Source organism: Promicromonospora sp. NPDC050262, from assembly GCF_040655935.1.
Lineage (GTDB): Bacteria > Actinomycetota > Actinomycetes > Actinomycetales > Cellulomonadaceae > Promicromonospora.
This window is the reverse complement of record NZ_JBFAKX010000025.1, coordinates 1-55650: the sequence shown is the minus strand read 5'-3', so window position 1 is coordinate 55650 and position 55650 is coordinate 1. Positions and strand designations below refer to the sequence as shown.

The 55650-nt window shown below is 73.1% G+C and carries 55 protein-coding genes (2 of these 55 cut by a window edge); 36 read left to right on the top strand and 19 right to left on the bottom strand.

Annotated elements, in window-relative coordinates; all coding sequences use genetic code 11:
• Positions 1–4, top strand: partial view of a molybdopterin cofactor-binding domain-containing protein gene (locus AB0I29_RS25425; protein ID WP_357486805.1) — the 3' portion only. The gene continues 2777 nt to the left of window position 1, outside the view; only the last 4 of its 2781 coding nucleotides appear in the window; its start codon lies beyond the left edge, outside the window; it ends in the stop codon at positions 2–4.
• Here AB0I29_RS25425 and AB0I29_RS25420 read toward each other — a convergent pair.
• Positions 1–974 carry the 5' portion of a DUF2332 domain-containing protein gene (locus AB0I29_RS25420; RefSeq protein WP_357486803.1) on the bottom strand. The gene continues 34 nt to the left of window position 1, outside the view, so the window shows 974 of its 1008 coding nt (coding positions 1–974); the start codon lies at positions 972–974; the stop codon falls past the left edge of the window. The genes AB0I29_RS25425 and AB0I29_RS25420 overlap by 38 nt on opposite strands.
• 113 nt (positions 975–1087) lie before the next feature.
• On the opposite strand from AB0I29_RS25420, the gene AB0I29_RS25415 reads away from it, so the two are divergent.
• The 11 genes from AB0I29_RS25415 to AB0I29_RS25365 all read left to right on the top strand — a co-directional run bounded on the left by AB0I29_RS25415 (position 1088) and on the right by AB0I29_RS25365 (position 10266).
• Positions 1088–1606, top strand: a complete 519-nt coding sequence (locus AB0I29_RS25415) for a nucleoside deaminase (RefSeq protein ID WP_285107326.1) — start codon at positions 1088–1090, stop codon at positions 1604–1606.
• A gap of 150 nt (positions 1607–1756) precedes the next feature.
• Positions 1757–2803 carry an ABC transporter substrate-binding protein gene (locus AB0I29_RS25410; protein WP_285107328.1) on the top strand — a complete coding sequence of 349 codons (1047 nt, stop codon included), beginning with the start codon at positions 1757–1759 and terminating at the stop codon, positions 2801–2803.
• Positions 2804–2805: 2 nt separating this feature from the next.
• Positions 2806–3636, top strand: a complete 831-nt coding sequence (locus tag AB0I29_RS25405) for an ABC transporter ATP-binding protein (protein ID WP_357486800.1) — start codon at positions 2806–2808, stop codon at positions 3634–3636.
• On the top strand, positions 3629–4411 hold the full coding sequence (locus AB0I29_RS25400) for an ABC transporter permease subunit (protein ID WP_285107330.1): 783 nt from the start codon (positions 3629–3631) through the stop codon (positions 4409–4411). The genes AB0I29_RS25405 and AB0I29_RS25400 overlap by 8 nt, the downstream gene beginning before the upstream one ends.
• Positions 4408–5232, top strand: a complete 825-nt coding sequence (locus AB0I29_RS25395; protein ID WP_285107332.1) for an ABC transporter permease subunit — start codon at positions 4408–4410, stop codon at positions 5230–5232. Before AB0I29_RS25400 ends, AB0I29_RS25395 begins: the two co-directional genes overlap by 4 nt.
• 3 nt (positions 5233–5235) lie before the next feature.
• Complete coding sequence (locus tag AB0I29_RS25390) at positions 5236–5820, top strand: nucleotidyltransferase family protein (RefSeq protein ID WP_285107334.1); 585 nt, start codon at positions 5236–5238, stop codon at positions 5818–5820.
• A 98-nt stretch (positions 5821–5918) separates the two neighbouring features.
• Positions 5919–7220 carry a cytochrome ubiquinol oxidase subunit I gene (locus AB0I29_RS25385; RefSeq protein ID WP_357486797.1) on the top strand — a complete coding sequence of 434 codons (1302 nt, stop codon included), beginning with the start codon at positions 5919–5921 and terminating at the stop codon, positions 7218–7220.
• Positions 7217–7972 carry a cytochrome d ubiquinol oxidase subunit II gene (locus AB0I29_RS25380; RefSeq protein WP_285107337.1) on the top strand — a complete coding sequence of 252 codons (756 nt, stop codon included), beginning with the start codon at positions 7217–7219 and terminating at the stop codon, positions 7970–7972. Before AB0I29_RS25385 ends, AB0I29_RS25380 begins: the two co-directional genes overlap by 4 nt.
• 85 nt (positions 7973–8057) lie before the next feature.
• On the top strand, positions 8058–8690 hold the full coding sequence (locus tag AB0I29_RS25375) for a hypothetical protein (RefSeq protein ID WP_285107339.1): 633 nt from the start codon (positions 8058–8060) through the stop codon (positions 8688–8690).
• A gap of 29 nt (positions 8691–8719) precedes the next feature.
• On the top strand, positions 8720–9466 hold the full coding sequence (gene recO, locus AB0I29_RS25370) for a DNA repair protein RecO (protein ID WP_285107341.1): 747 nt from the start codon (positions 8720–8722) through the stop codon (positions 9464–9466).
• Positions 9466–10266 carry an isoprenyl transferase gene (locus AB0I29_RS25365; protein ID WP_285107343.1) on the top strand — a complete coding sequence of 267 codons (801 nt, stop codon included), beginning with the start codon at positions 9466–9468 and terminating at the stop codon, positions 10264–10266. Before recO ends, AB0I29_RS25365 begins: the two co-directional genes overlap by 1 nt.
• A gap of 58 nt (positions 10267–10324) precedes the next feature.
• Here AB0I29_RS25365 and AB0I29_RS25360 read toward each other — a convergent pair whose 3' ends face one another.
• The 5 genes from AB0I29_RS25360 to AB0I29_RS25340 all read right to left on the bottom strand — a co-directional run bounded on the left by AB0I29_RS25360 (position 10325) and on the right by AB0I29_RS25340 (position 15044).
• Entirely contained in the window at positions 10325–11374 is a 1050-nt protein-coding gene (locus AB0I29_RS25360; RefSeq protein ID WP_357486794.1) for an iron-siderophore ABC transporter substrate-binding protein, read from the bottom strand.
• Positions 11375–11512: 138 nt separating this feature from the next.
• Entirely contained in the window at positions 11513–12304 is a 792-nt protein-coding gene (locus AB0I29_RS25355) for an ABC transporter ATP-binding protein (protein WP_357486792.1), read from the bottom strand.
• Positions 12301–13365, bottom strand: coding sequence for an iron chelate uptake ABC transporter family permease subunit (locus tag AB0I29_RS25350; protein WP_285107348.1), 1065 nt, complete (start codon positions 13363–13365; stop codon positions 12301–12303). The genes AB0I29_RS25355 and AB0I29_RS25350 overlap by 4 nt, the downstream gene beginning before the upstream one ends.
• Positions 13365–14411 carry an iron ABC transporter permease gene (locus tag AB0I29_RS25345; RefSeq protein WP_357486790.1) on the bottom strand — a complete coding sequence of 349 codons (1047 nt, stop codon included), beginning with the start codon at positions 14409–14411 and terminating at the stop codon, positions 13365–13367. Before AB0I29_RS25345 ends, AB0I29_RS25350 begins: the two co-directional genes overlap by 1 nt.
• Before the next feature lie 90 nt (positions 14412–14501).
• Positions 14502–15044 carry a hypothetical protein gene (locus AB0I29_RS25340; RefSeq protein ID WP_357486788.1) on the bottom strand — a complete coding sequence of 181 codons (543 nt, stop codon included), beginning with the start codon at positions 15042–15044 and terminating at the stop codon, positions 14502–14504.
• Between the two features lie 420 nt (positions 15045–15464).
• Between AB0I29_RS25340 and AB0I29_RS25335 the strand changes: the two genes are divergently transcribed.
• Complete coding sequence (locus AB0I29_RS25335; RefSeq protein WP_285107354.1) at positions 15465–16187, top strand: helix-turn-helix transcriptional regulator; 723 nt, start codon at positions 15465–15467, stop codon at positions 16185–16187.
• A 36-nt stretch (positions 16188–16223) separates the two neighbouring features.
• Here the strand turns inward: AB0I29_RS25335 and AB0I29_RS25330 are convergent, their stop codons facing one another.
• A complete protein-coding gene (locus AB0I29_RS25330; protein ID WP_285107356.1) occupies positions 16224–17630 on the bottom strand; it encodes a glycine--tRNA ligase in 1407 nt (468 codons plus the stop codon).
• 146 nt (positions 17631–17776) lie between these two features.
• Here AB0I29_RS25330 and AB0I29_RS25325 point away from each other — a divergent pair, with 146 nt between their 5' ends.
• The 7 genes from AB0I29_RS25325 (at position 17777) to AB0I29_RS25295 (ending at position 25228) form a co-directional block, all read left to right on the top strand.
• Complete coding sequence (locus tag AB0I29_RS25325) at positions 17777–18745, top strand: metal ABC transporter substrate-binding protein (RefSeq protein WP_357486785.1); 969 nt, start codon at positions 17777–17779, stop codon at positions 18743–18745.
• Positions 18742–19581, top strand: coding sequence for a metal ABC transporter ATP-binding protein (locus tag AB0I29_RS25320; RefSeq protein ID WP_357486783.1), 840 nt, complete (start codon positions 18742–18744; stop codon positions 19579–19581). Before AB0I29_RS25325 ends, AB0I29_RS25320 begins: the two co-directional genes overlap by 4 nt.
• Before the next feature lie 8 nt (positions 19582–19589).
• The gene (locus AB0I29_RS25315; protein WP_285107405.1) at positions 19590–20513 is read left to right on the top strand and encodes a metal ABC transporter permease; all 924 of its coding nucleotides are present in this window, start codon (positions 19590–19592) and stop codon (positions 20511–20513) included.
• Positions 20513–20908: a Fur family transcriptional regulator gene (locus AB0I29_RS25310; RefSeq protein WP_285107362.1), complete on the top strand. Its 396-nt coding sequence runs from the start codon at positions 20513–20515 to the stop codon at positions 20906–20908. The genes AB0I29_RS25315 and AB0I29_RS25310 overlap by 1 nt, the downstream gene beginning before the upstream one ends.
• A gap of 114 nt (positions 20909–21022) precedes the next feature.
• A complete protein-coding gene (locus AB0I29_RS25305; protein ID WP_357486780.1) occupies positions 21023–22270 on the top strand; it encodes an FAD-binding oxidoreductase in 1248 nt (415 codons plus the stop codon).
• Positions 22271–22286: 16 nt separating this feature from the next.
• Positions 22287–23696 (top strand): VOC family protein, encoded by a 1410-nt coding sequence (locus AB0I29_RS25300; RefSeq protein WP_357486778.1) that lies wholly within the window; start codon positions 22287–22289, stop codon positions 23694–23696.
• On the top strand, positions 23693–25228 hold the full coding sequence (locus AB0I29_RS25295; protein ID WP_357486776.1) for an aldehyde dehydrogenase family protein: 1536 nt from the start codon (positions 23693–23695) through the stop codon (positions 25226–25228). Before AB0I29_RS25300 ends, AB0I29_RS25295 begins: the two co-directional genes overlap by 4 nt.
• An 84-nt stretch (positions 25229–25312) precedes the next feature.
• On the opposite strand, the gene AB0I29_RS25290 is transcribed toward AB0I29_RS25295, so the two are convergent.
• A complete protein-coding gene (locus tag AB0I29_RS25290) occupies positions 25313–26545 on the bottom strand; it encodes a hypothetical protein (protein WP_357486774.1) in 1233 nt (410 codons plus the stop codon).
• 227 nt (positions 26546–26772) lie between these two features.
• On the opposite strand from AB0I29_RS25290, the gene AB0I29_RS25285 reads away from it, so the two are divergent.
• Positions 26773–28047 (top strand): hypothetical protein, encoded by a 1275-nt coding sequence (locus tag AB0I29_RS25285; protein ID WP_285107371.1) that lies wholly within the window; start codon positions 26773–26775, stop codon positions 28045–28047.
• A 7-nt stretch (positions 28048–28054) separates the two neighbouring features.
• Here the strand turns inward: AB0I29_RS25285 and AB0I29_RS25280 are convergent, their stop codons facing one another.
• On the bottom strand, positions 28055–29866 hold the full coding sequence (locus tag AB0I29_RS25280) for a serine/threonine-protein kinase (RefSeq protein ID WP_357486772.1): 1812 nt from the start codon (positions 29864–29866) through the stop codon (positions 28055–28057).
• Positions 29867–29914: 48 nt separating this feature from the next.
• Complete coding sequence (gene dusB, locus AB0I29_RS25275) at positions 29915–31078, bottom strand: tRNA dihydrouridine synthase DusB (RefSeq protein WP_285107407.1); 1164 nt, start codon at positions 31076–31078, stop codon at positions 29915–29917.
• 292 nt (positions 31079–31370) lie between these two features.
• On the opposite strand from dusB, the gene AB0I29_RS25270 reads away from it, so the two are divergent.
• The 6 genes from AB0I29_RS25270 (at position 31371) to AB0I29_RS25245 (ending at position 37342) form a co-directional block, all read left to right on the top strand.
• A complete protein-coding gene (locus tag AB0I29_RS25270) occupies positions 31371–32813 on the top strand; it encodes a basic amino acid/polyamine antiporter (RefSeq protein ID WP_357486770.1) in 1443 nt (480 codons plus the stop codon).
• Positions 32814–32841: 28 nt separating this feature from the next.
• A complete protein-coding gene (locus AB0I29_RS25265; RefSeq protein WP_357486768.1) occupies positions 32842–34104 on the top strand; it encodes an arginine deiminase in 1263 nt (420 codons plus the stop codon).
• A 163-nt stretch (positions 34105–34267) separates the two neighbouring features.
• Positions 34268–34948: a hypothetical protein gene (locus AB0I29_RS25260; RefSeq protein ID WP_285107378.1), complete on the top strand. Its 681-nt coding sequence runs from the start codon at positions 34268–34270 to the stop codon at positions 34946–34948.
• The gene (locus AB0I29_RS25255; RefSeq protein WP_357486765.1) at positions 34945–36489 is read left to right on the top strand and encodes a hypothetical protein; all 1545 of its coding nucleotides are present in this window, start codon (positions 34945–34947) and stop codon (positions 36487–36489) included. The genes AB0I29_RS25260 and AB0I29_RS25255 overlap by 4 nt, the downstream gene beginning before the upstream one ends.
• Complete coding sequence (locus tag AB0I29_RS25250) at positions 36489–36929, top strand: hypothetical protein (protein ID WP_285107381.1); 441 nt, start codon at positions 36489–36491, stop codon at positions 36927–36929. The genes AB0I29_RS25255 and AB0I29_RS25250 overlap by 1 nt, the downstream gene beginning before the upstream one ends.
• Positions 36926–37342, top strand: coding sequence for a hypothetical protein (locus AB0I29_RS25245; protein WP_357486763.1), 417 nt, complete (start codon positions 36926–36928; stop codon positions 37340–37342). The genes AB0I29_RS25250 and AB0I29_RS25245 overlap by 4 nt, the downstream gene beginning before the upstream one ends.
• A 54-nt stretch (positions 37343–37396) precedes the next feature.
• Here AB0I29_RS25245 and AB0I29_RS25240 read toward each other — a convergent pair whose 3' ends face one another.
• A complete protein-coding gene (locus AB0I29_RS25240) occupies positions 37397–39145 on the bottom strand; it encodes a glycoside hydrolase family 13 protein (protein WP_357486827.1) in 1749 nt (582 codons plus the stop codon).
• 108 nt (positions 39146–39253) lie between these two features.
• Entirely contained in the window at positions 39254–40303 is a 1050-nt protein-coding gene (locus AB0I29_RS25235; protein WP_285107384.1) for a LacI family DNA-binding transcriptional regulator, read from the bottom strand.
• 160 nt (positions 40304–40463) lie between these two features.
• Between AB0I29_RS25235 and AB0I29_RS25230 the strand changes: the two genes are divergently transcribed.
• Genes AB0I29_RS25230 through AB0I29_RS25220 form a run of 3 tightly spaced genes read left to right on the top strand, consistent with a single transcriptional unit; the run spans position 40464 to position 44130 of the window.
• Complete coding sequence (locus AB0I29_RS25230; protein WP_357486760.1) at positions 40464–41687, top strand: maltose ABC transporter substrate-binding protein; 1224 nt, start codon at positions 40464–40466, stop codon at positions 41685–41687.
• The gene (locus AB0I29_RS25225; protein ID WP_357486758.1) at positions 41687–43246 is read left to right on the top strand and encodes an ABC transporter permease subunit; all 1560 of its coding nucleotides are present in this window, start codon (positions 41687–41689) and stop codon (positions 43244–43246) included. The genes AB0I29_RS25230 and AB0I29_RS25225 overlap by 1 nt, the downstream gene beginning before the upstream one ends.
• Positions 43246–44130 carry a sugar ABC transporter permease gene (locus tag AB0I29_RS25220; protein WP_285107389.1) on the top strand — a complete coding sequence of 295 codons (885 nt, stop codon included), beginning with the start codon at positions 43246–43248 and terminating at the stop codon, positions 44128–44130. Before AB0I29_RS25225 ends, AB0I29_RS25220 begins: the two co-directional genes overlap by 1 nt.
• A gap of 8 nt (positions 44131–44138) precedes the next feature.
• On the opposite strand, the gene AB0I29_RS25215 is transcribed toward AB0I29_RS25220, so the two are convergent.
• Positions 44139–44513: a helix-turn-helix domain-containing protein gene (locus AB0I29_RS25215; protein WP_285107391.1), complete on the bottom strand. Its 375-nt coding sequence runs from the start codon at positions 44511–44513 to the stop codon at positions 44139–44141.
• Positions 44514–44589: 76 nt separating this feature from the next.
• Between AB0I29_RS25215 and AB0I29_RS25210 the strand changes: the two genes are divergently transcribed.
• Positions 44590–45294 carry an SDR family oxidoreductase gene (locus AB0I29_RS25210; protein WP_357486755.1) on the top strand — a complete coding sequence of 235 codons (705 nt, stop codon included), beginning with the start codon at positions 44590–44592 and terminating at the stop codon, positions 45292–45294.
• 11 nt (positions 45295–45305) lie between these two features.
• Here AB0I29_RS25210 and AB0I29_RS25205 read toward each other — a convergent pair whose 3' ends face one another.
• From AB0I29_RS25205 to AB0I29_RS25195, 3 genes are all read right to left on the bottom strand, one after another.
• Positions 45306–46607 (bottom strand): deoxyguanosinetriphosphate triphosphohydrolase, encoded by a 1302-nt coding sequence (locus AB0I29_RS25205; protein ID WP_285107410.1) that lies wholly within the window; start codon positions 46605–46607, stop codon positions 45306–45308.
• A gap of 75 nt (positions 46608–46682) precedes the next feature.
• A complete protein-coding gene (locus AB0I29_RS25200; protein ID WP_357486753.1) occupies positions 46683–46856 on the bottom strand; it encodes a DUF4236 domain-containing protein in 174 nt (57 codons plus the stop codon).
• A gap of 118 nt (positions 46857–46974) precedes the next feature.
• The gene (locus AB0I29_RS25195) at positions 46975–47427 is read right to left on the bottom strand and encodes a VOC family protein (RefSeq protein WP_357486751.1); all 453 of its coding nucleotides are present in this window, start codon (positions 47425–47427) and stop codon (positions 46975–46977) included.
• A gap of 43 nt (positions 47428–47470) precedes the next feature.
• On the opposite strand from AB0I29_RS25195, the gene AB0I29_RS25190 reads away from it, so the two are divergent.
• Genes AB0I29_RS25190 through dnaG form a run of 3 tightly spaced genes read left to right on the top strand, consistent with a single transcriptional unit; the run spans position 47471 to position 50325 of the window.
• Positions 47471–48037, top strand: a complete 567-nt coding sequence (locus tag AB0I29_RS25190; protein ID WP_357486749.1) for a DUF6597 domain-containing transcriptional factor — start codon at positions 47471–47473, stop codon at positions 48035–48037.
• A gap of 14 nt (positions 48038–48051) precedes the next feature.
• The gene (locus tag AB0I29_RS25185) at positions 48052–48363 is read left to right on the top strand and encodes a helix-turn-helix domain-containing protein (protein WP_357486747.1); all 312 of its coding nucleotides are present in this window, start codon (positions 48052–48054) and stop codon (positions 48361–48363) included.
• Positions 48364–48372: 9 nt separating this feature from the next.
• On the top strand, positions 48373–50325 hold the full coding sequence (gene dnaG, locus AB0I29_RS25180) for a DNA primase (RefSeq protein ID WP_357486745.1): 1953 nt from the start codon (positions 48373–48375) through the stop codon (positions 50323–50325).
• A gap of 149 nt (positions 50326–50474) precedes the next feature.
• Here the strand turns inward: dnaG and AB0I29_RS25175 are convergent, their stop codons facing one another.
• Positions 50475–51419 (bottom strand): NAD(P)/FAD-dependent oxidoreductase, encoded by a 945-nt coding sequence (locus AB0I29_RS25175; protein ID WP_357486743.1) that lies wholly within the window; start codon positions 51417–51419, stop codon positions 50475–50477.
• A gap of 62 nt (positions 51420–51481) precedes the next feature.
• Here AB0I29_RS25175 and AB0I29_RS25170 point away from each other — a divergent pair, with 62 nt between their 5' ends.
• Positions 51482–51910 (top strand): MerR family transcriptional regulator, encoded by a 429-nt coding sequence (locus AB0I29_RS25170; protein WP_357486741.1) that lies wholly within the window; start codon positions 51482–51484, stop codon positions 51908–51910.
• A gap of 3 nt (positions 51911–51913) precedes the next feature.
• Here the strand turns inward: AB0I29_RS25170 and AB0I29_RS25165 are convergent, their stop codons facing one another.
• A complete protein-coding gene (locus AB0I29_RS25165) occupies positions 51914–53353 on the bottom strand; it encodes an MDR family MFS transporter (RefSeq protein WP_357486739.1) in 1440 nt (479 codons plus the stop codon).
• A gap of 110 nt (positions 53354–53463) precedes the next feature.
• A complete protein-coding gene (locus tag AB0I29_RS25160) occupies positions 53464–54003 on the bottom strand; it encodes a MarR family winged helix-turn-helix transcriptional regulator (RefSeq protein WP_357486737.1) in 540 nt (179 codons plus the stop codon).
• Positions 54004–54107: 104 nt separating this feature from the next.
• On the opposite strand from AB0I29_RS25160, the gene AB0I29_RS25155 reads away from it, so the two are divergent.
• Positions 54108–55526, top strand: coding sequence for an FAD-binding oxidoreductase (locus tag AB0I29_RS25155; RefSeq protein WP_357486735.1), 1419 nt, complete (start codon positions 54108–54110; stop codon positions 55524–55526).
• The last annotated feature ends 124 nt before the right edge of the window (positions 55527–55650 follow it).

Genomic DNA, 55650 nt, shown 5'->3' with positions numbered 1-55650 from the left:
GTGAGCGCCACAGGCGCGCCGTCCCGGGCCAGGATGAACTGCGGCTCGGCGCCCGCGGGGAGTCGGGCCGCGACGTCGGGCAGCACGGTCCACCCCTCGTTGCTCAGCCAGACGACGCCGCGCGTGCGCCGCAGACGCTCCATGGTGCCGGTGAACTCCGCCAGCTCGGCAGGGGTCAGGTAGTAGAGCACCGCCGAGTTCTGCACCACCACGGTGGCCTCGGCCGGCGCGGCGGCGACCAGGTCGGCGACGCCGCTCAGCAGGTCGCCCCGGACCAGGCGCGGCGGGTCGGCCGCGACCACCCGGGCGGCCGCGCGCAGCGTCTCGACGCGGTCGGCGTGCTCGGGCCAGACGAGTGCCTCCAGCCAGGCCAGGTCGTCCGGGTCGCGCACGTCCAGCGGGTTGAGGTCGATGCCGGCGCGCCACACGACATCGGGCAGCCGGGCGGGGACCGGCCCCGTGACGGTACTGGGCATGCGGGCGGGGACCGGCCCCTCGATGTCGCACGGGAGCAGTACCTCGCTCGGTCCGTCGGCGGGGTCGAGCCGGGTGCGGCCGCCGTCGGGCGACGTGTACAGGTAGGAGTACTGGTCGGGATAGAGGCACAACCCGGCGGACGCGCCCACCTCGACGAGCGCGACCGGGCCGTCGATCGCGGCGAGGGTGGGCAGGAGGGTGGCACAGCGCCGGGGCTCGTTGGTCTGCGTGGCCCTGGTCCGCATCTCGCGCTCGACGTCGGGCCAGGCGGCCGGCAGCCAGGACCGCACCCCGGCCCAGCCGCCTGCCGGTGCCCCCACCAGCCGCGCCGCCGCGAACAGCAGGTTGGGCTGCCGCTTCGGCTCCGGCAGCGTGTCGAGCAGCGCGCACACCTCGGGGTCGGTGGCGACGCCCAGCGCCCAGTCCTCGTAGGTGGGGGAGCCGCCGTTGCGCGCCTGGCTCCCGGCGAACTGCGCGTAGACGGCGGCGGTGTCCATGCGGCAACGCTAGCGGCCGGCCGCCCGCGGCTAAGGGGTGGGGCGAAACAGACGTTTCGACCAGGTGACGTCCTGGGAACGCCGTTGAAACGCAGCAGTGCGAGCATCGAAGGGTGACCAGCCCTCGTCAGACCTCCGGCACACCGTCCCGCGCCTCCGTCAGCCCCGAGGACGCCGCGTGGCTCGCCCGCGCCGTCGAGGTCGCGTCCCGGAACGTGGCCGACGGCGGTGGCCCCTTCGGGGCCGTCGTCGTGCGGGCGGGCGCCGAGGTCGCGGCCGCCGGCAACCGCGTGACCCGGGACCTCGACCCCACCGCGCACGCCGAGGTGGTGGCGATCCGGGCAGCCTGCCAGGAGCTCGGCACGTTCTCGCTGGCCGGGACCACCCTGTACGCCTCGTGCGAGCCGTGCCCGCTGTGCCTGTCGGCGGCCCTGTGGGCGCGGGTGGACCGCGTGGTGTTCGCCGCGGACCGGCACGACGCCGAGCGGGCGGGCTTCGACGACCGCGAGTTCTACGAGCTGCTCGACCGCGACCGGTCGACGTGGCCCAACCCCGTCGTCGAGCACCGGATCGAGCGGGCCGGGGAGCCCTTCGAGGCCTGGCGCGAGCACACCACGCGCGTCCCGTACTGAGGTGCGCGGAACGGTTCACCCGGCGCGGGGGCACGTTTTAACGGCCGTGTAACCGGCCGACGTGAGGCGTGAAACCGCAGGTCTCTAGCGTCCTGGGCATCGGAAACGCGGGTTTCGTTCCGCTCACCCAGCACAACAGGAGAACCACTCATGATGCTTTCCCGTCCTGGGCGCGCGCTGCGCCTGACGGCCGTCGCGGCCGCCGCCTCGCTCGCTCTCGCGGCCTGTGGTTCCGGCGACGACGCCCCCGCCGAGGGGGAGGGCCTGGGGGACCTCACGGTCCAGCTCTCCTGGATCAAGAACGCCGAGTTCGCCGGCGAGTTCATGGCGGACAGCAAGGGCTACTACGCGGACGCCGGCTTCGGCGACGTCACGTTCAACGCGGGTCCCGGCGCGACGGAGAACCTGGTGGCCTCCGGCAAGGCCGACTTCGGCCTCACCAACGCCGTCACCGTGGGCCAGGTCGTGGCCAACGAGGACGCGCCGATCAAGATCGTCGGCACCACGTTCCAGAAGAACCCGTTCACGATCCTGTCCCTCAAGGACGGCGCGAACATCGAGACCGTCGAGGACCTCAAGGGCAAGAAGATCGGCGTGCAGGACGGCGGCAACGGCCTGCTGTTCGCCGCGCTCCTGGCGGCCAACGGCCTCACCGAGGACGACGTCGAGATCGTGCCGGTGCAGTACGACCCGCAGCCCCTGGTCAACGGCGAGGTCGACGGGTTCCTCGCGTACGTGACCAACGAGTCGATCATCGTCTCCTCGCAGGGCGAGGAGGTGACCAACCTGCTGTTCGCGGACAACGGCCTGCCGTTCGTGGCCGAGTCGGTCATCGCCACCGACGAGACCATCGCCGAGCGTCCTGAGGCGGTCAAGGCGTTCCTCGAGGCCGAGATCAAGGGCTGGACCGACGCCTGCGCCGACCTGGAGGAGGGCGCGCGGCTGGCCGTCGAGGAGTACGGCGCGGACCAGGACCTCGACCTGGCCAAGGAGGTGGAGCAGAACACCATCCAGTGCGAGGAGCTGATCAACACCGACGAGACGGCCGAGAACGGCATCTTCACGATCAGCGACGAGCTGCTGGCGCAGAACATGGCCACGTTCGAGGCGGCCGGGATCGACGCCACCCAGGAGGACGTGTTCGACCTGTCGCTCCTGCAGGAGCTGCTCGACGAGCAGCCCGAGCTCAAGGGCTGACCGTGGTCGACCAGTCCGTCACGCAGGTCCCGACCGGTGCCGGTCCCGCCCCGGAGGGCGGGGCCGGCACCGGCCTGCACATCGAGCACCTGTCCAAGTCGTTCGGCTCCGGCCGCCGCACCGTGACCGCCCTCGACGACGTCACGCTGCACACCGACCAGGGCAGCTTCCTGTCCCTGCTGGGCCCGAGCGGCTGCGGCAAGTCCACGATCCTGCGGATCCTCGCGGGCCTGGAGGCGCCGACGTCGGGCACCGCGAAGGTGGACGGCAAGGACCCGGCGCGCCTGCGGGCCGGCCACGAGCTCGGCATCGCGTTCCAGGACGCCGCGCTGCTGCCGTGGCGGTCGGTCGAGTCCAACCTGCGCCTGCCGTTCCAGGTCTCGGGGCAGCCCGTGGACCACGAGCTGGTGGCCGAGCTCATCCGGCTGGTGGGCCTGAGCGGTTTCGAGAAGGCGCGGCCCGGGCAGCTCTCGGGCGGCATGCGCCAGCGGGTCTCGATCGCGCGCGCCCTGGTGGTCAAGCCGTCGGTGCTGCTGCTCGACGAGCCGTTCGGGGCGCTGGACGACATGACCCGCCAGCGGCTGAACCTGGAGCTGCTGCGGATCTGGACCGAGAAGCCGGCCACCACCCTCATGGTCACGCACGGCATCTCGGAGGCGATCTTCCTCTCCGACCAGGTGGCGGTCATGAGCCCGCGGCCGGGCCGGATCAAGGAGGTCATCGAGGTGGACCTGCCGCGCCCGCGCCTGCCGGAGATGATGCGCACGCCGGAGTTCCATGCGCTGCACGACCAGGCCTCGGAGCTGTTGTTCACGGCGGACCCCGATGCCTGACCGCGCCCGCACCTGGCTCGGTGGGGCGGCGGGCCTGGCCGGGCTGGTGGCGCTGTGGTGGCTGCTCGCCGTCACCGTCTTCGACGGTTCGTCCATGCCGACGCCGCCCGGCGTGCTGCGCCAGTACGCCGCCGACGGCTGGGCGTTCTACGCGACCAACTTCGGCGGCACCGTGGTCGAGGCGCTGATCGGGTTCGCGTGGGGCAACGGCCTGGCGCTCGTGCTCGCGGCGCTCGTGCTGCTCACGCCGCGGCTGGAACCCGTGATCTCGCAGATCGCGGTCATCAGCTACTGCGTGCCGACCATCGCGATCCTGCCGATCCTGTACATCGTGCTGGGCCCGCCGGACCCGGGCGAGCCGTCGCCCACGGCGGTCGTCCTGGCGGCCCTGTCGGTGTTCTTCACGACCGTCGTCGGGGCCGTGCTCGGCTTCCGGTCCGCGGACCCCGCCGCGCTCGACGTGGTGCACGTCTACGGCGGCGGCCGCTGGCGCCAGCTCGTCACGGTGCAGCTCGTGTCCGCGCTGCCGGAGATCGTCAGCGCGTGCAAGATCGCCGCCCCGGCCGCGTTCCTCGGGGCGATCCTGGGTGAGTACATCGGTGGCGTCGACCGCGGCGTCGGGCCCGCGCTCATCGCCGCCGGCCAGGGCCTCATGGTGGAGCGCGCCTGGGGCATCATGTTCGCCTGCGCCCTGGTGGCGGGCATCGGATACGCCGCGTTCGGCCTGCTGGGCCGGGTCGCGGTGCCGTGGTCGACCGGAGGAGGACGACGATGAGCGGGGTCTCGACAGGTCCGGTCCGCCGCGGGGGCGCCGGACGGGCGCTCGCGGCCGGGCTCGGCCGGGCGGTGGCCACGGCGCTGCTCATGGCCGCCGTCCTCACGGTCGTCTGGGTCGCCTCCGTGGCGCTGGTCGACAACACGTTCGTGGCCAAGGGCCCCGCCGAGGTCTACGAGTTCCTGGTCACGGCCGACGACGCCGCGACCACCCGCGCGCAGCTCGGCACCGCGCTCGGGGTCACGCTCGGCGACGCCGCCATCGGTTTCGTCGCGGGCATGCTCGCCGCGACGCTCGCGGCGGCCCTCATCGTGCTGTCCCGGCCCGTGGAGACCGCCGTCATGCCGGTCGCCCTGATCCTGCGCGCCGTGCCGCTCATCGCGCTGACCCCGATCATCCGCCTGCTGTTCACCGACGAGGTGGTGCGAGTGGCGGTGGTCTCCGGCATCGTGGTGCTGTTCCCCGCGCTCGTGAACATCGTGCAGGGCCTGCGCTCCGTGTCCGCGCAGCTGACCGACGTCGTGCACGTGTACGGTGGCGGGCCGGTGGCCCTGCTGTTCCGGGTCGCCTTCCCCTCGGCGCTGCCCGCGCTGTTCGCGTCGGTCCGGATCTCCGTGCCCGGCGCCATCACGGGCGCGCTGCTGGCGGAGTGGCTGATCACCGGCGAGGGGATCGGCAGCATGGTGGTCAACGCGGTAGGACGGTCCGAGAACAACCTCGTGTGGGCGTGCGTCCTGGTGGTCACGCTTGCGTCGCTCGTGCTCTACCTGGCGGCGCAGATCATCGAGTCGTTCGTCCTCGCCCGATACGGACGGAGCTGATCCATGGACGGCAGGTACGGCACCACGGCGGTCGGCATCGTGCTCGCGGCCGGCGCCGGCACCCGGTTCGGGATGCCCAAGGCGCTCGCCCGGGCCGACGGCGGCACGCCGTGGCTCGAGCTGGCCTGCCAGGCGCTGGTCGACGGCGGGTGCGCCGACGTGGTCGTCGTGCTCGGCGCGCGGGCCGACGAGGCCGAGCGGCTGGCGCGCGCCGACGCGACGCCCGTGGTCGCCGACGACTGGGAGAGCGGCATCGCGGCCTCCCTGCGCACCGGCCTCGCCTCCGCCCAGGAGACGGGGGCGGACGCCGCCGTCGTCTCCCTCGTGGACCTGCCCGGCCTCCGCGCCGACTCCGTGCGCCGCGTGCTGAAGCCGTTCGGCGAGCCCGACGCCGCCCGTCACGCGCTCGCCCGCGCCACCTACGACGGCCGCCCCGGGCACCCCGTCCTGCTGGGCCGCGAGCACTGGGCGGCGCTCGCCGGCACGGTGCGCGGGGACGCCGGGGCCGGGCAGTACCTGCGGGCGCACGGCGCCGTCGGCATCGACTGCACCGACCTGGGCGGCGGCGACGACGTCGACCGGAGGTAGGGCCGGCCCCACCGCGGGCTAGGGGTCATCCCTGACCTTTCCCCGGTCCTGCCCGAATCCTGTCGCCGCGACCGGTTCGGCTACGTAGTCTCGGGAACGTGGAGGCCACGGAACTCGCCCGCCTGCAGTTCGCGCTGCTGGCCGCTGTGCACTTCCTCTTCGTGCTGCTCACGCTCGGGCTCGGCCCGGTCGTGGCGATCTTCAACACGCGCTGGGCCCGCGCCACGGGCGACCGCGCCGTCGTCTTCGAGCGCGCGACCCGGTTCTGGGGGCAGATCTACCTCGTCAACTACGCGCTCGGCATCGCCGCCGGCATCGTCCTGGAGCTCCAGTTCGGCCTGCACTTCCCGGGCCTGCTCGACGTCGCCGGCGAGGTCTTCGGCGCGCCGCTGGCCGTGGAGACCCTTGTCGCGTTCTTCCTGGAGTCCACCCTGCTGGGCCTGTGGGTGTTCGGCTGGCACCTGTTCCCGCGCGGGCTGCACGCCGCGATCTTCTGGGCCGTCGTCGTCACCGGGTACGCCTCGGCCTTCGCCGTGATGGTGGCCAACGGGTTCCTGCGCAACCCCCTCGGGTACGTGCTGGAGGGCCCCGCCGGCGCACAGGTCGCCCGCATCACCGACGTCGGCGCCCTGGTCACCAACCCCGCGGCGCTCCTGTCCGGCCTGCACGTGGTCGGCGCCTGCCTCATGGCCGGCGGGTTCGTGCTCGTCGGCGTCGCCGCGTGGCACCTGCGGCGCGTCGGCGGCGGACAACGGCAGCCGACCGGCCCCGACGAGGACCTGTGGCGGCACTCCATGCGGGCAGGCATCTGGACCGGCGTGGTCGGCGTGCTGCTCGTGCAGGCCTTCGGCTACGCCCAGTTCGGCTACATCGAGGGAGGCTTCGGCCAGGACGCCGCCGTCGGCGTGCTCCTCGAGGTCATGATGCGCAGCGCCGACCTCGTCTTCCTCGGCGCACTCGTGCTCCCCTTCCTGCTCATCGGGGCCGCCCTGTTCCGCATGCGCGGCCGCCGCGGCCTCTACGTGGTGCTCACGGTCCTGCTGCCCCTGCCGTTCGTCGTGGCGCTCGCGGGCTGGCTCGTGCGCGAGCTGGGGCGGCAGCCGTGGGTCGTGCAGGGTGTGCTGCGGGTCGACGAGGTCACCTCCGACCAGTCCGCCCGCGCGGTCCTGGCCTCGCTCGTGCTGCTCGTGGGCCTCATGGTCACGCTCGCCGTGCTCGACTGGTGGGTGCTGGGCCGGCTGGCCCGCGCGGGGACCGACCGGCTCGTGCTGGGCGCCGCCGCGGCCGACGTCCTGCGGGACGACGGCGCGGGCGACGAGGTGCTGCTCCGGTTCGGGGCGCCCGACGACGGGGCGGGCGGCGCGTCCGGCGGCGGTCCGGCGCCGGAGGGCGCCCGATGAACGCGGCGGCGTGGGCCGTGCTCCTGACCGTGCTGCTGGTCGGCTGGGTGGTGCTCGACGGCGCCGTCCAGGGCGCGGGCGCCACCCTGCTGCAGGACCGCGGTCCGGACGGCAAGGACAAGCGCCGCGAACCGGCGCAGCGCCGGGTGGTGCTCGGGGCCGTCGGCCCGCTGCTGCTGCCGGGCGAGGTGTGGCTGGTGGCGGCGCTCGGGGTGCTGATCGGCGTCTTCCCGCACGCCGAGGCCGACCTGCTGGCCGTCGGGTACCCCGTGGCGATCGTGCTTGTCGCGTCCTGGGCGCTGCGCGACGCCGGGATCTGGCTGCGCAGCCGCCGCCCGGGCAACGTGTGGCGGGACGTGTGGGACGTGGTGCTGGTGGTCGCGAGCATCGCGCTGGCCGGGAGCTGGGGCGCGCTGCTCGGCGTGGCCTGGGGGAGCGGCCTGGTCGCGCTGGCGCTGGGCGTCGCGGCGGTGGTCGTGACGCGCCTGCACGGGGACGCCGTGGTCGCGTGGCGGCTGCGCCGCACGGGCCCGCTGCCGGTGGTCGTCACCTCGGTGATGATCGCGGCCCCCGTGGTCGGCACGGCGATCGCGGCGTGGCCGCGGCTGGTCGGCGGCGCGGTCTCGGAGGAGACGATGGCGGGGCTCGGGATCGTCGCGCTGGTGGTGCTCCCGCTGATCCTGGCGTTGCAGGTGGCCGCCTGGTGGCTCGTCTCCCGGCCGCTGGACCGCCGGGACACGCTCTTCTTCTGAGGTGCGCCCGGCACCCAGAACTTAGGTCTCGAAACGGACTTATCGCTCCGGTGACCCACGAGATGCCGGTAAAGTCCTACCTACCATGACCATGAAGAACCGCATCGTCTGCGCACTGCTCGGCGCCCTGGCGTTCGCCACCGCGACACTGCTCCTGCCGTGGCTCCCGGACGCGCTGGTGGGCCTGCTCGGGACCGGCGGCGTGCTGCTGTTCCTGGCCGCCCTGGTGCTGCCGACCAACACCCGGCAGCCGCCCGTGCACAGCCTGGCGATCCTTGACAAGGGGTACCTGACGCCCGCCGAGATCCACCAGATCCTCGGGATCTGGCTGCCGACGGGCAGCGCCGCCCTGGAGGCGCGGGACGCGCAGTGGACGGTCGCCCGGCACGTCGCCAAGTGGCGCGCCGACCACGTGGTCAACGTGATGGACTACCACGGCGTGGTGGCCGAGCGCCGGGTCGACATGCTCTCGGTGGTGCAGTGGGTCGGCATCCAGCTCCTGCCCGCGTTCCTCGGCCTGATCTTCCTGATCCCCACGCTGGCACTGACCGGTTTCGACAAGATCAGCATCAACTTCCTCCAGACCCTCCTGCTCTTCGTGATCTGGGGCGGCGTCGCACTGCTGGCGCGCTGGATCCTGGAGAAGCACGTGATCCACCGGTTCGTGTGGGAGCCGGAGCTGACGCCGGACGGGACCCGGTTCGTCGAGCGTGCCTGAGTGTCGGTGACTGGGGGCAGAATGGCTCTGTGCCCCTGTACCGAGACGACGCGATCGTGCTGCGCACCCAGAAGCTGGGCGAGGCGGACCGCATCGTCACGTTCCTGACGCGCGAGCACGGCAAGGTGCGCGGGGTGGGCAAGGGCGTGCGGCGCACGTCGTCCAAGTTCGGGGCGCGTCTGGAGCCGTTCATGGCGGTCGACGTGCAGCTCCACACGGGTCGTAACCCGCGGCCGGGCATGGGGCTGGACACGGTGACGCAGGTCGAGACCATCGGGGCCTACGCCCGCTCCATCTGCGAGGACTACGGCCTGTACACGTCCGGCACGGTGATGCTGGAGGCCGCCGACCGGCTGGTCGCGCAGGAGAACGAGCCGGCGGTGCAGCAGTACTGGCTGCTCGCCGGGGGCCTGCGGGCGCTGTCCGAGCGGCACCACGACGCCGGCCTGGTGCTGGACTCGTACCTGCTGCGGGCCCTCGCGGTGGCCGGCTGGGCGCCGTCGTTCGAGGACTGCGCGCGCTGCGGCGAGCCCGGGCCGCACCACTCGTTCAACGTGGCGCAGGGCGGCGCCGTCTGCCCGCGCTGTCGGCCGCCGGGCTCCACCGCCCCCGCGCCCGAGACCTTCGCCCTGCTGTCCTCGCTGCTCGCGGGCGACTGGGCGACCGCCGACGCGTCCGACGCGCGGCACCGCAAGGAGGCGAGCGGCATCGTCGCCGCCTACGGCCAGTACTACCTGGAGAGAACGTTGCGATCGTTGAAGATGGTGGAGCGCTGATGGCCCGGAACGCGAACCGGGAGCTGGTCAAGCCGTTCCCGCACCCGTCCGGCGAGCAGGCCCCGCGGATCCCCAAGGAGTTCCTGCCGCGCCACGTCGCCGTCGTCATGGACGGCAACGGGCGCTGGGCCAACGCGCGCGGCCTGCCGCGGATCGAGGGGCACCGGGCGGGCGAGAACTCGCTGCTCGACGTCGTGGCGGGGGCCGTCGACGTGGGCGTCGAGTACGTCTCGGCGTACGCGTTCAGCACGGAGAACTGGAAGCGCTCGCCCGAGGAGGTGCGCTTCCTGATGAACTTCACGCACGAGGTCATGAAGCGCCAGTGCGACGTCATGGCGTCGTGGGGCGTGCGGATCCGGTGGGCCGGACGCCGTCCGAAGCTGTGGAAGTCCGTGATCGACGTGCTGCTCGAGGCCGAGGAGCGCACCAAGGACAACGACCTCTGCACGCTGACGATGTGCGTCAACTACGGCAGCCGGGCCGAGCTGGCCGATGCGGCCGCGGCCATGGCCCGGGACGCCGCCGCGGGCAGGCTGGACCCGAGGCGCATCAACGAGAAGACGGTGCAGAAGTACCTGTACCTGCCCGACGTGCCCGACGTGGACCTGTTCCTGCGCTCGTCCGGCGAGCAGCGCACGTCCAACTTCATGCTGTGGCAGGCGGCGTACGCCGAGATGGTGTTCCTCGACGAGCCCTGGCCCGACGTCGACCGCCGGCACCTCTGGCACGCCGTCGAGGAGTACGCGAAGCGCGACCGGCGGTACGGCGGGGCGCTCGACAAGCCCGACACCGGGAAGTGACGAGTGCGGGGCTTCTGTGGGGTGTCGGCCCCACAGAAGCCCCGCACTCGGCGGATCGTCAGCCGAGCGTCTCGGCCAGCGAGTCGATCAGCAGGGGCATGCCCTCGGGGTACTCGACCGAGAGGGCCGTGGGCGGCGAGACGGCCGAGACCGCGACGGTGCCGACCTGCTGTGCCACCATGCCGTTCTTGACGGCGGGCAGGGCCTGGAGCTCCTTCTTGTCGGGGAGCGCCGCGGCCTCCTCCTCGGTGTACGTGTAGGCCACCACCAGGTCGGACTCGAGCTTGTCCAGCTCCTCGTACGACAGCGTGTAGAAGAACGAGCCGTCGTCCGGCGCGAGCTCCTCGACGGCCGGGGCGGTCTCGAAGCCGAGGCCCTCCAGGAACCCGGCGCGCGGGTCGCCGGCCCGGTACACGTAGATCAGGCCCTCGTCGGGCGAGTCGACGATCGCGGCGACCGTCTTGCCCGCGAACTCGGGGTGCGCCTCGGCCTGCTCGGCCAGGTAGTCGTTGATCTCCTGGACCTTGGCCTCACCGGCGGCGCTGCGGCCCAGGGCGGCGTCCGTGGCGGTGATGATCTCGTCCCACGGCGTCTGCCAGGCCGTCTCCGGGTAGGCGACGGTCGGGGCGATCTCGCTGAGCAGGTCGTACTGCTCCTGCGTGAGGCCCGAGTACGTCGCGATGATGACGTCGGGCTCGGCGGCCGCGAACTCCTCGTAGGGCACGGTCGCGCCGGCCTCGGCGTCGGTCAGCACGGTGGGGTGCTCCACGCCCGCCTCGTCGTAGGCCTCCTCGACCCACGGCAGGAGGTTGCCCTCGCCGACCGTCCAGGTCTGCTCGGCGACGGCGACCGGGAAGACGCCCGCCGCGATCGCGGCCTCGGTCGAGCCCCAGCCCCAGGTGGCGACGCGCTCGGGCGCCTCCTCGATGGTGGTCTCGCCGAGCGCGTGCTCGATGGTCAGGGGGAACTCGTCGGTCGCGCCGGAGGCACCGGCGGACGGCGTGGCCGCGTCGCTGCCGGCCGGCTCTTCGGACGCGCAGCCCGCGAGGGCGAGGGCGGACGCGGCGACGAGGCCGACGGCCGCTGCGAGGGATCGGCGAGGTCGCACGGTTTCTCCCGGGGTGTTCAGTCGAACGACCGACGGGCGCCGGTCGAGATGAGGTAACCCTAACCACAATAGGTCACGGGGATGTTGCGAAATTGAGGGAGGTCCGAGTGAGGTAAGCCACGCCCCCGTCGGGCGTCACTACTTCGAGTGGTAGCGCCCGACCGGGACCACGAGCGGCGAGCCCGCCACGGGGTCGGGCACGACCTGGGCGCGCAGCCCGAACGCCTCGTCGACCACCTCGCGGGTCAGCACGTCGGACGGCAGCCCTTCCGCGACGATCCGGCCGGCCGCCATCACGACCAGGTGGTCGGCATACCGGGCGGCGAGGTTGAGCTCGTGCAGCACCATCGCGACCGTGGTCCCCTGGTTCCGGTTCAGCTCCGTGAGCAGGTCCAGCAGGTCGAGCTGGTGGCGCACGTCGAGGAAGGTGGTCGGCTCGTCGAGCAGCACGATGTCGGTCTGCTGCGCCAGCACCATGGCGATCCACACGCGCTGCCGCTGCCCGCCCGAGAGCTCGGCGACGGGCCGGTCCGCGAGCTCGGCCACGCCGGTGGACTCCAGCGCGGTGGTGACCACGGCGTCGTCGTCGGAGGAGTGGCGGCCGAACCAGCCCTGGTGCGGGTACCGGCCGCGGCTGACCAGCTCGGCGACCCGCACGCCGTCCGGTGCGATGGAAGACTGTGGCAGCATGCCGATCTTGCGGGCCAGCTCCTTGCGCGGCATCTGCGTGATGTCGGCGCCGCCCAGCGTGATGCGGCCGCCGTCGAGCGGGTGCAGGCGGGCCAGCCCGCGCAGCAGCGTGGACTTGCCGCAGGCGTTCGGCCCGACGACGGCGGTGATCTTGCCGTCGGGCAGTGTCAGGTCGAGGTTCTCGATGACCCTCAGGCCGTCGTAGCCCAGGCTGACGCCCTCGGCGCGCAGGTTGGTCATCGGCTCCTCTTCTCGGTCGTGGCGAGCAGCCACAGCAGGTAGGGGGCGCCCACGAGCCCCGTGACGATCCCGACGGGGGCGGCGACGCCGAGCAGCCCGTGCTGCGCGATCACGTCGGCGGCCAGGGTCAGGGCGGCCCCGGTCGCGGCCGAAGCGACGAGGGCGGCCCCGCCGTCGTTCACCAGGCGGCGCGCGATGGCGGGCGCGACCAGGGCGACGAACGCGATGGGGCCGGCGGCGCTGGTCGCGAGCGCGACGAGCGCGACGGCCAGCAGCAGGGCACCGACCCGGGCGGCATCCACGTGCACCCCCAGGGCGCGCGCGTTGTCGTCGCCGAGGGCGAGCGGCCCCTGCGTCCGCGAGACGACGGCGGCCGCGGCGCACAGCACGAGCGTCCCGGCGGCGACGAGCGTGAGCTGTTCGCCGCGGACGTCGGACACCGAGCCGACGGTCCAGATCAGGACCGCCGCAGCCTCGTGCTCCTGCGACCGGGCCATGGCCCAGGCGATCAGCGAGGAGCCCAGGTACGCGAACCCGACGCCGACCAGCACGAACCGGATCGAGTGCAGGCCCTTGCGCCACGCCAGCAGCCAGATCGCGAGCGCGACGACGCCCGCGCCGGCGAACGCCAGGCCGGACAGCGCCATGCCGCTCAGCCCCAGGACGAGCACACCGATCACGGCCCCGAGGCTGGCGCCGGTGGAGATGCCAAGGATGTCGGGGGAGGCGAGCGGGTTGCGCAGGGTCGACTGGAAGAGGGCGCCGGCCAGGCCGAACGCCACACCGACCACGACGGCCGCCTCGATGCGGGGCAGACGGAGCTTCTGGACGACGAAGACGTCGCCCTTGTCGCCGAGGCCGAACACGCCGGAGATCGCCTGGCCCGGCGTGAGGCCGGCCGCGCCCATCAGGAGCGCCGCGGTCCCGGCGACGAGCACCACGAGCACCATCCCGGACACGACAAGCGCCTGCCGGCGGCGGCGGAGGGTGCGCAGGTCGGCGACGGTGGTGACCGTGGTGTCGGTGACCCGCGTGGGGGTGGCGGGAGCGGGTGCGGACATCAGGCCCCCACCACGTTCCTGCTGCGCGCGACGGCGACGAGCACCGGAGCGCCGAGGAGCGCCGCGACCACACCGGCCTCGAGCTCGGAGCGGGGCAGGATCAGCCGGCCGAGGACGTCCGCGGTCAGCAGCATCACCGGGCCCAGGAGGGCGCCGACCGCCATGACCCAGCGGTAGTCCGTGCCGACGAGGCGCCGGGCCGCGTGCGGCACCACGAGCCCGACGAGCGCGATGGGCCCGGCGAGCGACGTCGCGGTGCCCGCGAGCAGCACGATCGCGACGGCCGCGAGGGCGCGCGTGGTGCCGACCCGCTGGCCGAGCGCCGTGGCGACGTCGTCCCCGAGGGCCAGCATGTTGAGCCGGTGCGCGAGCGCGGCCGCGAGCACGAGGCCGACCACGATGAACGGCCACAGCGCCGTGACGGTGTCGAGGCCCCGGCCCGTCAGGGAGCCGACCGACCAGAACCGGTACAGGTTGAACGCCTGCTGGTCGCGCAGCAGCACCAGGGTGATCAGCGGTGTGATCAGCGCGGTCACCGCGGCCCCGACCAGCGCCAGCCGCACCGGCTGGCCGCGTCCCACCGAGAAGACGATCGCTGCCGCGACGGCGGCCCCCAGGAACGCGAACCAGACGTAACCGAGGGGCGAGGTGATGCCCAGCAGCCAGACCGCGCACACGACCGCCAGCGACGCTCCCGAGTTCAGCCCCAGCAGGCCGGGGTCGGCGATCGGGTTGCGGGTGACGCCCTGGATCAGCGTGCCCGCCGTGCCGAGCGCGACGCCCGCCGCCAGGCCCACGATGGTGCGGGGCAGGCGCTGCTCCAGCACCACGTCGTGGTCCATGAACCCGGCGACGGGTGCGGTCAGCGCTCGCCAGACCTCGGCCGGGTTGATGTCGCGGACGCCGAGCGCGAGGCTCGCCAGGACGACGAGCAGCAGGGCGGCAAGCGCCGTGAGCAACGCGAACGTCCGACGTCGGGCACGCTGGGCTACGGCTTCCGCACCCTCACGGCGTCCCGCGGGCGCAGCCGCAGGTGAGGTAAGCATTGCCTAAGCATTCCACACGGTCCGGCATGGTCGGTACGTGCGCCCGGTCACCGGAGCTCGGACGACCGGGCGCACCCGCCGGGCAGGAGATCAGGAGTACGAGTCGCAGCCCCAGCCGTCGTTGTCGGCGTCGAGCGCGTGGTAGTCCTTGGTGCCGACCCAGACCGTCTTGCCGATGTCCTTGCAGTCGAGGTCGGGGTTGGTCGGCGAGACGGGGCACTGCCACCGCCCGGCCGAGTACACGCAGACGGCGTCCGCGGCGGAGTCGGCCCGGAAGGAGCCCGCCTTGCCCGCGTACCTCACCGTCCACTTGCCCGAGCGCGACGCCGTGGCCTTGTAGGTGTAGGCGCCGGTGCGCGTGGTCCGGACGAGGCCGATCTTGCGCGGCTCGTCCGGCCCGGACGGGTCGAAGGTCACGGTCAGGACCTTCGTCGTGGGCAGGGCGCGCCACTGACCGTCCTTCTTGTACTTGAGCGTCCCCTTGAGCGTGACCGTCTTGTTCTTCGCGACCGGCTCGGGCTTCGCGTCGAGCGTCACGTTCGTGGAGTAGACAGTCGCTGCCTGCGCGGGGGCCGACGCCGTGAGAGCGAGCGCGAGCACGCTCACCAGGGCGACGATGGTGCGGCGGATCATGAGGCCAACCTCTTCGATGACTCGGGGCGCCCCGGACGGGGCACGCTACGAGTTCTCAAGCCCGCTCACCGCACGGTATGACCTGATTCGAGCCGACCTCACCCGGGTGAACCGACGCCGGGACGATCTCCCCGCGCCGTGCGGGCACCTCCGGGGAAGACCTCTGCCAGCCAGGTACGTAACGCAGAGCTAGCACTGCTACATCTCCGTTACCCACCTGGCTGACAGAGGTCTTCCCCGGCGGTGCACGGCGACGAGCCGGCCGGACAGGGCGCGCCGGACAGGGCGCGCCGGACAGGGCACGCCGGACGAGGCACGCCGGACGCGGCACGAGCGGACCGACGCCTGCGGGATCGAGGTTGTCCACAGGCGCGTCGACCCCGCCCGGCTCGCGGGCCCGATCGCTGACACGATCGTGGGATGGATCTCGCCGCACTGATCAAGGAGGCCCGCCAGGAGGCCCGGCTCACGCAGGAGGAGCTCGGGCGCCGGGTCGGCCGGTCCCGGGCATCGATCTCCCAGCTCGAGGCAGGCGTGCGGACACCCAGCTTCGGGTCGCTGCGGGAGATCCTCGCCGCGCTGGGCAAGCAGGTCCGGCTGGAGCTGGAGCCCCTCGACGAGGACATCCGCCGCCAGATCGTCGAGCACCGGCACGATCCGGACCTGGCCGATCGCGTCTTCTTCGCGGTCGAGCAGATCGAGGACCTGGTGGGCCTGGACCTCCGGATCGAAGGGCTCGCGGCGGCAGCGCTGCTCGGTGCGCCCGTCGACGCCGGCGACCCTCAGGTCGCCGTCGCGAACACGGAGCGCACGACCGACTGGCTCGCCGACAAGCTCCGACACGACCGGATCCGCTTTCGGCCGGCGGGCTGGGTGGGGACCGCCTGGCCCCGCACGCCGCAGGAGGTGTACGACCTGATCGAGGTCGAGTGTCCCGACGGCTGGATCATGGTGCACGGCTTCTTCCACGAGACACCGATTCGGTTCGCGCCGGCCGAGGACGTCGCGCGGCACGTCCTGATCGACAACGGCGAGCACGGGCCGTTGCGGGTGCAGCCGCTGCACGAGATCGACACCACGGACCGTGACGCGGCGCGCGTCCTGCGCCTGCTGCGGGAGCAGGCGCAGGACGCGCGTGGTTAGCCGGGCTCAGGCCCCGAGGCGTCAGGGGCCTGGGCGTCAGGCGCCGACGAGGTGGCCCGCCAGGTAGCTGACGACCTTGTCCAGGGCGACGCGCTCCTGCTGCATGGTGTCACGGTGCCGGATGGTGACGGCCTGGTCGTCGAGGGTGTCGAAGTCGACGGTGATGCAGAACGGCGTGCCGATCTCGTCCTGCCGGCGGTAGCGCTTGCCGATCGCCTGGGTCACGTCGTAGTCGACGTTCCAGTACTTGCGCAGCTCCGCGGCCAGCTTCTCGGACGCCGGGAGCAGGTCCGCCGTCTTGGACAGCGGCAGCACCGCGGCCTTGATCGGGGCCAGGCGCGGGTCCAGGCGCAGGACCGTGCGCTTGTCGACGCCGCCCTTGGTGTTCGGCGCCTCGTCCTCGGCGTACGCCTCGACGAGGAAGGCCATGAGCGACCGGGTCAGGCCGGCGGCGGGCTCGATGACGTACGGGAAGTACTTCTCGTTGGTCACCGGGTCGCGGTACGCCAGGTCCTTGCCCGAGCTCTCCGTGTGGGTCTTCAGGTCGAAGTCCGTGCGGTTCGCGATGCCCTCGAGCTCACCCCACTCGCTGCCCTGGAAGCCGAAGCGGTACTCGATGTCCACGGTGCGGGTCGAGTAGTGCGACAGCTTGTCCTTGGGGTGCTCGTAGTGCCGCAGGTTGTCGGCCGAGATGCCCAGGTCCGTGTACCAGTCGGTGCGGTAGTCGATCCAGTACTGGTGCCACTCCTCGTCCTCGCCCGGCTTGACGAAGAACTCCATCTCCATCTGCTCGAACTCGCGGGTGCGGAAGATGAAGTTGCCCGGCGTGATCTCGTTGCGGAACGACTTGCCGATCTGGCCGATGCCGAACGGCGGCTTCTTGCGGGCCGCGGCGGCGACGTTGGCGAAGTTCACGAAGATGCCCTGCGCGGTCTCGGGGCGCAGGTAGTGCAGGCCGGACTCGTCCTCGACGGGGCCGAGGTACGTCTTCAGCATCATGTTGAAGTCGCGGGGCTCGGTCCACTGGCCGCGGGTACCGCAGTTGGAGCAGACGATCTCGGCGAGGCCGCCCTCGGGGGCGCGGCCCTTCTTCTCCTCGAACTCCTCGATCATCTGGTCCTCGCGGAACCGCTTGTGACACGAGAGGCACTCGGTGAGCGGGTCGGTGAACACGCCGACGTGGCCGGAGGCCACCCACACCTGGCGCGGCAGGATGACCGACGAGTCGAGGCCGACGATGTCATCCCGGCTCGTGACCATCGCACGCCACCACTGCTTCTTGATGTTCTCCTTGAGCTCCACGCCGAGGGGTCCGTAGTCCCACGCAGAGCGCGTACCGCCGTAGATCTCGCCCGACGGGAAGACGAAACCTCGTCGCTTCGCGAGCGAGACGACGGCGTCGAGCTTGGCGGTCTGCGCAGAGCGCACTGACTTGTCGGACACGAGGGATCTCTCCAGGGGAACAGGTGGAAGTAACGTCCGCCCAGCCTACCGTCCGGGCCGGTCGGAGCCCGCGCGAAAAAGCGCGTGACCGACCTCTCGATCCCGATCTTTGACAATCGTTCTCAACAAGCGTGAGAATCGTTCTCATGACTTCGACTCGCGCCACCGGCGCCGCCCTGACCAGCCTCGTCCTCGCCGGTGCGGCGACCCTCGCGGGCTGCTCCACCCAGGCGGCGGGCGGTGCGGGCGGGGCGTCCGACGGCGTCGTCGTGCTCGCGTCCTTCTACCCGCTCCAGTACGTGGCGCAGCAGATCGGCGGGGACCTGGTCACGGTCGACAACCTCACGCCGCCGGCCGCCGAGCCGCACGACCTGGAGCTGTCGCCGGCGCAGGTCCGCGAGATCGGCACCGCAGACCTGGTGGTCTACCTCTCCGGCTTCCAGGCCGCCGTCGACGAGGGCGTCGAGTCCCGCGCGCCGGAGCACGTGGTCGACGCCGCGGACGCCGCCGGGCTCGTCGAGCACGCGGAGGAGACCGAGGAGGAGCACGCGGAGCACGCCGAGGAGGGCGACGGGCACGACCACGGCTCGACCGACCCGCACTTCTGGCTGGACCCGAGCCGGCTGGCCGCCGTCGGGCAGGCCGTCGCCGACGAGCTGTCCGCCGTGGACCCGGAGCACGCCGACGAGTACGCCGCCGGCGCCCTGCGGCTGGGCGAGCAGCTCGACGGGCTGGACCAGGAGATGGCGGACGGCCTCGCCGCCTGTCAGGGCGCGACGCTGGTGACGAGCCACGCGGCGTTCGGCTACCTCGCCGACCGGTACGCGCTGGAGCAGGTGGGCATCTCCGAGCTCGACCCCGAGGCGGAGCCGTCCCCGGCGCGCCTGCGCGAGATCGGCGCCGTGGTCAGGGAGAACGGCGTCAAGACGCTGTACTCGGAGACGCTGGTGAGCCCCAAGGTCACCGAGACCCTGGCCGCTGACCTGGGCGTGGACACGGCCGTGCTGGACCCGCTGGAGGGTCTGTCGGAGGAGGCCTCGGCCGCGGGTGACGACTACGTCTCCGTGATGCGGGCCAACCTCGCCGCGCTCGAGGAGGGACTGGTCTGCGCATGACGAACACCGGACGGGTGGAGACTGAGCAGGTGACCGAGAGCAGCGAACCCGTGATCGAGGCGCGCGGCCTGCACTTCCGTGCGGGCGCGAGCCACATCCTGCGCGGCATCGACCTGACGGTCGAGCCCGGCGAGGTCGTCGCGCTGCTCGGCGCGAACGGATCCGGCAAGTCCACGCTGGTCAAGTCGCTGGTGGGCATCAACGTGCCGTCCGAGGGCACCGTGCGGCTGCTCGGCGAGCCCCTCGGCGCCGCCGGCCGGGGCGGGACGGTCGACTGGGACCGCGTCGGCTACGTGCCGCAGCGCGCCGGGGCGGGCGGCGGCATCCCGTCGACGGCCCAGGAGGTCGTCGCCTCGGGTCTGCTGCACGGGCGCCGCCTGAGCCTGCCGCGCGGCTGGCGCGACCGGGTCGCGGCGGCCCTCGAGCAGGTGGGCCTCGCCGACCGCGTGCACGACCCGGTGCACCTCCTGTCGGGCGGCCAGCAGCAGCGGATCCTCATCGCGCGCGCCCTGGTCCGCGAGCCGGACCTGCTCGTGCTGGACGAGCCCGTCGCGGGCGTGGACGTCGCCAGCCAGGAGGCGTTCGCCACCACGATGCGGCGGCTGGTCGACGGCGGCCTCACGGTGCTCGTGGTGCTGCACGAGTTGGGCGAGCTCGAACCGCTCGTCACGCGCGCCGTCGTGCTCAAGCACGGCAAGGTCGTGCACGACGGCGCCCCGCCGCAGGCCCGGCACGACCACGACCGTGCGGGGCACCGCCACCAGCACCCGCACGCCGACGACAACTCCCTCGACCCCGCCGAGTCCAGGGCCTTCGACCTGGAGGTGCGCCCGTGATCACGCTCATGCTCACCGACCCGTTCATGCAGCGGGCCCTCCTGGCCGCGCTCCTGGTCGGCGTCACGGCGCCCGTCGTGGGCACCTACCTGGTGCAGCGCAAGCTCTCCCTGCTCGGTGACGGCATCGGGCACGTCGCCCTGACCGGCGTCGCGCTGGGCTGGCTCGTCGGCGCGGGCATGGGCCTCACGCCGAACGACGCCCTCGCGATCCCCGGCGCCGTGGTCGCCGCGGTGGTCGGCTCGGTGCTCATCGAGGTGGTCCGCCGCCGCGGCCGCACGTCGGGCGACCTCGCGCTCGCCATCATGTTCTACGGCGGCATCGCGGGCGGCGTGCTGCTCATCGGCATCGCCGGCGGCTCCTCCGGGAACCTCATGACCTACCTGTTCGGCTCGATCTCCACGGTGTCCGACGCCGACCTCTGGCTCACCGTCGTGCTCTCCGCCGTGGTCCTCGCGATCGGCGTGGGCCTGCGGCACGCGCTCTTCTCGGTGAGCCACGACGAGGAGTTCGCGATCGCCTCCGGCCTGCCGGTCTGGGCGCTGAACGTCGTGGTGGCCGTCGTGTCGGCCCTCACCGTGACGGTCGCCATGCGCGTGGTCGGGCTGCTGCTGGTCAGCGCGCTCATGATCGTGCCCGTCGCCATCGCGCAGCAGGTCACCCACGCCTTCGGGCGCACCATGCTCACCGCGTGCGTGGTCGGCGTGGTCGTCTGCCTGACGGGCCTGAGCATCACCTACTGGTACAACGTCTCGCCCGGCGCCACTATCGTGGTGCTGGCCATCGCCGTGTACGCGGTGGTCTCCCTGCTGGCGCCGCTCCTGAGCCGACGGCGCCCCGCGCACGACCCGCATCCCGACCTGCCCGACGACGTCGACCTGCCCGCGGCCGCCACCGAACGTGCGGCCGCCGCCGCGAAGGAGTGCCGCTGATGACCGCACGCATGACCCGCCAGCGCACCGCTGTCGTCGAGGCGCTCGACGAGCTCGCCGACTTCCGCTCGGCCCAGCAGCTCCACGAGGCGCTGCGCGCTCGGGGCGAGTCCGTGGGGCTGGCGACCGTGTACCGCGCCCTGCAGGCGCTCGCGGAGGCCAGCGAGGTGGACGTCCTGCGCGCGGAGGACGGCGAGAGCCTGTACCGCCGGTGCGCCCGCCGCGAGCACCACCACCACCTGGTGTGCCGGATGTGCGGCCGGACCGTCGAGATCGACGGCCCGACGGTCGAGGCCTGGGCCTCGAAGGTCGCCGCCGCCCAGGGCTTCGACGACATCGAGCACACGATCGAGCTGTGGGGCACGTGCGCGGACTGCCGCGCGGCGGCGCACTGATCTGACGACGGTGCAGGCCCCGATCGGCACCTGATTCCCCCGGGTCGGGCCCGTCTCGCAAGAACAATTCCGGTGTCGGCCATTTCCGGCCGGAGCCCGTGGCAGGATGCGTGCATGACCTCAGTACGGCGCCCCGCGGACCGTCGGGGACGGCTGCCCGCGCGCGCCGACGTCGTCGTGGTCGGCGGCGGCGCGCTCGGCGCGTCCGTGGCGTTCCACCTGGCCGAGGACGGCGTCGACGTGCTCCTCCTGGAGGCCGACGAGCTCGCCTCGGGCAGCTCGGGCAAGCCGATCGGGGGAGTGCGCGCCCAGTTCTCCGACCCCGCCAACGTCGACCTCGGCAACCGCAGCCTGGACCTGTACGAGGACTTCGCCGCGCGTCCCGGCGCGGACATCGGGCTGCAGCAGCCCGGCTACCTGTTCCTCCTGCCGACCGCCGACGACGTCGCGCTGTTCGAGGAGTCCGTGGCCATGCAGAACGAGCGCGGCGTGGCCAGCCGCATGCTCGGCCACGACGAGGTCCGCCGGCTCAACCCGTACGTCGACGCCGACCGCTACGCCGGGGCCGCCTACGCCGCGCGCGACGGGTTCGCGCACCCGAAGGCCGTGGTCGAAGGCTATGCGGACGGCGCCGAGCGGCACGGCGCCACGGTCCGCACCCACGTCACCGTGACCGACGTCGAGACGCGGGGCGACGCCGTGGTCGCCGTCTGGACCAGCCAGGGCCGCGTGCGCACCGGCGCCGTCGTGCTGTGCACCGGGGCCTGGACCCGGGACCTGGCCACGAAGGCGGGCTTCGACCTGCCGGTCGACCCCTACCGGCGGCAGATCGGGTTCACGCCGCGGCTGGACCCGGCGCCGCCCCGCATCCCGTTCACCATCGACTACGGCACCACGTTCTACTTCCACAACGCCGAGCCCGGCGGCCTGCTGCTCGGCATCGCGGACCCGGCCACGCCGATCGCGTTCGAGCGCACCTACGACCCGGGCTGGCTGCCGCTGCTGCGCGGCGCGATCGGCGCGTGCGCGCCCGGGCTGGACGACGTGCCCGTCGCGCGCGGCTGGGCCGGGCTCTACGAGATGACGCCCGACCACAACGCCCTGATCGGCGAGGCCACCGGCGTGCCCGGCCGCGTGCTGTACGCCACGGGCTTCTCCGGGCACGGTTTCCTCCAGGCCCCCGCCGTGGGCGAGGTGGTGCGCGACCTGTACGCCGGCCGCACGCCGCGGATCGACGTGTCCGGGTTCGGCGCGGACCGGTTCGCGACGGACGACGACGACCCCACCCCACCCACGGCGAGCGCCACGAACGCTCGCAGCACGCGCCCGGGGCGACGAGGCCCCGAGGCGAACATCATCTGAAGGCAAGGAGAGATCGATGTCGGCACCGACGTTCCTCGAGCCCTGGCAGCTGAGGGCCGCGTTCGCGCGCAGCCTCTCGGACATGTACGGCAAGGAGGTTCCCGCCTACACCACGCTGCTCGACGTGTCGCACGAGGTCAACGCCGACTTCGTGGCGCAGCACGGGGCGGACGCCGAACGGCTCGGCTCCATCTCGCGCGTCACGGCGGAGCGGCACGGCGCGATCCGGGTGGGCACCCCCACCGAGATGGCGCAGGTCGCCCGGGTCTTCGGCGCGATGGGCATGCAGCCGGTCGGCTTCTACGACCTGCGGGACGCGTCCTCCAGCTCCGTGCCCGTCATCTCCACGGCGTTCCGCCCGGTCGAGCGGGCCGAGCTGGCCCGCAACCCCTTCCGGGTGTTCACCTCGATGCTGGTGCCCGCCGACCGCCGCTTCTTCACGGCCGACCTGGAGCAGCGCCTGGAGAACTTCCTCGGCGCCCGCACCCTGTTCGGCCCCGAGCTGCTCGCCCTCGCGGACCGCGCGGAGGCCGACGGCGGCCTGCCCGGGGACCAGGCCACGGAGTTCCTGCGGCTGGCGACCGAGGCGTTCGAGCTGTCCCGCGAGCCCGTGGACCAGGCCTGGTACCGCGAGCTGGAGGCGGTCAGCGCCGTCGCCGCCGACATCGGCGGCATCGCCTCCACGCACATCAACCACCTCACGCCCCGCGTGCTGGACATCGACGACCTGTACGCGCGCATGGAGGCCCGCGGCATCACGATGATCGACGCGATCCAGGGCCCGCCCCGCTGGGAGGGCCCGGACGTGCTGCTGCGGCAGACGTCGTTCCGCGCGCTCGCCGAGCCCCGGACCTTCCGCACGGCCGACGGCGAGATCGTCAGCGACTCCCTGCGCGTGCGGTTCGGCGAGGTCGAGGCCCGCGGCATCGCGCTGACCCGCGCGGGCCGCGCCGCGTACGACGCCGCGGTGGTCGAGATCGACGAGGCCGCCGCCGCGGCTCGCGCCGGCGACGCCGGCTTCGCCGAGGCGCAGCGCCAGCAGCTCGCCCGCGCCGTCTGGCAGAAGACCTTCCCCACGACCGAGGCCGCGCTGGCCGACCAGGAGCTCGGCTGGTTCACCTACGAGGTGGACCCGTCCGGCACCGGCGTCGTGCGCGAGCCGATCGTCTACGAGGACTTCCTGCCGCGCTCGGCGGCCGGGATCTTCCAGTCCAACCTCACGTCCGACGGCGCCAAGGACGCCAGCCAGGAGGGCACCGACCGCGACGCCGACTGGATGGCGGGCGCGCTCGGGCGCGAGCTGAACGACCCCTTCGACCTGTACGCCGACCAGGTGGCCAGGTCCCTGACCGCCGCCGCCGAGACCCTCGGCGTCGACCCGGCCACCCTCACCACCACCCACCGCACAACGGGAGCACCGCGATGACCAGCACCACCACCCACAGCCCGCTGACGACCGAGCTGCACGACGCCGCCCTGGCCGCGCTGGAGCGGCTGGGCGCCACGGTGCCCACCGGGACGGGCCTGCCCGTCGTGTCGCCGCTGTCCGGGCAGCCGCTGCTGGAGCTGCACCGCGCCGGTGCCGCCGAGGCCGCCATCGCCGTCGGCGAGGCCGCCGAGGCCTTCACCACGTGGCGCTCCGTGCCGGCTCCGGTGCGCGGGCAGGTCGTCAAGCGCCTCGGCGAGCTGCTCACCGAGCACAAGGCCGACCTCGCGGAGCTCGTCACCATCGAGGCGGGCAAGATCACCAGCGAGGCCCTGGGCGAGGTCCAGGAGATGATCGACATCTGCGACTTCGCCGTCGGGCTGTCGCGCCAGGTGGGCGGCCGCACCATGCCGTCGGAGCGGCCCGGCCACCGCCTCATGGAGACGTGGCACCCGATGGGCGTGGTCGGCGTGATCAGCGCGTTCAACTTCCCGGTCGCGGTGTGGTCCTGGAACACGGCCGTCGCGCTGGTCTGCGGCGACACCGTGGTGTGGAAGCCGAGCGAGAAGACCCTGCTGTCCGCGGTCGGCGCCTCCGCGCTGCTCGACCGGGCGCTGGCCGAGGCGGGGTTCCCGGCGGGCGTCTCGCAGCTCCTGCTCGGCGACCGCGAGGCCGGTGAGGCGCTCGTGGCCGACCCCCGCGTCGCGCTCGTGTCCGCGACCGGCTCGGAGCGGATGGGCCAGCAGGTCGCGCCCGTCGTCGCGGCCCGTGGCGGCCGGTACCTGCTGGAGCTGGGCGGCAACAACGGTGCGATCGTCGCGCCGTCGGCGGACCTCGACCTCGCGGTGCGCGGCGCGGTGTTCGCCGCCGCCGGCACGGCCGGTCAGCGCTGCACCTCGCTGCGCCGCCTGATCGTGCACGAGTCGATCGTGGACGACGTCGTGGCGCGGCTCGCGAAGGTCTACACCGGCCTGCCCGTGGGCGACCCGCGCACCGACGGCACGCTGGTGGGCCCGCTGGTCGACGCCGCCGCGCGCGACCGCATGCTGGCCGCGATCGACGAGGCCGTGACGGCGGGCGGCGAGCTCGTCGTGGGTGGCACGACCGTGGACGTGCCCGGCGCGGAGGACGCGGCCTACGTGCACCCGGCGATCGTGCGCATGCCGGAGCAGGCCGACGTGGTCAAGCGCGAGACGTTCGCGCCGATCCTGTACGTGCTGACGTACTCGGAGCTGTCCGAGGCGATCGCCGTGCACAACGACGTGCCGCAGGGCCTGTCGTCGTCGATCTTCACGCTGGACGTGCGCGAGGCCGAGACCTTCCTGTCCGAGGTGGGCTCCGACTGCGGCATCGTGAACGTCAACATCGGCACCTCGGGCGCGGAGATCGGCGGCGCGTTCGGCGGCGAGAAGTCGACCGGGGGCGGCCGCGAGTCCGGGTCGGACGCGTGGAAGCAGTACATGCGCCGCGCGACCAACACGGTGAACTACTCCACGGAGCTGCCGCTGGCGCAGGGCGTCAACTTCGGCTGACGGGCGCGGCGACGGAGACGGCCCGGCCTCACGCGTGCTGACGCGTGGGGCCGGGCCGTCGTCGTGCTCCCGATCAGGAGCCGCTCAGGAGACGGCGGCCGGGATCGCCATGAGGGAACCGGTCTCGGTCGTCGGGTCGGTGCTCGGGGCGTACCGGTTCACCGAGGCGATGGGGACGTCGAGGCGTGCCGCGACCTCCTCGATGCTGAGGTTCTGCGCCCACCGGAGCACGCGGATCTCGCTGATCTGCGCCGTGGTGAGGGCCGGCGCCGGCTCCGCGGGCGCGGCGACGAGGGCAGGCGCGGTGACGGGCGCCGGTGCCGGGGTCGGCGCGACCTCGGGGGAGAGGTCCTCCCAGTCGGCGGCGGGCGCCTCGGCGGGCGGGCTCACCGGCACGGCGGTCCGGTCCGGCTTCACGGGCGCGTACTTGTCCTCCAGGTGCAGCCGCTCGGCGCTGATCGTCCCGGCGTCGGCCGGCGGGGTGTCGGCGGTGCTGTCGGCCTCGACCGGGTCGACCAGGGTCCCGTCCTCCGGGTTGATGGGCAGGACGAGCTTCGGCAGCACCATCTCCGCCAGGGCGGCGCCGCTGGCGGCCGCCTCCTCCGGCGTCCGCCGGGGTGCGTTGGGCTCCGGCATCCACTCGCCGGCCAGCGTCGCGGCCTCCTGGACCACGTCGCGGATCGTGCGCTCCGACTCCAGGTGCGGACGCGTCACCTCCGCGGTCACGGCCGCGGGCACGTGACGGTGGACCCGGCCCACCGCGGCGTTCACGTCGGCGATGCGGGCCGCCCGCTCCTCGTCGGGGGCGATCTGCGCGAGCCGCACCGCGTCGAGCATGTCCAGCACGGCCGTCTGCCGGTCGTTGTGGATCTGCGCGGCCCGGTCGAGGGCGCGCGAGCTGGAGGCCGACTGGAAGAAGAGGTGGACCGCGACGGCGGCGAGGACGGGCGCGACGGCGCGGGAGATGGCGAAGATGCCCTCCCCGAGCAGCCAGCCGTGCCAGGCGGCGAGCGCGCCGGAGAGGATGCCGACGACGATCGCGCCGCCGAGCCAGCGGGCGTGCCCGGACACCGGGCGGCCGGTCTCGAGCGCGCGGTCGGCCCGGCGGCGCCCCTCCCAGGCGAGGCCGATCACCAGTGCCTCGTAGGCGACGCCGAGGGCGTAGCCGAGCCGGGGGCCCTCATAGGCAGCGATCGTGTGCGACATGCCGATGTAGGCCCAGGCCGAGAGCCCGAAGGCACCCAGGGCGAAGCCCGGGTTCCTCCGCGTGTCGGCGATGACCGCCGGAACGCGTCGGGGACGTTTCTCCGATGCCATGTTGGGTAGGTCCCTTTCGGTCAGAACAGGTGAGGACGGTGGGGTGGTGCAAGGCTGATCTTCGTCTACTTTGCGTCCTATGCGCTCTTCACGCCGAAGATCGACCTCAATCTTTTATCGAACGACCTGTTCGCGGGCCGGGCAAGCTGGTCGATAAGGGCTCACAGTTATCCACAATGACGCCTCATGGCGGAGCGCGATAGATGTTCGTGCCGAATGATATCCCTATGAGTTCATCACTTCGGTCCACGCCGACCACCACCGCCGTCGGCCCGCTCGACGGGCTCAGCCTGCGCGACCGGCTCGACCTCGCCGCCCGGCTCGCCGGGCGCCTGACCGCGCACGTGCTGCGGCCCGCCAACGCGGCGGCGGTCGAGCGCCTCGTCGCGTACGTCCGGTCCGAGTCCCTCGTGCCCGCGGACGAGGTCGACCCCGAGCGGTACGACGCCGTCACCCGGGACTGCGCGACGGACCTGCTCGTGCATGCGGGGTCGCGGGAGGAGCGCGCGTCCCTGGTCCGCCGGCTCCTCGGCGAGGCTCCTTCGCGCACGGTCCACGGGCCTGGCGAGGGCCTCGAGGACGACGGCGCCGCCCCGGCCGGCCTCGTCGTCGACGCCGCCGAGCGTGCGCTCCTGGAGCAGTGGCACGACGGCGGGGTGCTCGGCCACTTCATCGTGACCGACCTGGTGGACGAGCACGTGGTGCTGCACAACCTGGAGGACGACCTGGACTACCGGGTGTTCACGGGACGCTCCGAGATCCGCGCGGTGGCCCTCGTGCCCGGCCTGCCGCTGTCGGGGCGCGTGCTGCCCGTCGGGGCGGTCTGGATCTTCGCGGGCACCCCGGCGGTCTTCCCGCCGGACGCCATCGAGGGCGTCGTGCACGGCGTCGTGACGCTGCTGACGTCGTCGCCGTGCCCCGCCTTCCGCAACCCGCGCACGCTGGCCCGCGCCCGCGAGCTCGTCGCCGACCACCACCGGGCCTTCCTCGACCTGTTCGGGGACGTCGTCGTGGAGGGTACGGCGTCGCACGTCGTGGACTGCTGCCTGCGGTTCAAGGACCGGGTCGGCGCCCCGGCCGAGGAGTTCGCGCTGCTCGGCGCGCTCCGCGACGAGCGCTGGCTGCCCGACGACGCGGCCGACCCCGACGACGCGACGTTCGCCCTGGTGCACCACCCCGTCAAGGGGCTGCGGCTGCTCGACTGGTACGCGCAGCTCCGCGAGGTGCACACCGCGCCGCTCCTGCCGTGGAAGCCGCGGCGGCTGGCGCAGGTGCTGGCCGACCCCGACGCGCCGTCCTGGGTGCTGGCCCTGCTCGCCGAGCGCCACCCGGACCATCTGGACGCGCTGTACCGGGCGGCGTCCGGCCGGCCCGGCCTCACCTGGGCGCGGGACGGCGCGGCACTGCTGCGGGACCGCGAGCCGGCATCCGGCCGGGACGAGCCGGGGATCGTCATGGCGGCGTCGATCATGGGGCGGGTCCCGCCGCCGGGCTGGTCGTGAGGCGAGGTCAGCCGGCGGGGACCCACTCGTCAGGCAGGGTGAAGTTCGTGCCGAACTCGGCCGAGCGGTAGCCCTCCCGCTCCGCGGTCACCGTCACCCTCGCCTGGTGACCGGCCCGGCCGCCGCCGATCCAGATGCGCCGGCCGGGCGGGTAGTTCCCCCACCTGATGGTCTCGTCACGGGTGACGTCGACCCAGGACCACGTGTAGGTGACGTCGGGGTCCTGGTCGACCTCGCAGTAGGTCATCCAGCCGGAGTTCACCTTGCCGGGGTCCATGCGGACCGAGCAGCTCGGCTGCGGCACGGACGGCTGCGGCACCGTGCCGGTGGCGTCGGAGAGCACCGCGGCCTCGGCGTACCCCGACCGGGTCGCGGTCAGCCGGACCTGGACCGGCTTGCCCACGTCGCCGAGCGCGACGGTGTAGCTGCACGAACCGAGGTTGTCCCGCTCCTCGCCGCCGATGCTCCACACGCACGCGGTACTGGCCGGCTGCGGCGTCCAGCCCTTCGGCCACGCGGTGATCTTCTGGCCCACCTGGACCTGTGCGGGGATCGACACGGTGCCCGGTCGGAACTGGGCGAGGGCGGCGGCCTGCTCCTCGTCGGCGGGCCCGGCGTCCTGCTCGTCGACGGGCGTGGCGGCCGGGGCGCTGGGCGACGCCGACGGCTTCTGCGACGGCTCCTCCGCGCTCGGGCTGGGGCTCGGCGTGGCGGAGGGCTCCGCGGGCGCGGACCCCGCGGCCTGGGGCGTGGTGGGCGTGTCGTCGGGGCCCAGGAAGTGCACCAGGGCCGCCGCGGCCCCGCCGCCGACCAGCACCAGGCCCAGCGCGACCAGGCCGGTCAGGACCCGGCGGCGGATCCGGCCCGGCGTGGGCGGGGGATCCGACGACGCGGCGCCCGGCGCCGACGCCGCGCCCAGCACCGTGTCCGCGCCGGCCAGGCCAGAGCTCGTCAGCCCCGTGACCTCGGCCTCGACGTACGGCAGGTGGGCGACAGAGGCGAGCACCGCCGCCGTCGTCGGGCGCGCGCCGGCGTCCTTGGCCAGGCACGCCGCCACCAGGCCGCGCAGGCCGGGCGGCACCGCGTCGAGGGCGGGTGGCTCGTGCACGATCCGGTAGGTGACCGTCGCCAGGCTGCCCGTCCCGAACGGCGGGGTCCCGGTCGCCGCGAGGTGGGTGACGGCGCCGAGCGACCACACGTCGGTGGCGGTGGTGACGGCCTCGCCGCGGGCCTGCTCGGGCGACATGAACTGGGGCGTCCCCGGCTGGACTCCCGTGGTGGTCAGCGAGGTGGCGTCGGAGTCGGCGACCACGCCGAGGTCGATCAGCACCGGGCCGTCGGGGCCGAGCAGCACGTTGGTGGGCTTGACGTCGCGGTGGACGAGCCCTTCACGGTGGACGGCGTCGAGGGCCTCGGCGAGACCGGCGACGAGCTCGCAGACGGCCTCCTCGGGCAGGCTCCCCAGCTCGGCGATGGCCTGTGCCAGCGTGGGCCCGGCCACGTACTCGATGGCGAGCCAGGGCGTGGCCGCGTCGACGTCGAAGTCGACGACGGCGGCCGTGCGGCGGCTGCGCACCCGTGTCGCGGCCGACACCTCACGGCGGAACCGGGTCCGGAACTCGCTCTCGCCCGTGCGCTCCGGGTGGATCACCTTGATCGCGAGCAGGCGGCCGCTGCGGGTGGCCCCGAGGTACACCACGCCCATGCCGCCCTGGCCCAGCCGTCCCCGGATCTCGTAGCCGCCGATCTCGGGCGGGTCGTCGGCGGTGGAGGGCCTGACCTCAGGTACTCGGACACGTCGGACCACGGCGGACAGCACGGGAGGAGCGTATCGGACGGGCGAGGACCACCCGCGGCCGGGGGAGTGCTAGCCGCCGCTGACGCTCAGCTCCGCCTCGCGGAGCTTGGCCTCGAACTCCTCGGACAGCTCCCGGGAGTCGAGCCAGCCGTACGGCAGGTGCGGGGTCTTGGGGGAGCCCGCACGGCCGCGCGGGCCCTCGGCGTCGTCCCCGGGGTAGGGGGCGTCCAGGTCCAGGGCGTCGAGCCGCTCGCGCAGCTCGGCCAGGGTGTCGATCAGCGCGAGGGAGTGCCGCTTCTCGCCGCCCACGGCGTATCCCTTGAGGTACCACGCCATGTGCTTGCGCAGGTCGCGCATGGCCTTGCCCTCGTCGCCGTCGAAGTACTCGACCATGAGCAGGCCGTGCCGGTAGATCGTGTCGGCGACCTCGCGCAGGCCGGGCCGCACGCGCAGCTCCGAGCCGTTGAACGCGGCGGCGAGGTCCGCGAACAGCCAGGGGCGGCCCTGGCAGCCCCGGCCCACGACGACGCCGTCGGCGCCGGTCTCCTCGACCATGCGCAGCGCGTCCTCGGCGGACCAGATGTCGCCGTTCCCGAGCACCGGCACGGTCCGCACGGCCTCCTTGAGGCGCGCGATGGCCTCCCACTCGGCCTGGCCGGAGTAGTGCTGGGCGGCAGTGCGGGCGTGCAGCGCGACGGCGGCGGCGCCGAGCGACTCCGCGATCCGGCCCGCCTCCAGGTACGTCAGGTGGTCGTCGTCGATGCCCTTGCGCATCTTGACCGTGACGGGCACGCCGTGCGGCTCGGCCGCCTCGACCGCCGCCTTGACGATGTCCGTGAAGAGCTGGCGCTTCCACGGCAGCGCGGCGCCGCCGCCCTTGCGCGTCACCTTGGGCACCGGGCAGCCGAAGTTGAGGTCGACGTGGTCGGCGCGGTCCTCGCCCGCGATGATCTTCACGGCGGCGCCCACGGTGGCCGGGTCCACGCCGTACACCTGCGCGGACCGCGGGGTCTCGTCCGCGCCGAACGTGACGATCCGCAGGGCCTCGACGTTGCGCTCCACCAGCGCGCGGCTGGTGACCATCTCCGCGACGTACAGGCCCGGGTCGAAACCGGCCGACTGCCCCGCCTCGCGGCACAGGGTGCGGAAGGCGCGGTTGGTCACCCCCGCCATGGGCGCCAGCACCACGGGCGTGCGCACGGTGATGGGCCCGATCTGGAGGGGCGCGAGCAGCGGTGTGCCCGACGTCCCGCCGGGGGCTGGGGGCGCCTGGGTGGTCGTGTCGAGGACTGAGGTCACGGTGCCATTGTTCCATCCGTGGGCGCCCGGGTCGTCGGGTTGTGGCGGCTCTCACGGTCCCCCCGGTGCCGCGACGGTGCGGCCACCATGTACCTCCTGGCGTATCTTTTGCCGACTTCTTACCCCAGGTATGTAATTGCTGAGCCGGTGGCATCGCGGGGGCTCGATGCGGCCGGAGACGTGAACCGGGCAACCGGACCGTGCTCGACCGCATGGGGGTCTCGCGATGGCGCAGCAGTCGGAGAGCAGCACGCAGGGCCGCACGGCGAAGATCAGCGTGGCCACGCTGACCGCCATGGTGGTCGGCTCCATGGTCGGCGCGGGTGTCTTCTCGCTGCCCAGCCGGTTCGCCGGCGAGACCGGGGTGCTCGGGGCGCTCATCTCCTGGACGGTGGCCGGCACCGGGATGCTCATGCTCGCCTTCGTCTTCCAGCGCCTGGCGATCCGCAAGCCCGACCTCGACTCCGGGGTCTACGCGTACGCGAAGGCCGGGTTCGGCGAGTACCTCGGCTTCTTCTCGGCGTTCGGTTACTGGGCGAGCGCCTGCGTCGGCAACGTCACCTACTGGATCCTCATCATGTCCACGCTGGGCGCCGTGCTGCCCGTGCTCGGCGAGGGCGACACCGTGGTCGCGTTCGTCGCGTCCTCGGCCTGCGTGTGGCTGTTCTACCTCCTCGTGCGCCGCGGGGTGAAGGAGGCGACGGCGATCAACCGCATCGTCACCGTCGCCAAGCTGGTGCCCATCATCGTGTTCGTGCTCATCACGGCGTTCCTGCTCGACCCGCAGGTGCTCGCGGACAACTTCGAGGGCTACGGCATCACCGGCCCGCTGTTCGACCAGGTGCGCGGCACCATGCTGGCCACGGTGTTCGTCTTTCTCGGCGTCGAGGGCGCGAGCGTCTACTCCCGGCACGCGCGTCGCCGGGAGGACGTCGGCCGGGCGACCGTCCTGGGCTTCCTCATGGTGCTCGCGATCTTCGCCTCGGTGACGATCGTGTCGTACGGGATCCTGCCGATGGAGGAGCTCGCGCAGCTGCGTCAGCCGTCGATGGCGGGCGTGCTCGAGGCGGCCGTCGGCGGCTGGGGTGCCGTGTTCGTGAGCGTCGGCCTGATCGTGTCGGTGCTCGGCGCCTACCTCGCGTGGACCCTCATGTCGTCCGAGGTGCTGTACGTCGCGGCCAAGGACCGGGACATGCCGCGGTTCCTCGCGACGTCGGACGCGAACGACGTGCCCCGCGCCGCGCTCCTCCTGACGACCGCGCTGATCCAGGTGGTCCTGTTCATCACGCTGCTGTCGGACGACGCGTTCACCTTCGCGCTGGACCTGACCAGCGCGCTCTCCCTCATCCCGTTCCTGCTGGCCGCGGGCTTCGCGCTCAAGCTCGCGCTGGGCCGCGGCGGGCCGGCGGAGGGCACCCGCACCGCCGTCGACCTCGTCATCGCGAGCCTGGCCGTGCTCTACACCGCGTTCCTCCTCTTCGCGGCCGGGCTGACGTTCGTGCTGCTGTCGTTCGTGATCTACGCCCCGGCGACCATCCTGTTCGCGATGACCCGGCGCGAGCAGGGCCGGCGCGTGTTCGGCCGGGGCGAGCTGGTGATCTTCGTCGTGTCGGTGATCGGCGCGGTGATCGGCGTCGTCGCGCTCGCCACGGGCGCGATCTCCATCTGAAGGCGATCTCCGTCTGAAAGGGAAGACCATGACGATCCAGAGCGGCGGCACGACCCTTCCTTCGGCTGCCTACGGTGTGCACTCGGAGGTCGGGCGCCTGCGCAAGGTGCTGGTCTGCCGGCCCGGGCTCGCGCACCGGCGCCTGACGCCCACCACCTCGGACGACCTGCTGTTCGACGACGTGCTGTGGGTGGACCGGGCGATCGAGCACCACGCCGCGTTCGTCGCGGACCTGCGGGCGCGCGACGTCGACGTGGTCGAGCTGCACGACGTCCTCGCCGCGACCCTGCGGGTGCCCGGCGCCCGGGACTGGCTGCTGGACCGCAAGATCGTCCCCGGCATCGTCGGGCCGGGCCTGATCGACGCGACCCGGGGTTTCCTGGAGGGGCTGCCCCCGGAGCAGCTCGCCGAGCACCTGATCGGCGGCCTGGCCACCCATGACGTGCCCGACCTGCCGGCCGCCTACCGGTCGCTCGCCGAGTACACGCAGGACGCCCGCGAGTACCTCATGGCACCGGTCCCCAACACGCTGTTCACGCGCGACACGACCTGCTGGCTCTACGGCGGCGTGACGCTCAACCCGCTGTACTGGCCGGCCCGGCACGACGAGACGCTGCTCATGAAGGCCGTCTACGAGTTCCACCCCGACTTCGTGGGGTCCACCGTCTGGTGGGGCGACCCGGAGACCGACCACCAGCGCGCGACGCTGGAGGGCGGGGACGTCATGCCCGTGGGCAACGGCACCGTGCTGGTGGGCATGAGCGAGCGCACGTCCCGGCAGGCGATCACGCAGGTCGCCGCGGCCCTGTTCGAGGGCGGCGCGGCGCAGCAGGTGGTGGTCGCGGGCATGCCCAAGCTGCGCGCGGCGATGCACCTGGACACCGTCATGACCTTCGCCGACGTCGACACCGTGACCGTCTACCCGCGCATCGTCGAGGCGATCCACCCGTTCGTGCTGCGGCCCGGCGACGGCGGGGAGGTGGCCGTCACGGACGAGGGCAGCACCCCGTTCCTGGACGTCGTCGCCCGCGAGACCGGGCTCGGCGAGCTGCGTGTGATCGAGACCGGCGGCGACGTCTACGAGTCCGAGCGGCAGCAGTGGGACAGCGGCAACAACGCCGTCGCGGTGGAGCCGGGCGTCGTGTTCACCTACGACCGGAACACCACCACGAACGACCTGCTGCGCAAGGCGGGCATCGAGGTCATCGAGATCACGGGTGCCGAGCTGGGCCGCGGGCGGGGTGGCGGGCACTGCATGACCTGCCCGATCATTCGTGAGCCGGCCTTCTGACCGGACCTCGCCGGTTCGCCCGGACACCCCTGGCCGGGCAAGATACGCCCTGACCTGATCTTTGGCCATGGGCAGTTCTGCCGTGGACGGGCCCCGTGCCCGGGGATACGGTTCGGCTGCTGTATGCCGAGGGTTGCTGACGGGTGTCGACGAGGGAGTGCGCATGGCCGGCCGGATTCTGGAGCTTGACGCGAAACAGTGGGCTGCGGTGACGGCCGAGGCGCGGGACGGCGGCGGGGCGACGGCCGTGGGCACGGCGCTCGCCGAGCACCTCGGTGCGCCCGTCCGGGCGACCTTCATCTCCACGTCCGGCTCGAACGGCACCGTGACCCGGCTCACGATGATCGGGGACCGCGTGCTGCTGGTGATCCAGGTGATCGCCGAGCGCGACGGCGAGACGTTCCTGGCTCCCGGTGCCGAGCTGCGGTTCGCCACGGCCGACGAGCTCTGGCCCGCGCTGACCGCCGCTCTGCCGCCGTTCGAGGCCCTGCGGGCCCCGGCGTCGGCCGTGCCCGGTCCCGCCCAGGGTTCCGAGCCCGGCACGGGCCCGGTGGCGGATCGGGCCGAGCTGATCCGCCTGCTCGACGACGAGCAGGCGAACCTGCAGGTCAGCGTCGAGGCGTGGGGCACGTCGGACGCGCCGCAGGTGGTGTGGCCGCGGCTCTGGTCCGTGGTGGACGGCAAGCTGCTCGACGTGCGGACCGACGACGGCGCGCCGGCGCCCGTCGAGCGGCCTGCCGGGTCGGTCGCGGCCGAGCTCCAGTGGGCCCTGGTGGGCGCGGTCGACGCGACCACGCCGGCCGCCGGCACGGGCACCGACGCCGAGGGTGAGGCGGGCCGGTGAGCGACACGATGCAGGGGCAGGACCCGGAGCAGGTACGTGCCCTCGCCCGGATGCTGGACGACGGCGCGTCGTCACTGGAGTCGGTCAAGCAGGTCACCACCGCCGCGGTCTGGTCCTTCGACGGGGCAGGGCCCAACGTCGAGCAGATGCGGGACGAGTGGGAGTCGCAGCACGCCCCCATGCTCGTGACCGTCGCGGAGTCGCTGACCACCTACGCGCAGCGCGCGCGGGCCAACGCCGACGCCCAGGACCAGACCTCGAACACGTATGACGGCGGCGGCTTCGCCGGGGTCTCGACGCAGGCGTCGGGCAGCTCGGGCGGGGACGACGACGGCGGCGTGCTCGACTGGCTCGGCGACAAGGCCGGTGACCTCTGGGACACCGGCGGCGACGCCGTCGACTGGGTGGGAGACAAGGCCGGGGACGCCGCGGGCTGGATCGGCGACCGCGCGACCGACCTCTGGGACGCCGGCGGCAACGCGGTCGACTGGATCGGCGACAAGGGCTCCGACGCCCTCGGCTGGCTGGGCGACCGGGGCTCCGACGCGCTGGGCTGGCTCGGCGACCGCGCGAGCGCCATCGGCGGCGCGTTCCAGAACGTGGGCGACTCGGGCCTGCAGCTCTGGGACGCCACCGGCGGGGCGATCCTCGACGGCGAGTGGCCGCGGACCACGGAGGTGCTCGCCTCCGGCATCCGGCTCGCGGGCGCGACGGTCGGCGCCGGTCTCACCACCGCCACGGGCGGCATGTGGGACCCGAAGGTCTTCGACGACGGCGACCCGTACGCGGGCGAGCCGACGAGCGTCGCCGCGCCGCGCGAGCCCTCCAGCATCTCGGATGTCGCGCTCGGCGTGACCGACTCGTACAACGCCGGCGACGGCAACGTCCGGATCACGACGATCGAGGGGCCCGACGGCCCGCGGGTCATCGTCAACGTGCCCGGCACCGAGGCGTGGAACCCCGCGGCCGGCGACAACCCCATGGACCTGACCGGCAACCTGGTCACGGCGGGCGGCTCGCGCTCGACCATGAGCGAGGCCGTCATGCTCGCCATGCGGAACGCGGACATCCCGCCCGGTGCCGAGGTCATGATGGTCGGCCACTCGCAGGGCGGCATGACGGTGGCCGACCTGACGTCCGATCCCGGGTTCGTGAGCGAGTTCAACGTCACCCACGCGATGACCTACGGCTCGCCGATCGACAGCGCGCACATCGACCCGTCGGTGAGCGTGCTGGAGATGCAGCACCAGCACGACGTCGTCCCGCGCCTGGACCTCGGCGACTCGCGGTTCCCGTTCCTGCCCGGCGGGCAGAACGAGAGCGCCAACCACACCAGCGTCACGTTCGACGACCCGGGCTCCGCCTTCAACGCCGTGGCCAACCACGACCACGCCGAGGCCTACCCGAACTCGATGGCCAACAGCACGGACCCCGGGTACCTGGCCTACCAGCAGTCGCTGCGCGACAGCGGGTTCCTGACCTCGCCGGGCGACGGCTCCAGCGTGACGGCGCAGGACGTCCACGTCGGCCGGAAGAACTGATGGGCGCAGGCTGGGCGCGCCGCCGGCGCCGGCTCGTGGCACGGCTCTCGGAGTCGGGTCCGGTCGGCGGCGGGCTCGCGGCGCTGCTCAGCCTGGGCAAGGCGCGCGACCCCGACTGCGAGGAGCTGCTCACGGCGACGGCGCTCGCCGTGGACGGCGTGGTGTCGGCCCGGTTCGAGTGCAGCGACACGTTCGGCGGCGGCTGGCAGCGCGGCAAGGTGGTGCTCCGGGCGTCGTCGCAGGACGAGGCGGTGGGGATCATGGACGCGCTGCTCCGTGCCTTCGCGGCGGAGCCGCGCCTGGAGCCGCGCTGGGCCACACCGCAGGAGTACCGGAACGAGGACGGTTCGGTCGTCGTCGGGGCACGGGCTGTCGGGTTCTCGGGCGTGCCGACGATCCGCGAGGTGCGGGAACACTACGGAGAGGGACCTGCGAGATGATGCGACGCGAACGAGCGCGGTACCTGCCCGCCGTCCTGGCGGCGGCGCTGGTGCTGCCCGTCTCGGCGTGCTCGTCCGGGGCGAACGACCGGTGCGCCGAGGCGTTCGCCGAGGCGGCGACGTCGGTCGCCGGCGTGGTCTCGGCCGAGTGGGAGTGCAGCGACAACTTCGGGGGCGGCTGGCAGCGCGGCGACGTGGTGGTCTCGGCGACCACCGAGGACGAGGCCGTCGAGGTGATGGACGGCGTGCTGCGGTCCATCGCCGCAGCGGGCGATCTCGAGGACTCCTGGGCCACCCCGCAGCAGTACTCGAACGAGGACGGTTCGATCGTCGTGGGCGCGAACGACCTCGGCTTCAACGGCCCGCCGACCGTCGGCGAGGTCCGCGAGCACTACGGCGTCACGCCGGGCTGACCAGACACCGCGGGGCAGGACGCCGTCCGGCGTCCTGCCCCGCGGGGCGTGCTGTCAGGCGCGCAGCCAGACCGTCGTGTCCGACGGCAGCTCACCCGAGGTCTCGTCGAGCTCGCCCGAGGCCACCAGCACCTGCGCCCCGGCGGGCAGCGCGAACGGCGACGCACCGAGGTTGGCGACCACGACGACGTCCGCCACCCGCAGGGCGACGACGTCCGGGTGGTCGGCCAGCGAGTCGACCCACGCGAGCGCGCCCGCGCCGAGGTTCTCGGCCCGGCGCAGGCCGAGCGCCGCCCGGTACATCTCGTAGGTGGAACCCTTCACGCCGTACTGCTGGTCGGCGGCGAGCTCGGCGTAGACGTCGGGCTGCGGCAGCCACGTCTTGCCCGTGGGGCCGAACCCGTTGCCCGGCGCGCCGCCGACCCACGGCAGCGGCACGCGGCAGCCGTCGCGGCCCGGCTCGGCGCCGTTCGTGCGGAAGAACGACGGGTCCTGGCGCACGTCGTCGGGCAGGGCGGTGTGGTCGGGCAGGCCGAGCTCCTCACCCTGGTACATGTACGCCGAGCCCGGCAGGCCGAGCATGAGCAGCGTCGCGGCGCGCGCGCGGCGCAGGCCGAGCGCGGCGTCGGGCTGCGGGTCGGTGGCGCCGATGCCGTTGAGCTGACGGCCGCCGATCTCGTCCAGGCCGAAGCGCGACGCGTGCCGCACGACGTCGTGGTTGGAGAGCACCCAGGTGGTGGGGGCGCCGACGGCCTCCATGGTGCTCAGCGAGGCGTTGACGACGGTGCGCACCGTCGCCGCGTCCCACGGCGCCGTGAGGAACGAGAAGTTGAAGGCCTGGTGCATCTCGTCGGGGCGCACGTACCGGGCCAGGCGGCTCAGGGGCTCGACCCAGGCCTCGGCCACCAGGCAGCGGTCGCCGTCGTACTCGGCGAGCACCTTGTGCCAGGCGCGGTAGATGTCGTGCACGCCGTCCTGGTCGAACATCGGGCCGCGGTTGCCCGCGCCCGTGGATCCGTCCTCGGGCGCGGCTGGGTCGGTGGCCTCCTCGACCGTGCCCTCGACCATGGCCACCTGGCCGTCCCAGTCGGGCAGGCCGGCGGCCTTGATCATGCCGTGCGCGACGTCGACGCGGAACCCGTCCACGCCCCGGTCGAGCCAGAACCGCAGCACGTCCTCGAACTCCGCGCGGACCTCGGGGTTGTCCCAGTTCAGGTCGGGCTGCGTGGAGTCGAAGAGGTGCAGGTACCACTGCGGGCCCAGCGGGCCGTCGTCCTCCCGCGGCGCGAGCCGCGTCCACGCCGGGCCGCCGAAGATGGACTGCCAGTTGTTCGGTACCTCGTCGCCGGCCGGGCCGCGGCCGTCGCGGAACATGTACCGCTCGCGCTCGGCCGAGCCGGGGGCGGCGGCCAGCGCCTCCTGGAACCAGGCGTGCTGGTCGGAGGAGTGGTTGGGCACGAGGTCGACGATGACCTTCAGGCCGCGCTCGTGGGCGCCGGCGAGCATCTCGTCGAAGTCGGCGAGCGTGCCGAACAGCGGGTCGATGTCGCGGTAGTCGGCCACGTCGTAGCCGGCGTCCTTCTGGGGTGAGCGGTAGAACGGGCTCAGCCACACGGCGTCGACGCCGAGCTGGGCCAGGTGGTCGAGCTTGGCGGTGACGCCCGGCAGGTCGCCGGTCCCGTCGCCGTTCCCGTCCGCGAACGAGCGCGGGTAGACCTGGTAGATCACCGCGTCACGCCACCACTCGCCGCTGCCGGCGGGGGTGTGGACGGGGGCTCCGGCGGTGAGGTCGTCGGTGGTGATCGGGGCAGTGCTAGTCACGTGTCGCGTCCTCGGGGGTCGGGAAAGGGGGCTGTAACGCTTGCTGCAAGCGTACGGGAGGAATCGCGCCCGATCGGACAGTGTGCTGCGTCAGACAGCGGCGTGCGGCGCCGCGCCGGTCGAGCCGCGCACGACCAGCTCGGGGGTGAACAGCAGCTCCGAACGGGGCGCGCGCTCGCCGTGGATCTCGGTGAGCAGGGCGCTCACGGCCGCGTGCGCCATGTCGGCCACGGGCTGGCGCACCGTCGTCAGCGGCGGGTCGGTGAACGCCACCAGGGGCGAGTCGTCGTAGCCGACCACGCTCACGTCGTCGGGCACGGACAGGCCGCGGGCGTGCGCCGCCCGTACGGCGCCGAGCGCCATCAGGTCGGACCCGCAGACCACGGCGGTGTGCCCGGAGTCGAACAGCTCGCCGGCCGCGGCCTGGCCGCCCTCCAGCGTGTAGAGGGTGAGGCTGACGTGCTCCCGCGCCTCCTGCTCGGTGGCGGCCAGGCCGTGACGCAGGAGCTGCGCCACGAACGCCTCGATCTTGCGCTTGGCCGGCACGAACCGGTCCGGGCCGATCGCCATGCCGATGCTGCGGTGGCCCAGTGCCACCAGGTGCCGCACCGACAGCTCGATGCTGGCGGCGTCGTCCGGCGAGACGAAGGGGGCGTCGATGCCCTCGGCGTAGCCGTTGATCAGCACGATCGGCAGGCCGCGGCCGCGCAGCCGCTGGTAGCGCTCGGTCGACGCCCGCGTGTCGGCGTGCTTGCCGGAGACGAAGACGATGCCGTCCACGGCGTGGTCGATGAGCGTCTCGACGTACTCGTCCTCGGTGGTGCCGCCCGGCGACTGGGTGCACAGCAGCGGCGTGTAGCCGCGCGACGCGAGCTGCGACTCGATGGCCTGCGCGAACGCGGGGAACACCGGGTTGGACAGCTCGGGGACCACCAGGCCGATGAGGCCGGCGGGGCGGGCGCGCAGCGCGGACGGCCGCTCGTAGCCGAGCACGTCCAGGGCGGCGAGCACCGCCTGGCGGGTCTCGCCCGCCACGCCGGGCTTGCCGTTGAGCACGCGCGACACGGTCGCGGTGGAGACCCCTGCCTGTTCGGCGAGGTCGGTCAGTCGGGTGCGCACGCCTGGCAGCCTAGGCGACATGCGGTTCCTTCGTCCTGGGTGTTTACCGGGTGTCGGATGCCGGGTTGCAAGCGATGCTGAAACTTTATCGCAACTTCTTGCACAATCGGCCGACAGAGCCGTACGGTTCGGGCATCGAAACCCAGGCCCGACGTCGGGCCGCGAACCATCGGGAGTGACGATGCGACGGAGCATCCTGACCGCCGCTGTCCTGACCACGACGCTGGCGCTGGCCGCCTGCTCGGGCGGCGCAGAGGATCAAGCAGGCGGCGAGGAGTCCGCCCCGCCGAGCGGCGAGGGCGCCACCCTCACCGTGTGGGTCGACGAGACCCGCCAGGCCGCCGTGGAGGAGGCCGCCACCGGCTTCGAGGAGGCCACGGGCGCGCAGGTGGAGGTGGTCCTGAAGAACTTCGAGGACATCCGCCCCGACTTCCTGGCCCAGGTGCCCACGGGCAAGGGCCCGGACATCACCGTCGGCGCCCACGACTGGCTGGGTGAGCTCACGACCAACGGCGTGGTGGCCCCGATCGAGCTCGGCGACACGGCCGACGCCTTCGAGCCGGTCTCCGTCTCGGCCTTCACGCAGGACGGCCAGGTCTACGGCCTGCCCTACGCCGTGGAGAACATCGCGCTCATCCGCAACACGGAGCTCGCCCCGGAGGCGCCCGCCACCTGGGACGACGCGATCGCGGCCGGCAAGGACGCCGGCACCAAGTACCCGCTGCTGATCCAGACCTCCACCGAGGGTGACCCCTACACCTTCTACCCGCTGCAGACGTCGTTCGGCGCCCCGGTCTTCGAGCAGAACGAGGACGGCTCGTACAAGCCCGAGCTCGCGCTCGGTGGCGAGGGCGGCACCGCGTTCGCCGAGTGGCTCGCCGAGCAGGGCGACGCCGGCAACCTGAGCACCGACGTCACCTACGACATCGCGCTGGCGGCCTTCGCCAAGGGCGAGTCGCCGTTCATCGTGGGCGGCCCGTGGATGCTGGAGTCGTTCGGCGACCTCGACCTGGCGATCGACCCGATCCCGAGCGCCGGCGGCGAGCCCGCCCAGCCGTTCGTGGGCGTGGCCGGGTTTTACGTGAGCGCGCAGAGCGAGAACGCGCTGCTCGCGAACGACTTCCTGGTCAACTACATGGCCACCCCCGAGGCGCAGCTCGCCCTCTACGAGGCGGGCGACCGTCCGCCGGCCCTCATCGAGGCCGCCGACACCGCCTCCGAGGACCCGATCACCGCGGGCTTCCGCGCCGTGGGCGCCGACGCCGTCCCGATGCCGTCGCTGCCCGAGATGGGCGCCGTGTGGGCGTACTGGGGCGTGACCGAGGCCGCGATCGTCTCCGGCAAGTCCGACCCGGCGAAGGCCTGGGACAAGATGGTCGCCGACATCCAGGGCGAGATCGGTTGATGTACTCACCGGTGACCCGGGGCTCCGGCTGGAGCCCCGGGTTTCTCGTCAAGCTCGTCCTCATCGCCCTGGTGGACGCCCTGGGCGTCTACGCCGTGCTGGCCGCGTGGGGCGCCGAGTCCTGGGGCGTGCTGGCCGCCATGGTGGCGCTGCTGCTCGTGGCCAACTGGGCCTACTTCTCCAAGCGCGCCCTGCCGCTCAAGTACATCCTGCCGGGCCTGGCCTTCCTGCTCGTCTACCAGGTGTACGTGGTGGCCTACACGGGCTACGTCGCGTTCACCAACTACGGCGACGGGCACAACAGCACCAAGGAGCAGGCCATCGAGGCCCTCCTGGTGCAGAACGAGCGCCGGGTCGAGGGCTCGCCCTCCTCGCCGCTGACGGTCGTGGCCGACGGCGACACGCTCGGCTTCGCCCTCGTCTCGCCCGACGGCGCCGTCCAGGCCGGCACCGCCGACCAGCCGCTGCAGGCCGTGGACGGCGCGACCGTCGACGCCGGCCGCGTCACCGCGCTGCCCGGCTACGACGTGCTGGAGTACGCCACGGTCCTGGAGCGGCAGCAGGAGGTCACCGAGCTGCGCGTCCCCGTCTCGGACGACCCGAACGAGGGCTCGGTCCGCACGCAGGACGCTCGCACCGGCTATGTCTTCACCTCCACGCTGGAGTACGACGCGGCGTCGGACACCATGACCGACACCACCACCGGGGTGACGTACACGCCCAACGACGACGGCCAGTTCGAGGCCGCGGACGGCACCACGCTCCCCGTGGGCTGGCGCGTGCTGGTGGGGCTGGACAACTTCGTCACCGCGTTCGGCGACGACCGCTACGCCGGGCCGTTCGGCAAGATCCTGGTGTGGACGTTCGCGTTCGCCGTGCTCTCGGTGGCCTCCACGTTCCTGCTCGGGCTGTTCCTGGCGATCGCGTTCAACGACGCGCGCCTGCGCGGCCGCCGGGTCTACCGGACGCTCGTGATCCTGCCGTACGCGATCCCGGGGTTCCTCGCGGCCCTGCTGTGGTCCGGCATGCTGAACCGGTCCTACGGGTTCGTCAACGAGGTGCTGCTGGGCGGGGCGTCGATCCCGTGGCTCACCGACCCGGTGCTCGCCAAGCTGGCGGTGCTCGGCGTGAACCTGTGGCTCGGCTTCCCGTACATGTTCCTGATCTGCACGGGCGCGCTGCAGTCCCTGCCGACCGACGTGCTGGAGGCCGCGAAGATCGACGGCGCGGGCCGCTGGCGCACGTGGCGCTCGATCACGCTGCCGCTGCTCCTGGTCGCGACGGCGCCGCTGCTCATCTCGTCGTTCGCGTTCAACTTCAACAACTTCACGCTGATCTACATGCTCACGGGCGGCGGCCCGCGGTTCGACGACGCCTCGGTGCCGCTCGGGCACACCGACATCCTCATCTCGATGGTCTACTCGGTGTCCGGGCTCGACGGGACGGCGGCCAAGGACTACGGCCTGGCCAGCGCCCTGTCGATCGTGATCTTCGTGGTGGTCGCGACCATCTCCGCCCTCGCGTTCCGGCGCACCCGATCGCTCGAGGAGATCGCCTGATGAGCGCAAGGACAGCACCCTTCGTCCGCCGTCCGGGCCACCGCGCCCGCTGGTTCTCCGAGATCGGCTGGCGCCACCTGGTCGGCATCCTCGCCGTGGCCTACGCGGGCTTCCCACTGGTCTACGTCGTCTCCGCCTCGCTGGCCGACGGCGGCACGCTCACCGGCTCCAACGAGCTGTTCGCCTCGGTGTCGGGGGCCAACTACGTGGCGCTCGGCGGCACGCGGTTCTGGACCTGGATGGCCAACACCCTGGTGGTGGCGGTCGCGACGGGCGCCGGGACGGTGCTCATGGGCGCCGCCGCCGCGTACGCCTTCTCGCGGTTCCGGTTCAGCGGACGCCGGGTGGGGCTCACCGCCCTGCTCGTGATCCAGATGTTCCCGCAGATGCTCGCCTTCGTGGCGATCTTCCTGCTGCTCATCTCGCTCGGCAACGTGGTGCCGGGCCTGGGCCTGGACTCCAAGCTCTCGCTGATCTGCGTGTACCTGGGCGGCGCGCTCGGCGTGAACACGTTCCTCATGTACGGGTTCTTCAACACCGTGCCGCGCGAGATCGACGAGGCCGCGAAGATCGACGGCGCCTCGCACGCCCAGATCTACTGGACCATCGTGCTGCGCCTGACCGCGCCGATCCTCGCCGTGGTGGGCCTGCTCAGCTTCATCAGCACGTTCGGCGAGTTCATCATCGCGCGCGTGCTGCTGCAGTCGGAGGAGAACTGGACCCTCGCCGTGGGGCTCTACGGCTGGGTGTCGTCGCTGCAGGACGCCAACTGGGGCCTGTTCACGGCGGGCGCCGTGGTCTCGGCCCTGCCGGTGCTGGCGCTGTTCCTGTTCCTGCAGAAGTACATCGTGGGCGGGCTGACGGCGGGCTCCGTCAAGGGTTGAGACGCGGGTCAGGGGGTGACGCGGGCCCGCTCCTCGTGGCGGGTCCGCGCGGCCTCGATGTCGGGGACGTGCTGCTCGGCCCAGAGCCGTACGGCGCGGAGCGGCACGAGGAGGGTGCGCCCCAGCGGCGTCAGGGCGTACTCGACGCGTGGCGGGTTCTCGGCGTACTCGTGCCGGCTGATCAGACCGTCGACCTCGAGGGAGCGGAGCGTCTCGGTCAGCACCTTCGGGGTGATGCCCTGGATGTGTGCCTTGAGGTCGGTGAAGCGACGAGGGCCGTCGTCCAGGGCGTTGACGACGAACACCGTCCACCGGGCGCCGATGCGGTGGAGCACGGTCCGGCTCGGGCACGTCGCCGCCATCACGTTGTAGGCCTGGCCCATCGCAGCTCCCAGTTCCGTTGAAGATACCGGTATCAAATCCATACCGTGATCCCGATCCTACGAGAGGGAGTGCGAGATGGAACGGGTTCTGGTCATCGGGGGCGCACGGGCGCTGGGGGCGGCAGTCGCACGGCGCGCGGCGGCCGACGGGTACGAGGTGGTGGTCGGTGCGCGAGACCTGGCTGCCGCCGAGGCGCTGGCGCACGAGATCGGCGCGACCGCGGTGCGCGTGGACCTGCAGGACGAGACGACGATGGCGGCCGCGGCCGCTCGGCTCACGGACGGGATCGACCACGTCGTGACCACCGGTTCGGCGCCGCACGACGTCCGGGCGGCCGAGCTGGACCACGACCAGCTGGTGGCCGCGTTCACCGCGAAGGTGATCGGGCCGATGCTGGTCGCCAAGCACCTCGGGCCGGTGCTGCGGCCGAACGGGTCGATCGTGCTGTTCTCCGGGGTCGTCGGGTGGCGGCCGGGACCCGGCTCACTGGTCAAGGGCGTGACCAACGGCGCCGTCGAGCACCTCGCCCGTCATCTCGCGGCCGACCTCGCCCCGGTGCGGGTCAACGCCGTCTCGCCCGGCGTGGTCGACTCCGGCGCCTGGGACCGGCTGGGCGAGGGCAAGGCCGGCCTGCTGAGCCGGAGTGCCGCCGGGACGCTGGTCGGCCGGCACGGCGAGGCGGACGACGTCGTCGACGCGGTGATGTGGCTGCTCCGGGCCGGGTTCGTGTCCGGCGAGACGATCCACGTCGAGGGCGGCGCCCGCCACCGGACCGCCTGATCGCGGGCCTGTCAGGCGCCCGGCGTCACCAGCCGGCGGTGCAGCGCGATCGCGGACAGGTCCGTCAGGGACGCGACCTGGTCCACCACCACGCGCAGGCGCGCGGCGTCGTCGGACGCCGCGCGCCAGTCCGCGGCGAGCGGCGGCTCCAGCTCGTCCGGGCCGCGGTCGGCCAGCACGCGCACCAGGTCGGTCAGGATCTCCCGCTCCCGCAGGTAGCGGGGCTCCTGACCGCGGGGTGCCATCACGTAGGCCACGGCGATGCCCTTGAGCGCGAGGATCTCGTGCTCGGTCTCGTCGGGCACCACGAGCCGCGCGGCGTACCGCGTGAGCGCCCCGTCGCCGTACTCGGCGCGCGTGGCGTCGATCGCCGCGCCGATGAACCGGCCGATGAGCTGGCTCGTCATATCCTTGAGCGAGGCCAGCGAGCCGCGCGAGCCGTCGAAGGCCCGCACCAGGTGGCCCTCGCCGCGCAGGTACTCCTGCAGCCGCCCGATCGCGGCGTCGACGGCGTCGGCCCGGTACCACTCGCCGTACCAGGACCGCACGAACTCGGCCACGCGCGCCCGCTCCTCGGCGTCCGCCATGAGGTCCAGGTCGATGCGCCCGGCGACCACGCCGTCCTCGACGTCGTGCACGGAGTAGCTGATGTCGTCGGCGAGGTCCATGACCTGCGCCTCCAGGCACTTCACGCCGTCCGGCGCGTCCTTGCGCAGCCACGTGAACACGGGCAGGTCGTCGGGGTAGACGCCGAACTTGCGGCTGGCCGTGCCGTCCGGCCGGGCGGGGCCCGCGCCGTAGGCCCACGGGTACTTCACGCTCGCGTCGAGGCTGGCCCGGGTCAGGTTGAGGCCCGCGGGGACGCCGTCGAACCCGATCACCTTGGGCTCCAGCCGCGTCAGCAGGCGCAGGGTCTGGGCGTTGCCCTCGAAGCCACCGATCGGCTCGGCGATCTCGGCCAGCGCCGTCTCGCCGTTGTGCCCGAAGGGCGGGTGCCCCAGGTCGTGGGTGAGGCAGGCGGTGTCGACGACGTCGGGGTCGCAGCCGAGCGAGCGGCCCATGCCGCGGCCCACCTGCGCCACCTCGAGGGAGTGCGTGAGGCGGGTGCGGACGAAGTCGTCGTGCCCGGCGCCGAGCACCTGGGTCTTGGCGCCGAGCCGGCGCAGCGCGGAGGAGTGCACCACGCGCCCGCGGTCGCGTTCGAACGGGGTCCGGGCCTGCGACTTGGGTGGTTCGGTCACCCAGCGCTCGACGTCCTGCGCGCTGTACGACGGCGGGATGCTCTTCCCGAGGGCTTGCTCCACGCCCGCCACTCTAGTCACGCGCTCCGACATCCCGGAATCACGTGGTCGCCGGCGGAGGCAGGTCCCTGCCTCCGCCGTGCAGCGCTACTTGTTGTTGCTGTACCAGCTCAGGCCGCCGGGAAGGTTGATCGAGTGCTTCTTGGTCTTGGAGTTCCAGGTCCAGGGACCCACCTTGAAGCTCATCGACGACAGGCCCCGCTGCGTGATGTTGAACTTGAGCGGTCCGAGCGACAGCCGCTTGCGATACCTGATTCCCATGGTGCCTTTGTTCCTCCCTGAGTCGGGCAAAGCGTACCGAACCGCGCTAGTCCGGCAAACCAAACCAGGGAGCGTGCCAGACGTACAGGTCCCTCGGGTGACCTGTGCGTCTGACACGTCAGTCGCGGGCCGACATCCAGGCGTCGCTCGCGCGCTGGACGTCGTCGGGCGTGACCGACTCGGCGACCGTCACGAAGTACCAGCGGTGGCCGAACGGGCAGCGCACCGCGGCCTGCCGGAAGCCCTCGAACCAGTCGGCCGGCTCGGCCAGGCTGCTCGCGCCGGCCCCGATCGCGCGGGCGTACGCCGCGTCGGTGTCCTCGACCGGGATCGTGAAGCTCGCGTGCGTCGGCCCGCCGGGCTCGGGCGCCGCCGAGTCGGGCGGGAACGCGCCCGCGACGGTGAAGGTCGACTCGCCCGCGGCGGACCGCAGGACCAGGTCGGAGTGGATCACCGCGTCGCCCGCGGTGATCACGTCGAGCGTCTCGGCCCCCAGCGCCGCCTCGTAGAAGGCGATGGCGGCGCGGGCGTCGGACACGGCGATGTTGGGGTGCAGGGCTGAGTTCCTCATGTCATCGATGCTGGCGCGGCGCGGATGTGCCAGTCTTGGAAGAATGCGACAGGTGTTCGACGGCGAGGCTGCCGTGACCCCGACCTCCACGATCAGCGCGCTCGACTCCGGGCCCACCCTCGGCATCGTCGACCCCGTGCGGGCGCGCGACTCGTTCGCCCTCGCCCGCGTGGAGCCGGCGTCCGACCTCGCCGACCTCGTGGACTGGCACTGGGTGATCAGCTGGGACCTGCCGCCCGGGGTCGCGTTCACCCAGACCGTCATGCCGCACCCCGTGGGGCACGTGGTCGCCGAGCGGGAGGGCCTGCTCGCCTACGCGATGCCCGCCGGCCTCTTCGTGCGCACCCTCACCGGCTCTGGCGCGGTGGTCGGCACCAAGCTGCACCCGGGCGCCTACCGCGCCCTGCTCGGGCGCGCCGACCCGGGGGAGCGGGGCACGGTCGAACCGCCGCCTTTCTCGGCCCGACGGCGGCGCGCGCCAACGAGGAGGCCGTCGCCCAGGCGGCGGCCGGGCAGCCCGACGTCGCCGTCCGGACCCTCACCCCGCTGCTGCGGGAAGCGGCCGAGCGGTCCCGGACCGCCCGCTCCGCCGCCGCGCTCACCGGGTTGAGGGAGGCGTTCGCCGTGATCGCCGACGCCGTACCGGGCACGTCCGTCGCGGCGCTCGCGGGCGCGCTCGGCACCACGCCGCGCTCGCTGCAGCGGCTGTTCGCCGACTGGGTGGGCGTGAGCCCCAAGTGGGTGCTGCAGCGGCACCGCGTGCACCTCGCGGCCGAGCTGCTGGGCCGTGATCCCGACCTGGACCTGGCGGGGCTCGCGGCCGCCGTCGGCTACTACGACCAGGCGCACTTCACGGGAGACTTCGTCCGCGCCGTCGGCGTGCCGCCGGGGGAGTACGCGCGGACGTGCCGCCGGGGCGCCCGGCAGCGGGCATAGAATTCCGACGTGGCCGGGCTGATCAGACGCGAGGATGTGGACCAGGTCCGCGAGCGCGCGCGGATCGACGAGATCGTCTCGGCGCACGTGACCCTCAAGCCCGCCGGGGTGGGCGCGCTGGTGGGGCTGTGCCCCTTCCACGACGAGCGCAGCCCCAGCTTCAACGTGCGGCCCAGCGTGGGCCGGTACCACTGCTTCGGGTGCGGCGAGGGCGGCGACGTCATCGAGTTCGTCATGAAGATGGACGGGCTGAGCTTCACCGAGGCCATCGAGTACCTCGCGGGCAAGACCGGCGTGCAGCTCCGCTACGAGGAGGGCGGCACCGCGCGCCCGCGCGAGGAGCCGGGCCGGCGCCAGCGGCTGCTGGACGCGCACCGCGTGGCCGCGGAGTTCTACGCCGAGCAGCTCATGGGGCCGGACGCGTCGGCGGCGCGCACGTTCCTCGCGGAGCGCAGCTTCGACCGGTCCGACGCGGAGCTGTTCGGCGTGGGGTTCGCGCCCAAGGGCTGGGACGCGCTGCAGCGCCACCTCCAGGGCCGGGGCTTCACGCAGGCGGAGCTGGTCGCGAGCGGGCTGATGTCGCAGGGGCAGCGCGGTATCTACGACCGGTTCCGCGGGCGGGTCATGTGGCCCATCCGGGACGTGACGGGGGCCGTGATCGGCTTCGGCGCGCGGCGCCTGTTCGAGGACGACCAGGGGCCCAAGTACCTCAACACCCCCGAGACCAGCCTCTACAAGAAGTCGCACGTGCTGTACGGGATCGACCTCGCCAAGCGGGAGATCGCCAAGGGCAAGCGCGTGGTGGTTGTCGAGGGGTACACGGACGTCATGGCGGCGCACCTGTCGGGCGTGACGACGGCGGTCGCGACGTGCGGCACGGCCTTCGGCGCCGATCACGCCAAGGTGGTGCGGCGCCTGCTCGGCGACACGACGGCCGGGGGCGGCATGCAGCTCGCGTCCGGCGGCACCGTGGGCGGCGAGATCATCTTCACGTTCGACGGCGACGCGGCGGGCCAGAAGGCCGCGGAGCGCGCCTACGGCGAGGACCAGCGGTTCTTCGCGCAGACGTACGTGGCCGTCGCGGACGACGGCATGGACCCGTGCGACCTGCGCATGGCCAAGGGCCCGGAGGCGGTGCGCGCGCTGGTCGACGGACGCAAGCCGCTGTTCGCCTTCGTGATCCAGGCCAAGATCAAGCAGTTCGACCTGAACACCGTGGAGGGTCGGGTGTCCGCCGTGCGGGCGGCGGCGCCCGAGATCGTGGGCATCCGCGACCGCAGCCAGCGCGACGGGTACATGCGCCAGGTGGCGGGCTGGATCGGCACGGAGATCGACGAGGTGCGCCGCGAGGTGGCCCGCGCGGCGTCGACGCCGTCCCAGCGCCGTCCGGCCGACGGCTCGCGGCCGGCCTCCGGTGCGACCCCGGTGGCCGGGTCCGCGCCGGGTGGTGGCCGTCCGGCGTCGGGCGCCGTGGCGCAGCTCCCGGCCCCCGACCCGCGGGACCCCGTGGCGCGCGACGAGCGGCTCGCGCTCGTCGCGGTGCTGCAGTACCCGCAGCACGCGCCCGCGTCGTTCGACGATCTGGGCGAGGACGCGTTCGCCGTGCCGGCCTGGCGCGCGGTGCACGCCGCGATCCGGGCGGCCGGGGGCGCTGCCGTCGGGCGCGAGCTGTCGGCAGCGCAGTGGGTCGCCGCGGTGCTGGAGCAGTCGTCCGAGACGGTGGCGATCGTGGTCACGCAGCTCTCGGTGGCGTCGCTCCCGGAGGACCGGGAGGCCGCCGTCGCGGCGTTCGTCGAGGGCGTGGTGCGCCGCGTCGTCGACCTGGGCCTCAAGCGCCGGGTCGACGACGCGCGCAGCCGCCTGCAGCGGCTCGACCCCGCCGACGCCGAGACCTACAACTCGGCGTTCGCCGAGCTCCTGGCGATCGAGAGCGAGCGCCGGGCGCTGCGCGAGAGCGCATAGACAAACCGGCCAGGCGTCAGCTCGCCAGGTTGCCTGGTGTCGGGTGTGAGCTCGGCACTACGCATCGAGATCGGCACAGGCCTGGACCGATCTCGGTGCAGACTGCCGACCTGATCGGCCGGCAGTCAGGAAGGTGCCGACCTGGCGCGTCACGCCGGCGTCGGCGCCGGGTGGTCCCGGCCCAGCAGCTCCGCGTCCAGGGACACAGCGGCCAGCTGGCCGGCCGCCGCCGCCATGAGCACCGACGCCATCGGCCCCGGCATCGCCGCGGTGTGGGCCATGTCGCCCGCCGCGAACACGCCGGGCCGGCTGGTACGGGCCATCGCGTCGACCCCCACGGCGCCCGACGGCAGCAGGTCGAGGCCGAGCTGCTCCGCGAACGGCGCCCGCTGACCGAACTCGGCGGCGACGAAGATGCCGCCCACCTCCTCGTCGGGGCCGTCGGCGAACCGGACGGTCGCGCCGTCCGCGCTGCGGACCAGCTCCTTGACCGGCTCCGGCCGCACGGCCACCCCGGCGTCGGCCAGCAGGGTGGCCGTGTCCACGTCGAGGTCGCCGCCGTCGGCCAGGACGGTCAGGCGGCTCGCGATGCGCTCCAGCAGGAACGCGACCCGGGTCACGTGCGGGCCACTGCCGAGCACCGCGACCGGCTTGCCGCTGAGCTCGTGCCCGTGGCAGTAGGGGCAGACGGCGGCGACCGTGCCGAACAGCGGCTCCAGGCCGGGGACGGCGGGCAGGGTGTCGCGCAGCCCGGTCGCGAGCAGCACGGCACGGGCGGGGACGGCGTCGGCGCCGAGCTCCACGCGGTACCCGTCGCCGTCCGGCACGACGGCGGTCGCCGTGTCCTCGCGGACGGTCACCGTCGCGTAGGCGGCGAGCTCGGCGCGGGCCGCGGCGCGGAACTCGGCCGGGGGCCTGCCGTCGTTGGTCACCACGTTGTGCATGTGCTCGGCCGTGGCGTTGCGGTACTCGCCGGAGTCGAGCAGCAGCACGCGCCGGTGCATCCGGCCGAGCGTGAGCGCGGCCTGCAGGCCGGCGGGGCCGCCGCCGATCACGACGGCGTCGTAGGAGGTCAGGGGGTGCGTGGCGGACATGGCAGGGCTCCGTTTCCCGGGACGTCTTGCGGTACCACCCCAGGATGTGACTTCATGTCGACATGAAGTCAAGCGAGACCTGGTCGGTCGGCGAGACGGCCCGTCGGTTCGGCCTGGAGACCCACGTGCTGCGCTACTGGGAGGACGAGAACCTGTTGCGCCCGGTGCGCGACGGTGCCGGCCGCCGCCGGTACGGGCGCGACGACGTGGTGCGGGTGGGCGTCATCGTGCGCAGCAAGGCGGCAGGCATGACCCTGGAGCAGGTGCGCGTCATGCTCGACGCCGGAGCGGCCGACCGGCACCGCGTGCTGGAGGCGCACATCGCCGACCTGGACCGCCGGATGGCCGACATGGCGGCGTCCCGCGCGATGACCGAGCACGCGCTGCAGTGCCGCGCGCACGACATCGCCACCTGTCCCCGCTTCCGCGAGCACGTGCAGGACGTGCTCGACGGCGTGCGGGACGGGTTCGTGGTCACACGGACCGCGTGAGCGTCACGCGGACCGCGTGAGCCTCGGGTTGTCGCGGGGGAGCAGCAGCACCGTCCCGATCATCACCGCGGCGCAGGCCACGACGCACCAGAAGACCAGGTGCATCGCGTTCGCCAGCCCCGCCCCCTCGGGCGTGCCGTCCGCGCCGACGACGGTCAGGGCGTTGACCACCGCGCCGAGCGCGGCCACGCCGACGGCCTGCCCGATCGACCGGGCGAACATGTTGGTCGCGGTCACCGCGCCGCGCTCGCCCCAGCCCACGCTGTGCTGGGCGGCGAGCAGGGTGGGCACGGCCACCAGGCCCATGCCGAGCCCGATGACGAACACGGCGGCGGAGATCTGCCACACCTCGGCGTCGGCGTCGAGCACCAGCGTGAGCAGCGCGCCCGCCAGCACCACCACGGCGCCGATGGTGCTGGTCCAGCGGAAGCCGATCGCCAGGTAGACGCGGCCCGACAGCGTGGCCGCGATGGGCCAGCCGAGCGTGAGCGCGGCCAGTGCGAAACCGGCCACGAGCGGCCCGACGCCGAGCACGCCCTGCGCGTAGATGGGCACGTAGGTGGACAGGCCGAGCGTGATGACGCCGACCATCAGCGACGCCGCCGTCGACGCGCCCACGACCCGGCGGCGCAGCAGCCGCAGGTCGAAGATCGGGTGGGCCGTGCGCCGGGCGGACACGGCGAACGCGACCAGCAGCGCCACGGCCGCGACGAAGATGACGATCGACTGCGCGGAGGCCCAGCCCCACGCGTGGCCACCCTCCAGCAGGCCCAGGACCAGCAGCGTGCTGCCGCCCGTGAGCAGCACCGCGCCCACGTAGTCGACCGGCTGGCGCGCGCCGTCGCGCTCCTTCTCGTGGAACCTGCGCCAGATCGCCAGGAGTGCCACGGCGCCGATCGGCACGTTGACCCAGAAGATCCAGCGCCAGCTCACGAACTGGCTGAACACACCGCCGAGGGTGGGGCCGAGCACCGAGGAGACGGCCCACACGCTGGCCATGTAGCCCTGCGTCTTGGCGCGCTCGGCGAGCGTGTAGATGTCGCTGGCGATCGTCATGGACATCGGCAGGATGGCGCCGGCGCCCAGGCCCTGCAACACCCGGAACCAGATCAGGGCCGGCATGCTCCAGGCCACGGCGCACAGCACCGAGCCGAGCAGGAACAGCGCGATGCCGACGAGGATCACGCGCTTGCGGCCGAACACGTCGGCCAGCCGCCCGTACACCGGCACGGTCACGGCCTGCGCGAGCGTGTACGCGGAGAAGAGCCATGGCACCTGCTCGAACGCGCCCAGCTCGCGCGCGATCGTGGTCGAGGCGGTGGCGAGGATCGTGGCGTCGAGCGCCACGAGCGCCGTGGCGAGCATGAGCGCGCCGAGGATCGGGCCACGGTCGCCGCGCAGGCCGAGTCGCGTGTCGGTGGTGCCGGTGGACGTCGCGGTCATGCCTGGGGCTCCGGGGTGTGCTGCACGACACCTACAAGGTTGCCCGGGGCAGCGCCTATTCCCGATCGGTCGCGGTTTATTCCCGGGTCGGTTCCTGGATCGACCCCGGGTCAGCCCGGCTGGTTGCCCGGCCAGCCCTCCGCGATCGGGTCGCGCCCGCCGTCGGGCACCGACTCGGCGAGGCGGCCCAGCGTGGCGAAGAACGCCTCGACGTCGTCCTCCCCGGCGCCGATCGCGCCCCGCAGCGTCCGGTCGAACTCGATCGCCTCCGCCTTGAGCCGGCGGAAGAGCGCCTCGCCCGCCGCGGTGACCTCGATGCGCTGCACCCGGCGGTTGTCCGTCCGGCGGCTGCGGGTGATCAGCCCCTTGTCCTCCATGCCGCGCAGGTGGTGCGTGAGGGTGGCCTCCCGGATGCCGACGGCGTGCGCGAGCTCGCGCTGGGTGGCGGGCGTGCCCTGGTGCACCGCGAGCAGGATGTGCCAGACCTGCCACGTCGCGCCCTGCTCGGAGAGGTGGGCGTCGAACGCGCGCATGACACGGTGCACGGACTGCCACATGGCCACCGCGACCGGCACGGGGCCGGCCTGACCCGGGTTCACCCCCGCCGCGGGGCCGTCTGGATCGCCGCCGGGCCGTCCGCTTGGTTGCATGGACGCAGGATAGTTCGGCCGTCCCCGAAATGCATTGACGCCTAATTCTTAGATGCCTAACGTTTGTCACCTGGAAGATCCGGTACCGACACGGAGGCTCGACGATGGCCACGCAGGACACCCCCAGCACCACCGGAACCACACAGCTCTCGCCCGAGGCGCTCGCCCGCGCCCTGGCCCCGCTCGCGGCCGCGCTCGGCGACCGTCTGCTCACCCCCTCGGCGGACACGTTCGCCGACACCGCGGCCGTGTTCGTGGGTGGCTCACCGCTCACCCCGGCCGCCGTCGCGCGTGTCCGGACCACCGACGAGGTCGTGACGGCGCTCGCGGTCGCGCGGGACGCGGGCCTGCCGCTCGCGGTCCGCAGCGGCGGCCACCACCAGGCGCGGCACGCCCTGGTCGACGGCGGGCTCGTGCTCGACCTGCGGCTCCTGGACGGCGTCGAGATCGACACCGCGGCCGGCGTCGGGCGCGCGCAGGGCGGCGTGCTCGCGGGCGCGTACACGGCAGCGGCCGGCGCGCACGGCCTGGCCACCGGGTTCGGCGACACCGCGACCGTCGGCGTCGGGGGCATCTCCCTCGGCGGCGGGATCGGCTACCTCAGCCGGCGCGACGGGCTCACGGTCGACAACCTGCTGGGCGCCGAGGTCGTCCTGGCGGACGGCAAGGTGGTCCAGGCCGACGCCGACAACAACCCCGACCTCTACTGGGCGCTGCGCGGCGGCGGCGGCAACTTCGGCGTCGTCACGCGACTGGACCTGCGGCTGCGCCAGGTCGGCACGGTCACGGGCGGCATGATGATGTGGGAGCCCACCCCGGCGCGGCTCGCCACGGTCCTGCGGGCGTTCGCCGAGGGGCCGGAGGAGTTCTCCGGCATGGTGAACGTGATGCTGGCCCCGCCCGTGCCGATGATCCCGGCCGAGCTGCACGGCAAGCCGGTGCTCATGGCGCTGCTGTGCCACTCGGGCGCGGCCCGCGACGCGGCCGAGGTGTTCGGGCCGCTGCGCGCGCAGGGCACGCTGCTCGACGGCGTCCAGCAGATCCCGTACACGGCCCTGTTCGAGGGGCCGGGCGGGCCGCCGGCGGGCGGCGTCGGCGACGTGCGGACCGGGTTCCTCGGCGAAGGCGCCTGGGCGCCCGACGAGGACTGGGCCGCCGCGGCGATCGAGGCGGTGTCCGGGGCGAGCGGGCCGTCCGCGGTGAACATCCGGCCCATGGGCGGCGCGATCTCGCGGGTGGACCCGGCCGCGACGGCCTTCGCGCACCGGGACCCGGCGTTCATGGTCTCGGTCGGCGGCACCGCGATGGCGCCGGACGCGCTGCCCGCGACCACCGCCTGGGTGGCCTCGGCCGCCGAGGCCCTGGGCGTGCGCGGCCGCGGCTACGTGAACTTCATGGGCACGGCCACCGAGGAGGACGTCCGCAACGCGTACCCCGAGGCGACGCTGGCCCGGCTGCGCGAGGTCAAGCGGGCCTACGACCCGGGCAACCTGTTCGCGAGCAACCACAACGTGCGCCCGTGAGACGTGTCAGGCGCTCAGGTCACCCGGGTGCGCCGACCACAAGACCACCCAGCTCGACGCGCCGCTGTCGGAGACGACGCGCACCGTCACGGTCGTGTCGTGGAAGACGGCGGGCGTGCTGCTC

Bases quoted from the DNA above. Each gene is read 5' to 3' on its own strand.
- AB0I29_RS25410 (WP_285107328.1), top strand. From the start codon at position 1,757: ATGATGCTTTCCCGTCCTGGGCGCGCGCTGCGCCTGACGGCCGTCGCG.
- AB0I29_RS25400 (WP_285107330.1), top strand. From the start codon at position 3,629: ATGCCTGACCGCGCCCGCACCTGGCTCGGTGGGGCGGCGGGCCTGGCC.
- AB0I29_RS25395 (WP_285107332.1), top strand. From the start codon at position 4,408: ATGAGCGGGGTCTCGACAGGTCCGGTCCGCCGCGGGGGCGCCGGACGG.
- AB0I29_RS25390 (WP_285107334.1), top strand. From the start codon at position 5,236: ATGGACGGCAGGTACGGCACCACGGCGGTCGGCATCGTGCTCGCGGCC.
- AB0I29_RS25380 (WP_285107337.1), top strand. From the start codon at position 7,217: ATGAACGCGGCGGCGTGGGCCGTGCTCCTGACCGTGCTGCTGGTCGGC.
- AB0I29_RS25375 (WP_285107339.1), top strand. From the start codon at position 8,058: ATGACCATGAAGAACCGCATCGTCTGCGCACTGCTCGGCGCCCTGGCG.
- AB0I29_RS25365 (WP_285107343.1), top strand. From the start codon at position 9,466: ATGGCCCGGAACGCGAACCGGGAGCTGGTCAAGCCGTTCCCGCACCCG.
- AB0I29_RS25355 (WP_357486792.1), bottom strand. From the start codon at position 12,304: ATGACCAACCTGCGCGCCGAGGGCGTCAGCCTGGGCTACGACGGCCTG.
- AB0I29_RS25350 (WP_285107348.1), bottom strand. From the start codon at position 13,365: ATGTCCGCACCCGCTCCCGCCACCCCCACGCGGGTCACCGACACCACG.
- AB0I29_RS25345 (WP_357486790.1), bottom strand. From the start codon at position 14,411: ATGCTTACCTCACCTGCGGCTGCGCCCGCGGGACGCCGTGAGGGTGCG.
- AB0I29_RS25340 (WP_357486788.1), bottom strand. From the start codon at position 15,044: ATGATCCGCCGCACCATCGTCGCCCTGGTGAGCGTGCTCGCGCTCGCT.
- AB0I29_RS25335 (WP_285107354.1), top strand. From the start codon at position 15,465: ATGGATCTCGCCGCACTGATCAAGGAGGCCCGCCAGGAGGCCCGGCTC.
- AB0I29_RS25325 (WP_357486785.1), top strand. From the start codon at position 17,777: ATGACTTCGACTCGCGCCACCGGCGCCGCCCTGACCAGCCTCGTCCTC.
- AB0I29_RS25320 (WP_357486783.1), top strand. From the start codon at position 18,742: ATGACGAACACCGGACGGGTGGAGACTGAGCAGGTGACCGAGAGCAGC.
- AB0I29_RS25315 (WP_285107405.1), top strand. From the start codon at position 19,590: ATGCTCACCGACCCGTTCATGCAGCGGGCCCTCCTGGCCGCGCTCCTG.
- AB0I29_RS25310 (WP_285107362.1), top strand. From the start codon at position 20,513: ATGACCGCACGCATGACCCGCCAGCGCACCGCTGTCGTCGAGGCGCTC.
- AB0I29_RS25305 (WP_357486780.1), top strand. From the start codon at position 21,023: ATGACCTCAGTACGGCGCCCCGCGGACCGTCGGGGACGGCTGCCCGCG.
- AB0I29_RS25300 (WP_357486778.1), top strand. From the start codon at position 22,287: ATGTCGGCACCGACGTTCCTCGAGCCCTGGCAGCTGAGGGCCGCGTTC.
- AB0I29_RS25295 (WP_357486776.1), top strand. From the start codon at position 23,693: ATGACCAGCACCACCACCCACAGCCCGCTGACGACCGAGCTGCACGAC.
- AB0I29_RS25290 (WP_357486774.1), bottom strand. From the start codon at position 26,545: ATGGCATCGGAGAAACGTCCCCGACGCGTTCCGGCGGTCATCGCCGAC.
- AB0I29_RS25285 (WP_285107371.1), top strand. From the start codon at position 26,773: ATGAGTTCATCACTTCGGTCCACGCCGACCACCACCGCCGTCGGCCCG.
- AB0I29_RS25270 (WP_357486770.1), top strand. From the start codon at position 31,371: ATGGCGCAGCAGTCGGAGAGCAGCACGCAGGGCCGCACGGCGAAGATC.
- AB0I29_RS25265 (WP_357486768.1), top strand. From the start codon at position 32,842: ATGACGATCCAGAGCGGCGGCACGACCCTTCCTTCGGCTGCCTACGGT.
- AB0I29_RS25260 (WP_285107378.1), top strand. From the start codon at position 34,268: ATGGCCGGCCGGATTCTGGAGCTTGACGCGAAACAGTGGGCTGCGGTG.
- AB0I29_RS25250 (WP_285107381.1), top strand. From the start codon at position 36,489: ATGGGCGCAGGCTGGGCGCGCCGCCGGCGCCGGCTCGTGGCACGGCTC.
- AB0I29_RS25245 (WP_357486763.1), top strand. From the start codon at position 36,926: ATGATGCGACGCGAACGAGCGCGGTACCTGCCCGCCGTCCTGGCGGCG.
- AB0I29_RS25235 (WP_285107384.1), bottom strand. From the start codon at position 40,303: ATGTCGCCTAGGCTGCCAGGCGTGCGCACCCGACTGACCGACCTCGCC.
- AB0I29_RS25230 (WP_357486760.1), top strand. From the start codon at position 40,464: ATGCGACGGAGCATCCTGACCGCCGCTGTCCTGACCACGACGCTGGCG.
- AB0I29_RS25225 (WP_357486758.1), top strand. From the start codon at position 41,687: ATGTACTCACCGGTGACCCGGGGCTCCGGCTGGAGCCCCGGGTTTCTC.
- AB0I29_RS25220 (WP_285107389.1), top strand. From the start codon at position 43,246: ATGAGCGCAAGGACAGCACCCTTCGTCCGCCGTCCGGGCCACCGCGCC.
- AB0I29_RS25215 (WP_285107391.1), bottom strand. From the start codon at position 44,513: ATGGGCCAGGCCTACAACGTGATGGCGGCGACGTGCCCGAGCCGGACC.
- AB0I29_RS25210 (WP_357486755.1), top strand. From the start codon at position 44,590: ATGGAACGGGTTCTGGTCATCGGGGGCGCACGGGCGCTGGGGGCGGCA.
- AB0I29_RS25200 (WP_357486753.1), bottom strand. From the start codon at position 46,856: ATGGGAATCAGGTATCGCAAGCGGCTGTCGCTCGGACCGCTCAAGTTC.
- AB0I29_RS25195 (WP_357486751.1), bottom strand. From the start codon at position 47,427: ATGAGGAACTCAGCCCTGCACCCCAACATCGCCGTGTCCGACGCCCGC.
- AB0I29_RS25190 (WP_357486749.1), top strand. From the start codon at position 47,471: ATGCGACAGGTGTTCGACGGCGAGGCTGCCGTGACCCCGACCTCCACG.
- AB0I29_RS25175 (WP_357486743.1), bottom strand. From the start codon at position 51,419: ATGTCCGCCACGCACCCCCTGACCTCCTACGACGCCGTCGTGATCGGC.
- AB0I29_RS25170 (WP_357486741.1), top strand. From the start codon at position 51,482: ATGAAGTCAAGCGAGACCTGGTCGGTCGGCGAGACGGCCCGTCGGTTC.
- AB0I29_RS25165 (WP_357486739.1), bottom strand. From the start codon at position 53,353: ATGACCGCGACGTCCACCGGCACCACCGACACGCGACTCGGCCTGCGC.
- AB0I29_RS25160 (WP_357486737.1), bottom strand. From the start codon at position 54,003: ATGCAACCAAGCGGACGGCCCGGCGGCGATCCAGACGGCCCCGCGGCG.
- AB0I29_RS25155 (WP_357486735.1), top strand. From the start codon at position 54,108: ATGGCCACGCAGGACACCCCCAGCACCACCGGAACCACACAGCTCTCG.